The 57,671-nt window shown below is 52.6% G+C and carries 42 protein-coding genes and 1 tRNA gene (2 of these 43 cut by a window edge); 28 read left to right on the top strand and 15 right to left on the bottom strand.

All coding sequences use genetic code 11. The features are described 5' to 3' along the window. Positions 1–937: the 3' portion of an AI-2E family transporter gene (locus QEH59_RS06285; RefSeq protein ID WP_308984506.1), read on the top strand. Its footprint begins 125 nt before the window's first position; only the last 937 of its 1,062 coding nucleotides appear in the window; its start codon lies beyond the left edge, outside the window; it ends in the stop codon at positions 935–937. A gap of 87 nt (positions 938–1,024) precedes the next feature. Further along, positions 1,025–4,465 carry a pyruvate carboxylase gene (locus QEH59_RS06280; protein ID WP_308984505.1) on the top strand — a complete coding sequence of 1,147 codons (3,441 nt, stop codon included), beginning with the start codon at positions 1,025–1,027 and terminating at the stop codon, positions 4,463–4,465. An 872-nt stretch (positions 4,466–5,337) separates the two neighbouring features. Here QEH59_RS06280 and QEH59_RS06275 read toward each other — a convergent pair. The 4 genes from QEH59_RS06275 to QEH59_RS06260 all read right to left on the bottom strand — a co-directional run bounded on the left by QEH59_RS06275 (position 5,338) and on the right by QEH59_RS06260 (position 9,767). Then, the gene (locus QEH59_RS06275) at positions 5,338–6,462 is read right to left on the bottom strand and encodes a PepSY-associated TM helix domain-containing protein (RefSeq protein WP_308984504.1); all 1,125 of its coding nucleotides are present in this window, start codon (positions 6,460–6,462) and stop codon (positions 5,338–5,340) included. 9 nt (positions 6,463–6,471) lie between these two features. Continuing rightward, positions 6,472–8,496, bottom strand: a complete 2,025-nt coding sequence (locus QEH59_RS06270; protein WP_308984503.1) for a TonB-dependent receptor — start codon at positions 8,494–8,496, stop codon at positions 6,472–6,474. A gap of 205 nt (positions 8,497–8,701) precedes the next feature. Beyond that, on the bottom strand, positions 8,702–9,340 hold the full coding sequence (locus tag QEH59_RS06265) for a DUF2959 family protein (RefSeq protein ID WP_308950002.1): 639 nt from the start codon (positions 9,338–9,340) through the stop codon (positions 8,702–8,704). 118 nt (positions 9,341–9,458) lie between these two features. Beyond that, positions 9,459–9,767, bottom strand: coding sequence for a DUF3817 domain-containing protein (locus QEH59_RS06260; protein WP_308950001.1), 309 nt, complete (start codon positions 9,765–9,767; stop codon positions 9,459–9,461). A 128-nt stretch (positions 9,768–9,895) separates the two neighbouring features. Between QEH59_RS06260 and QEH59_RS06255 the strand changes: the two genes are divergently transcribed. From QEH59_RS06255 to QEH59_RS06245, 3 genes are all read left to right on the top strand, one after another. After that, positions 9,896–10,729, top strand: coding sequence for an Fpg/Nei family DNA glycosylase (locus tag QEH59_RS06255; protein ID WP_308984502.1), 834 nt, complete (start codon positions 9,896–9,898; stop codon positions 10,727–10,729). A gap of 76 nt (positions 10,730–10,805) precedes the next feature. Then, complete coding sequence (locus QEH59_RS06250; protein WP_308984501.1) at positions 10,806–11,633, top strand: DUF1853 family protein; 828 nt, start codon at positions 10,806–10,808, stop codon at positions 11,631–11,633. Positions 11,634–11,951: 318 nt separating this feature from the next. Beyond that, complete coding sequence (locus QEH59_RS06245; protein ID WP_308984500.1) at positions 11,952–12,488, top strand: NADPH-dependent FMN reductase; 537 nt, start codon at positions 11,952–11,954, stop codon at positions 12,486–12,488. Here QEH59_RS06245 and pyrE read toward each other — a convergent pair whose 3' ends face one another. Beyond that, complete coding sequence (gene pyrE / locus QEH59_RS06240; protein ID WP_308984499.1) at positions 12,489–13,058, bottom strand: orotate phosphoribosyltransferase; 570 nt, start codon at positions 13,056–13,058, stop codon at positions 12,489–12,491. 93 nt (positions 13,059–13,151) lie between these two features. On the opposite strand from pyrE, the gene QEH59_RS06235 reads away from it, so the two are divergent. The 10 genes from QEH59_RS06235 to QEH59_RS06190 all read left to right on the top strand — a co-directional run bounded on the left by QEH59_RS06235 (position 13,152) and on the right by QEH59_RS06190 (position 24,867). After that, positions 13,152–13,757, top strand: coding sequence for a transposase (locus QEH59_RS06235; RefSeq protein ID WP_308984498.1), 606 nt, complete (start codon positions 13,152–13,154; stop codon positions 13,755–13,757). Positions 13,758–13,881: 124 nt separating this feature from the next. Further along, entirely contained in the window at positions 13,882–15,030 is a 1,149-nt protein-coding gene (locus QEH59_RS06230; protein ID WP_308984497.1) for an LptF/LptG family permease, read from the top strand. A gap of 7 nt (positions 15,031–15,037) precedes the next feature. Next, on the top strand, positions 15,038–16,450 hold the full coding sequence (gene pabB, locus QEH59_RS06225) for an aminodeoxychorismate synthase component I (protein ID WP_308984496.1): 1,413 nt from the start codon (positions 15,038–15,040) through the stop codon (positions 16,448–16,450). Beyond that, positions 16,432–17,250 (top strand): aminotransferase class IV, encoded by an 819-nt coding sequence (locus tag QEH59_RS06220; protein WP_308984495.1) that lies wholly within the window; start codon positions 16,432–16,434, stop codon positions 17,248–17,250. The genes pabB and QEH59_RS06220 overlap by 19 nt, the downstream gene beginning before the upstream one ends. Positions 17,251–17,322: 72 nt before the next feature. After that, a complete protein-coding gene (locus QEH59_RS06215; RefSeq protein ID WP_155417653.1) occupies positions 17,323–17,418 on the top strand; it encodes an AURKAIP1/COX24 domain-containing protein in 96 nt (31 codons plus the stop codon). A gap of 433 nt (positions 17,419–17,851) precedes the next feature. Further along, entirely contained in the window at positions 17,852–19,288 is a 1,437-nt protein-coding gene (locus QEH59_RS06210) for a DUF3375 family protein (protein WP_308984494.1), read from the top strand. Next, positions 19,285–19,959 carry a DUF4194 domain-containing protein gene (locus tag QEH59_RS06205; protein WP_308984493.1) on the top strand — a complete coding sequence of 225 codons (675 nt, stop codon included), beginning with the start codon at positions 19,285–19,287 and terminating at the stop codon, positions 19,957–19,959. The genes QEH59_RS06210 and QEH59_RS06205 overlap by 4 nt, the downstream gene beginning before the upstream one ends. Then, positions 19,956–23,390: an ATP-binding protein gene (locus QEH59_RS06200; RefSeq protein ID WP_308984492.1), complete on the top strand. Its 3,435-nt coding sequence runs from the start codon at positions 19,956–19,958 to the stop codon at positions 23,388–23,390. Before QEH59_RS06205 ends, QEH59_RS06200 begins: the two co-directional genes overlap by 4 nt. Next, the gene (locus QEH59_RS06195) at positions 23,387–24,580 is read left to right on the top strand and encodes a Wadjet anti-phage system protein JetD domain-containing protein (RefSeq protein ID WP_308984491.1); all 1,194 of its coding nucleotides are present in this window, start codon (positions 23,387–23,389) and stop codon (positions 24,578–24,580) included. The genes QEH59_RS06200 and QEH59_RS06195 overlap by 4 nt, the downstream gene beginning before the upstream one ends. A 212-nt stretch (positions 24,581–24,792) precedes the next feature. After that, positions 24,793–24,867 (top strand) — tRNA-Met (locus QEH59_RS06190). A gap of 277 nt (positions 24,868–25,144) precedes the next feature. On the opposite strand, the gene QEH59_RS06185 is transcribed toward QEH59_RS06190, so the two are convergent. Together QEH59_RS06185 and QEH59_RS06180 are read right to left on the bottom strand one after the other, a co-directional pair. Then, positions 25,145–26,044: a nucleotidyl transferase AbiEii/AbiGii toxin family protein gene (locus QEH59_RS06185; protein ID WP_308984490.1), complete on the bottom strand. Its 900-nt coding sequence runs from the start codon at positions 26,042–26,044 to the stop codon at positions 25,145–25,147. Then, entirely contained in the window at positions 26,034–26,696 is a 663-nt protein-coding gene (locus tag QEH59_RS06180) for a hypothetical protein (RefSeq protein ID WP_308984489.1), read from the bottom strand. The genes QEH59_RS06185 and QEH59_RS06180 overlap by 11 nt, the downstream gene beginning before the upstream one ends. A gap of 1,160 nt (positions 26,697–27,856) precedes the next feature. Here QEH59_RS06180 and QEH59_RS06175 point away from each other — a divergent pair. From QEH59_RS06175 to QEH59_RS06145, 7 genes are all read left to right on the top strand, one after another. After that, positions 27,857–29,296 carry a circularly permuted type 2 ATP-grasp protein gene (locus QEH59_RS06175; RefSeq protein WP_308984488.1) on the top strand — a complete coding sequence of 480 codons (1,440 nt, stop codon included), beginning with the start codon at positions 27,857–27,859 and terminating at the stop codon, positions 29,294–29,296. Positions 29,297–29,328: 32 nt separating this feature from the next. Beyond that, positions 29,329–30,339, top strand: a complete 1,011-nt coding sequence (locus QEH59_RS06170) for an alpha-E domain-containing protein (protein ID WP_308984487.1) — start codon at positions 29,329–29,331, stop codon at positions 30,337–30,339. A 21-nt stretch (positions 30,340–30,360) separates the two neighbouring features. Next, a complete protein-coding gene (locus QEH59_RS06165) occupies positions 30,361–31,221 on the top strand; it encodes a transglutaminase family protein (protein WP_308984486.1) in 861 nt (286 codons plus the stop codon). 141 nt (positions 31,222–31,362) lie between these two features. Beyond that, entirely contained in the window at positions 31,363–33,927 is a 2,565-nt protein-coding gene (locus QEH59_RS06160) for a circularly permuted type 2 ATP-grasp protein (protein ID WP_308984485.1), read from the top strand. A gap of 163 nt (positions 33,928–34,090) precedes the next feature. Continuing rightward, entirely contained in the window at positions 34,091–34,978 is an 888-nt protein-coding gene (locus QEH59_RS06155; protein ID WP_308984484.1) for a transglutaminase family protein, read from the top strand. Next, a complete protein-coding gene (locus QEH59_RS06150) occupies positions 34,956–35,846 on the top strand; it encodes a transglutaminase family protein (RefSeq protein WP_308984483.1) in 891 nt (296 codons plus the stop codon). Before QEH59_RS06155 ends, QEH59_RS06150 begins: the two co-directional genes overlap by 23 nt. Before the next feature lie 145 nt (positions 35,847–35,991). Continuing rightward, entirely contained in the window at positions 35,992–38,100 is a 2,109-nt protein-coding gene (locus tag QEH59_RS06145; RefSeq protein WP_308984482.1) for a transglutaminase family protein, read from the top strand. A gap of 118 nt (positions 38,101–38,218) precedes the next feature. On the opposite strand, the gene QEH59_RS06140 is transcribed toward QEH59_RS06145, so the two are convergent. The 4 genes from QEH59_RS06140 to QEH59_RS06125 form a co-directional block, all read right to left on the bottom strand. After that, on the bottom strand, positions 38,219–39,430 hold the full coding sequence (locus tag QEH59_RS06140; RefSeq protein ID WP_308984481.1) for a peptidylprolyl isomerase: 1,212 nt from the start codon (positions 39,428–39,430) through the stop codon (positions 38,219–38,221). Positions 39,431–39,644: 214 nt separating this feature from the next. Continuing rightward, positions 39,645–41,183, bottom strand: a complete 1,539-nt coding sequence (locus QEH59_RS06135) for a sigma-54-dependent Fis family transcriptional regulator (protein ID WP_308984480.1) — start codon at positions 41,181–41,183, stop codon at positions 39,645–39,647. A gap of 84 nt (positions 41,184–41,267) precedes the next feature. Beyond that, a complete protein-coding gene (gene purT / locus QEH59_RS06130; RefSeq protein WP_308984479.1) occupies positions 41,268–42,455 on the bottom strand; it encodes a formate-dependent phosphoribosylglycinamide formyltransferase in 1,188 nt (395 codons plus the stop codon). 52 nt (positions 42,456–42,507) lie between these two features. Then, on the bottom strand, positions 42,508–43,164 hold the full coding sequence (locus QEH59_RS06125; RefSeq protein WP_308984478.1) for a lysophospholipid acyltransferase family protein: 657 nt from the start codon (positions 43,162–43,164) through the stop codon (positions 42,508–42,510). 146 nt (positions 43,165–43,310) lie between these two features. Here QEH59_RS06125 and dnaE point away from each other — a divergent pair, with 146 nt between their 5' ends. Together dnaE and QEH59_RS06115 are read left to right on the top strand one after the other, a co-directional pair. Then, on the top strand, positions 43,311–47,009 hold the full coding sequence (gene dnaE, locus QEH59_RS06120; protein WP_308984477.1) for a DNA polymerase III subunit alpha: 3,699 nt from the start codon (positions 43,311–43,313) through the stop codon (positions 47,007–47,009). Positions 47,010–47,012: 3 nt separating this feature from the next. Beyond that, positions 47,013–47,681 (top strand): 7-carboxy-7-deazaguanine synthase QueE, encoded by a 669-nt coding sequence (locus QEH59_RS06115; RefSeq protein ID WP_308984476.1) that lies wholly within the window; start codon positions 47,013–47,015, stop codon positions 47,679–47,681. A gap of 97 nt (positions 47,682–47,778) precedes the next feature. Here QEH59_RS06115 and QEH59_RS06110 read toward each other — a convergent pair whose 3' ends face one another. Continuing rightward, positions 47,779–49,317, bottom strand: coding sequence for a glycine--tRNA ligase (locus tag QEH59_RS06110; RefSeq protein ID WP_308984475.1), 1,539 nt, complete (start codon positions 49,315–49,317; stop codon positions 47,779–47,781). Positions 49,318–49,439: 122 nt separating this feature from the next. Continuing rightward, a complete protein-coding gene (locus QEH59_RS06105) occupies positions 49,440–49,610 on the bottom strand; it encodes a hypothetical protein (RefSeq protein ID WP_308984474.1) in 171 nt (56 codons plus the stop codon). 103 nt (positions 49,611–49,713) lie between these two features. Between QEH59_RS06105 and QEH59_RS06100 the strand changes: the two genes are divergently transcribed. From QEH59_RS06100 to QEH59_RS06090, 3 genes are all read left to right on the top strand, one after another. Further along, a complete protein-coding gene (locus tag QEH59_RS06100; RefSeq protein ID WP_308984473.1) occupies positions 49,714–51,060 on the top strand; it encodes a vWA domain-containing protein in 1,347 nt (448 codons plus the stop codon). Between the two features lie 135 nt (positions 51,061–51,195). Then, entirely contained in the window at positions 51,196–53,142 is a 1,947-nt protein-coding gene (locus QEH59_RS06095; RefSeq protein WP_308984472.1) for a sensor histidine kinase, read from the top strand. Next, a complete protein-coding gene (locus tag QEH59_RS06090; RefSeq protein ID WP_308984471.1) occupies positions 53,135–53,857 on the top strand; it encodes a response regulator transcription factor in 723 nt (240 codons plus the stop codon). The genes QEH59_RS06095 and QEH59_RS06090 overlap by 8 nt, the downstream gene beginning before the upstream one ends. Here QEH59_RS06090 and QEH59_RS06085 read toward each other — a convergent pair. Beyond that, complete coding sequence (locus QEH59_RS06085; protein ID WP_308984470.1) at positions 53,827–54,450, bottom strand: methylated-DNA--[protein]-cysteine S-methyltransferase; 624 nt, start codon at positions 54,448–54,450, stop codon at positions 53,827–53,829. The two genes, QEH59_RS06090 and QEH59_RS06085, sit on opposite strands and share 31 nt — an antisense overlap. A 27-nt stretch (positions 54,451–54,477) precedes the next feature. Next, positions 54,478–54,975, bottom strand: coding sequence for an alkaline phosphatase PhoX (locus QEH59_RS06080; RefSeq protein ID WP_308984469.1), 498 nt, complete (start codon positions 54,973–54,975; stop codon positions 54,478–54,480). A 198-nt stretch (positions 54,976–55,173) separates the two neighbouring features. Between QEH59_RS06080 and QEH59_RS06075 the strand changes: the two genes are divergently transcribed. After that, a protein-coding gene (locus QEH59_RS06075; protein WP_308984468.1) for a TonB-dependent receptor crosses the window boundary here: on the top strand, positions 55,174–57,671 show its 5' portion. It continues 211 nt past the right edge of the window; 2,498 of the gene's 2,709 nt are visible here — the first part of the coding sequence; the start codon lies at positions 55,174–55,176; the stop codon falls past the right edge of the window.

Below are 57,671 nucleotides of genomic sequence, written 5' to 3'. Positions count from 1 at the left end.
TTTGGCGCATACGATCGCATCGCCGATGTTTAAAGGATTTTCTGTGCCGAAGCCGATCGCTATGTTTTTGGCAATTGCGATCATCTTGCTGTCACTTTCTTATTTGGTGCAGCTGATCACGGTGAATATTAAGAGTGTGATTGAAGTGGCTCCAGTGTATCAGAAAAATCTGGAAGCTTTGATCTATAAGGGCTATCGCCTGTTCGGTGCTGAGGAGGTGCCGAATATTCGTGAGTTTCTCAATCAGTTGGATTTTGGCGCCTATCTACAGAGTTTCGGTGCGACGGTGCGTTCGCTTGTGAGCAGTATGGGGATTATTACGGTTTACTTGATCTTCTTACTTTTGGAACAACGCACGTTCGGCGATAAGATGAAGGCGATCATTCGTCATCCCGAACGTCAGAAAGATGCCTTTGAGTTGATTGATAAGATGCGTTCGGATATACGCAGTTATGTGGGGATCAAAGTGCTCACCAGCGCGTCGACTGGATTGATCAGTTATTTTGTGCTTAAGGTGGTGGGTGTTGATTTTGCGAGTTTTTGGGCGGTGCTGATTTTTTTGCTCAATTTTATTCCTACCATCGGCTCGATTATTGCCACCGCATTTCCATCAATGTTGACACTGGTACAGTTTGAGACGCTGGGGCCCTTCATCGTTACGATTTCGGTTTTGACGGCAGTGCAATTTTGTATTGGTAGTTTGCTGGAGCCGAAGCTGATGGGGAATCGTCTTAATCTGAGCCCGATTGTCATTTTGCTTTCACTCGGCTTATGGGGCTCTATTTGGGGGATTCCAGGCATGTTTCTCTGTGTGCCGATTACGGTGATTATTATGATCGTATGCTCGTATTTCCCAGCGACTCGTCCGGTGGCGATCTTATTGTCGGGTAATGGAGAGGTCGTTAGTGGTGTGAAAAAAGAAGTGCTGGAGTCTTAGGAGTTTCGACTCCTATTGACAGCAGCGGATGCGCTGCTTTTCTCTCCCTCTCCTACCACTTATTACTACTATCATTAATCCTACCCTATGAAGAAATTACTAGCCGCTAATCGCAGCGAGATCGCTGTACGTATCTTTCGCAGTGCAACCGAACTGGGCTACCGCACTGTTGCCGTTTATGCAAATGAAGATCGCTTTGGCGTGCACCGCTTCAAGGCGGATGAAGCGTATCTGGTGGGTAAAGGGCAGGGCCCCGTGGCGGCTTATCTGGATATCCCGAGCATTATCGATTTGGCGAAGAAGAAGGGCGTCGACCTGATCCATCCCGGTTATGGCTTCCTTTCGGAAAACGCTGATTTTGCGCGTGCCTGTGAGGAAAATGGTCTGACCTTTGTCGGCCCCAGTGCGGAGCTTTTGGGGCGCATGGGGGACAAGATTGAAGCGCGTAAGATTGCGGAAAAGGCAAAGGTGCCGACCTTGCCAGGCACGCAGGACCCCATTAGTGATCGCGACGAAGCAGTCAAAATCGCGAAAAAAGTGGGCTTTCCGTTGATCATTAAAGCGGCCTTTGGTGGTGGCGGACGCGGTATGCGCGTGGTGAAAGATCCTAAGGATTTAATTCCGCTGCTGGACGAAGCACAGGGCGAGGCAGGCCGCGCATTTGGAAATGATGCGGTCTTTCTTGAGCGCTATATTGGGCGCGCGAAACACATCGAAGTTCAAATTTTGGGCGATAAGCAGGGCAACGTTGTGCACCTGCACGAGCGCGACTGCTCGGTGCAGCGGCGTCACCAAAAGGTCATCGAGATCGCACCCTCGGTAGGCCTTCCCGATGATGTGCGTAAAGACCTCTGCGATGCGGCCGTCAAGATCGCCAAGTCCATCGGCTACTACAATGCCGGCACTGTTGAGTTCTTGTTGGATCTGGATACTCACGAGTGGTTCTTCATCGAAATGAACCCACGCATCCAGGTGGAGCACACGGTGACCGAAGTGATTACTGGCATCGATATCGTGCGCACACAGTGCCTCATTGCCCAGGGGTATAGTCTCTTTAGCGACGAGATCGGCATCCCTGCGCAAGAGGATGTGCCACGTAACGGTTACGCCATCCAGGCTCGCATCACCACGGAAGACCCTGAGAAAAATTTCGCACCTGATTACGGTAAGATTGTCAACTACCGCAGTGCCGCCGGCCTGGGCATTCGCCTCGACGGCGCCATGGGCGATACCGGGGCAGTGATTACTCCCTTCTACGATTCCTTGCTGGTCAAGCTCACTGCTTCCGCGCGCACCTTTGAGCTCGCGATCCAGCGTATGGACCGTGCGCTGCGTGAGTTCCGTATCCGTGGCGTGAAGACTAATATCCCCTTCATCGAGAACGTCATTCACCACGATACCTTCCTCACTGGGGAGGCTATCACGACGTTGATCGATACCACGCCGGCGCTCTTTAACTTCAGCCGCCGTCGTGACCGCGCCACCAAGCTACTCAAGCTGCTCGGGGAGACCATCGTTAATGGCAACGATCAAGTGAAAGGCCGTCCCGTGCCGCTGATGGATTTGCCTGTGATCGTTCCTGACTACGATCCCAAGCAGCCTAAGCCCGCGGGCACTAAGGACTACCTGACCAAGCACGGCCCTGAGAAATTTGCCGAGTGGACGCGTAAGCAAAAGCGTCTGCTGATCACCGACACCACCATGCGCGATGCGCATCAATCACTGCTGGCCGCACGCATGCGCAGCTCCGATCAGCTGGAAGTGGCCGACGCCATCGCGCAACACGGTGACAAGCTCTACAGTCTCGAATGCTGGGGCGGTGCCACCTTCGACACTTCCATGCGCTTCCTGCATGAGAATCCATTCAAGCGCTTGCGTCGTCTGCGGGAACGCATCCCTAATATCTGTTTTCAGATGTTGCTGCGCGGCGCCAACGGGGTCGGTTATTCCAATTATCCGGACAACGTCATCCGTGGCTTCATCAAGCACTCCGCTGACTGCGGCATGGATATCTTCCGCGTATTCGATTCGCTTAACTACTTGCCGAACCTCAAGGTCGCGATGGACTCGATTCGCAAGGATACCAATTCCGTGTGTGAGGCTACCATTTGCTACACCGGTGATATCCTCAACGACGATCGCGACAAATACACCCTCGAGTATTACGTCCAAATGGCCCAAGAGCTGGAGAAAATGGGTGCTCACATCATCGCGCTCAAGGACATGTCCGGCCTCTGCCATCCGCACGCAGCCTATAAACTGATCAAGGCCCTGCGCGCTGCAGTGGCGCTGCCAGTGCACTTCCACACGCACGACTCCAGCGGTATCGCCGGTGCGTCTATTATCAAAGCCGCCGAAGCGGGCGTTGACGCGGTCGACCTTTCGATTGCTTCGCTCTCCGGACTCACCGCACAGCCTAACTTGAACTCGATTATCAACGCCATGCGTGGCGATAAACGTGATACCGGTCTGGATCAAAAGTTCTTTGACGATCTCTCCATCTACTGGGAGGCGATTCGCCAATACTACGAGCCCTTCGACACCAGCCCTAAGTTTGGCAGTGCCGAAGTCTATCGCCACGAAATGCCAGGCGGTCAATACACCAACCTGCGTGAGCAAGCCCGCGCCCTCGGCCTCGGTGCACGCTGGCCGGAAGTGGTGCGTTACTACCACGAGGTCAACGAAGTGCTCGGCGACATTGTCAAAGTCACACCGTCTTCCAAAGTTGTGGGCGACTTATCCATGTTCCTGCTGACCAAGGGCGTTGAGCCCAAGGATATGGTCAACCTCGAGCCCGGCACTGCATTTCCTGAGTCGGTGGTCGACATGCTCTCCGGTGGCCTCGGCCAACCCAAGGGCGGCTGGCCCAAGGATGTGCAAAAGGTCGTGCTTGGTGATCGCAAACCTTACAAAGGCCGCCCCGGCGCCCGTGCCGAAAAAGTCGATCTCGCGGCGACTCGCGAAGAGGTCAAGGCGATCACTAAGCGCAGCGAATGCAACGATGATGATCTCTACGCATACCTGATGTATCCACAGGTCTTCAAGGATCTGGTCAAATATATCAACGAGTATGGGCACGCCCGCGTGTTGCCGACTCCCGCGTTCTTCTACGGTCTCAAGCCCGGCGAAGAAATCTCGGTCGAGATCGAAGAAGGCAAGGTGCTTATTATTAAACTCATCTACGTCAGCGAGCCGGACAAAGAAGGCCTGCGCACGCTCACCTTCGAGCTCAACGGCCGTGCCCGCGAGTGTGTCATCAAGGACCACTCGATTCAGTCCGAGACTAAGCGCCGCGTCAAAGCCGACTCTGCGGACAAGATGCAAGTCGGTGCACCCATCCCTGCGATGGTGAGTGCAGTGACGGCTACCGTGGGCCACAAGGTGAAGAAGGGCGACAAGCTCGCCATTCTGGAAGCCATGAAGATGCAGACGACCGTCTACGCACTCGCCGACGGTATCATCGATCAAGTCGAAGTTCAGGCCGGCGACCAGGTCGAAAGTAAGGACCTCTTGGTCAAGTTACGCTAGTCGTCGGATCCGTTGTAGTTTTTCAGTAGCCCCTGTATCGCGCATCGCGGTCAGGGGCTGTTTTGTGTCTTTATTGAAGTATCTGGGTAGGGCGCTTTCGCCGAAAGCGCCGTCTTGCAGTTGATCGAGCTGCCCTGTATGTATAGTCATCGGCAGACGTTTTCGCATGGCGAACGGCTGTTTTGGCAAAACAGCCCTACCATATAACGAACTCTCCGAGTTTTCTCTTAGGCTAGTGCCAGCCTCTGTGGGCCGCTAAAGGAGCGTGATCTGAAGCTGGCAGTTCTTTTTAATTACGAAACATTCACCTTCGAAGTTTGCAGGTCGAGAGTAAGGACCTGCTGGTCAAGTTGCGTTAGTCGTCTTTATTGAAGTATTCTGGGTAGGGCGCTTTCGCCGAAAGCGCCGTCTTGCAGTTGATCGCGCTGCCCTGTATGTATAGTCATCGGCAGACGTTTCCGCATGGCGAACGGCTGTTTTGGCAAAACAGCCCTACCATACAACGAACTCTCCGAGTTTTCTCATAAGCTAGTGCCAGCCTCTGAAGGCTCTGTGCGTGCGCTTGCAACGGCGCCTCGCATCTCATTATACACTCGTGCCGTAAATTGCTGTAAGCCTTAAAACAACGAAGAATTTATGGAGCACCCCGAGGGGAAGTGGTTGGTCGACATCTGTATCCCACTCAAAGAAAAAGTTTAACTAATCTAATGAGAGCTGCGAAATGAGTGATATTGATCAAGACATTCAAGAGTTACGTGCCCGTTTAAAAGAGGGCTCGATTCGAAATGCTTATAAGGGAATTGTATCGTCTTTGAGTGCTGTGAACGCGCGGTAAAGCTATCTGAAAATTCCAACGATAGACCGAATAGACATTAGGCGCGCTTTCGTCGCCAGCGGCGCATCGACATCCAGACTCCTGTGACCAGCAGGATGAGGCCTGCCAAACTGCTCACGGCCCAAAAGAGTCGACCCCACCACGGAAAGGGGTGCCCTGTGTGTAGGATGTAAAAGTAGCGGCGATACCAGCCAACGGGTCCGGTCGTCGTGACGTCAAACTCGCTGTGCAATTGGCCGCTGGTCGGCGCCACTGAGAGCTTGAGATTGCCGCCGGGATGAAATTCGTGGTGCTGCTTTAGATGAAAGATGTAGGGGCGTTTGGCATTGCGGGTGCCTTGCACGCCACGAATCTCGGCGTCCGGATAATTAGCCTGCACCCAAGTCGCGGCCTCGGCGAGTGTCACCCATTGTTCCTGGGCGGGAGCTGTCTCAACGATCAGTTGGGGCGCTTCGAAGCGGGAGGGCTGTTCTTGCAGCTTGTCCAGTTGCTGGAAAATGAATTTCCCCCAAGTGAAAGTGATGCCTGTCAGGGCGAACACGCACAGAGGGAGTAGCGCGATCAGGCCCAATGCATTGTGCCAATCGAGGGCGCGGCCCCTCCGCCAAGCGCGGCTAAAGGTGCGTCCGCGCATCGGCCACCACAGAATGAGCCCGATCAGCGAGCTGATCGCTAAGATGAGCGAGCTGGCGCCGACGCTCCAGCGCCCCCACTTCTTTAAAGTCAGGGTGCGGTGCAAGTCTTCCATCAGGCGAATGAAAGTCGGATTATCAAACTCGCGGGTGATCTTGCCGGTATATGGATTGAGGTAGGCGCGCAGACTGCGTTCGGGACTGCCGTCGCTGGGCATTTCACGTGCGAACGCAAGATAGGCGGCGTCTCCCGATTCGGGGACTTGGAGATAGTTTAACAGTAGCGGTGGCTGGGCTTGCTCGTAGGCCTGCAAGACTTCGCTCAACGACATGGCGGGCCCATTTGCCTGGATGGCGTAGTGTTCTGGCTGCTCCCATTGGTAAAATTCCTTTTCAAAGGACAGCAGCACGCCGGTCACAAATACCACTAGCAAGGGCAAGGCCGCGATCCAGCTCAACCAAAAATGTAGGTGAAACCAGATCGGGCGTTGCCGTTTGGGAGCTTTGTTTGTTTCGGGCCTTGTCCTCATGCAGTTCTTTTAAAACTGAATGCGGGCACCGAGTGCAAAGAGAATTCCCGGATCTTCCTGCGTGGCGTTGTTGCGAGTGGTGGAGCCATCTGATTCCTCGCGGACAGAAGAATAGCCGAGGTCTTTTTCGTTTAACAGATTCTCGATACGACCGAATAGCATCAAGTCCTCTGTGACTTGCCAGCTAACCGCAGTGTCGATACGGAAAAACTCCTCGAAGGTTTCCACTTCACGCACGCCGGCGTCGTAGAATTCACGCTGTGAGCCGGAATCGTAGAGAGCAGTCGTCGTGAGTTCCCAGTCCTCGGCAAAGCGCCAGCTGAAGCCGAGCGATGCAGTGTGTTCTGGCAGCGGGGAGAAGCGTAGATCGAGATTCGTCGCGGCTGGATTGGTGCTGTCGACGCGACGGTTTTTGAGGCTGGTGTATCCGGTGAAAAGCTTGAGCTCCTCAGTGGCCTGCCATTCCAACCAAGCTTCGAAGCCTTTGGATTCGCCCTCGTCATAGTAAGGTGTGCCGGTGCCAGTATTTGCAAAATTGAAGATTCGGGATTCGGTGGTGTCGAAGTAAGTCAGGCGGATGGAGCCGTCGCCTTCTAGCAATTTAAAGTTACGCTTCCAGCCGATTTCCAGCGTTTCGGATTCGGATGGGTCCAGACCATCGGCTGGAGCACGATCCAAGAAACTGCCGCCGCCCCACCAGAGGTAGAACGCTTTGTTCAAGCGGTAGCCGGTAAAGTGACTTACGTGGAATTGTCCCAAGGCATTGAGGTTCACTGCCGCGCCGACGTTGTGCGCGACATGAGAAATATTGCGGAAAGCGTTGTCGATTTGCGTGCCGCGCAGCCCGACATTGAGTGTGACTCGATCGTTCCAATTGAAGCTGTTACGTGTGTAGACGCTCGTTTCGCCGAAATCATAGCGCTTTTCTGCATTGGTTTGGTCGCTAAAGTAATCATCTGAAAATTCAACGCCATTGATGGTTTCCATGCTCCATTCTTCGGAGAGTTCGAAGTGCTTCGAGAGATTGGTAAAGAGCTTAAAAGCTTCCTGTGGTCGGTCGCGTTCGCTGAGCCCCGTCGTATCATTAATCCGATTCTCGCGGAAATAATTGTAGGTCGTACCGATATCCCACTTCAAGTCGTTGTCTAGGACATGGTCATAGCGTAGACCCACGAAGATATTATCTTTTTCGGTGTGGTAGTCGGATGCATTTCCAGTGTTGAAGTAGTTGTGGTCTTCCGTGCCGCCGATCAACAGCAATTCTGCGCGTCCTTTGTCATTGGGACGATAGCCGATCTTGGTTAGCCCGGAATACAATTCCAAGTCTTGCAGCTGCCGCGAGTGGGTGTCGTAAGCATCCCCATAGTCGGCCTGTACCGTTTGTACGGCAGCGTAATAATCCCATTTGCCCTCACCTCCGGAGGTTTCTGCCATGCCGGTGATCTCTCCGATGGTGTTGTACTCCACTTGCAGGCCGGAATAAGGATTCTCTGCACTGCCGCGTTTGATCTGTGAGCGAATGGCACCGCCTGTGGCTTGGCCATAACGAACGCCAAGGGCACCGGTCTCGACGCTCATCTCTGTGAGCGCGATACTGGGTATTATACTGGAAAGCCCAGCGGTGTAGCCACCGTCTTCAGCCGAAACTGGCACCACATCAATGACCGGATAGTCGTCCACCAGCTGCACCACTCCCCAAGTCACGCCGCCGCGAATTGAAACAGGTCCGCCAAAGCGGTCCTTACTGCTCAAGCCACTGTTCACTCCGGGAAGCAGACGCAGGAGACTGTAGTTATTTACAGGTGTGAGCGACTCCACCATATCGCCTTCCAGGCTAGTTTGCGTCATGGTCGCATCAAAGCCTCTGGCGGCTTCCCCCGTTAGAGTCACCTCTGAAAAGGTAGCTTCGATAGGATCGGTAGCTTCATTTGTCTCTGCTTGAGAAACAAGCGGACAGATCGAAGTACTGGAAAGTGTTGCCAGGGTTAGATATGCGCAGGCAGATATTTTCTTAGATTTGATTTTAGCGAGCATATAAAATGAGATGGAGTCTCATTATCACAATGCAAGCGAAAAAACATTATGATCATTATTTAGTTAGTGACTCATTGAATGCCCGCACTTATTTGTGTCTCTTCACAGTTGAGCCTTAAGGGACTGATATTTGACTGCCCCGTTATCCTCTTCTTATTGGATCCGAGCTCTAAATTAGAAGGCGCTCGTTCGAAGTTCTGGCGACTCAGAGTCGACTCATAAACGCATTGGCTTCGTCGATAGAGGCTTCCATTTCTTTGACCAGGCTGGCGACTTCTTCTTGGATTTTGACCACTTCCACATCCAGCGCGGCGATCGCGCGGGCATTCAGGTTGTGCTTCAGGTAGAGCACTTGATCTTGAAACAGTTCGACCACGGGGGCCATGCTGGCTTCGGCCTTGCGCATTTTAGTCACCATGCCGTTGTAGCTGGCGCGGGTCTCGCGCAGTGAGCGTTGGCTGGAGCTACGCAGGCTAGCGCTTTGGTAGGATTCCAGTTCTTGTTCCCATTCGGCGAAGAGTGCTTCGGCCACCGACTCGACTTTGTCGATACGTTTGGAGACGCGCTCGGCGGCTTTCAAACTGTCTTCGTAGGCCGCGTTGATTTTGCTATAAACCGCCTCTAAATCGCCACCCTGATACTCCGTCACTGCGGTGAAGGCTTCCAGTGCGTCGGCAAAAGTTTCTTTAGCCTCTTCTTGTTCATCGCGGGCGTCTTCCACCCGATCGACCATCAGTTCACGTTTTTCGATGCCGAGCTTCTCCATGGAGGCATAATAAACCGACTGGCAGCCAGTGGCAGAGAAAATCATCGCAGCACAAACGATCGCATAAAATACTTTCATAATCCGAACTGTGGCGCGATTCAGCGAAACTGCAACTTCATAGAGCGTGTTCGTAGTGACAAGCTTCCAGCTTGTCGGAGATGGTTGCAGCACCCGTGCACAAGCTGGAAGCTCGTGACTACACCTTGGCTTCGTAAGCTTTTAGCAACTTTGCGTCGGCGAACAGTGGTCCGGCCGGTACGATACTGGCGACCAGTAGCCAGCCGGTGAGTTTCCACGACCACTTGTAATCCAGCTGACCCAATAAGGCGAAGCCGACGTAGGCCATCCACAAAATGCCGTGTGCCATCCCGATTGGGCGGATCAGCACATCGTTGCCCCAAATGTATTTAAGCGGCATCGCAATGCCGAAGAGCAAGATCGAGGAGATGGCTTCCCAGGTGCCTACGGAGCGCAGGCGGTGAAGTGTGCTGTCGAAACGGAACATAGTGCATTGTTGGAAACGAGAATGGGATGTAAGTCAATACGCACACGTGATCTGTTTCGTCGCAGGCTTGGCTCCGCCGCCCTGTGTGCTGGTTTGTATTAGCCCAAACGAACAATGACGGATTGCGAATGTTCGAAGTTATACTTACGTATCGAATTATGCCGGAACTGCCCGAAGTTAAAACCATTCAAGACCAGCTGAACGCGATCATGCCCTTTCGCATTCAGCGCTGCTCGTTGAGTCGAGTCGCGGATTCGATTGTGCATACAAAGATGGATCAACTTAGCGGACACTCCTTTCGCGAAGTGTCACGCAAGGGTAAGATGTTGGACTTCATCCTAGACGATGGCCGCCACCTCTTGAGTCATCTCGGCATGTCCGGCGGGTGGTTGATCGCGTCCGAGTGGATCACGACCAAGCATACCCATGTGCAATTTACCGGCGACTCCGGCTACCTCGGCTATGTCGATCCGCGCCGTTTTGGACACATGTATTTATACGATGAGGCGCAGGCCGCCGCCAAGTTGGCGGAATTGGGGCACGATCTTTTGTCGCCCGAATTTACCGCGCGCTATTTTAAGGCCTGCTTGCTGCGCTACCCGCAGCGGGCGGTTAAGGTCTCCTTATTGGATCAGTCGCTCTTTGCGGGCACTGGTAATTATATCGCCAACGAGATTTGCGCGCATGCTAGAGTTTTGCCACATCGATTGGTCCAAAGCCTGAGTACTCGGGAAATCAATAAATTGTATCGCGCGGTGTCTACTGTCATCCATGGCACCATCACCCGCGGCGGCGTTGCTTTTGGAGGTGGCTACCGTGATACTAAAGGCGACAAGGGCACCGGCGTGCAAAATCTGGTGGTTTTCTACCAGCAAGAATGTCAACTCTGCCAAAAGACGCCTGTGGTCAAAACCATCCTCGGCCAACGCGGCACCTACCATTGTCCACGCTGCCAGAAGTAGCTTGCGTGGGGAGTGGGGAGTAGAAAGTGGGAAGAATATTGAAGTTTTGTTTTAAATAGGTCGCTTATTGAGGGCAATGATCGCTGCGACGCCCACTCAACTCATCCTCGAAAGCCTTCGTTCGGCGCCGCTCTTGATCGGGGACCTGCCGGAGGCGGCGGTGCTGGATCGTTCGCGATTGGGCTCCACGGGCGCATGCGCTGTTGAGCCGCTTCGCTTTGACCAAAAGTTGGGGCACCTCTACGAGCAAGCGCTCGGTCGACTCTTGGAATCGTCCGCTGACTTTGAGCTGTTGGCGAGTCACTTGCAGGTCTTCGCCGAGAGCGGGCGCACCTTGGGGGAGCTGGACTTCCTCATGCACGATCTTGTGCAGGATCAGTATCTGCATTTGGAGTTGGCGGTTAAATTTTATCTCGCAGTCAAAGGGCGCGATGGCTGGCAGTTTCCCGGGCCGGACCCGCGCGACAATTGGCAACGCAAGTTGGATCGGCTGCGCAGGCATCAGTTACAATTGAGTCGCTTGCCGGAAACGCGTCAGCTCTTACGCCAGCGTTTTGGGATCGATGCCATCCAGACACAGCAACTGATTTACGGCTGTCTCTTTCTGCCGATGGGACAGGATGCGGTCCCGCCGCTGGAGCTGTTCTCGCCCAGCGCCCGCGTCGGCCACTGGCTGTATCTCAGTGAGTGGGCACAAAACTTCGCCGGAGTTGAGGAAGTGTTGCTCATGGACAAACCACTGTGGCCGGTCGAGCTGAGTTCGCAGGCAAAGCGCCAGTTTCCAGTGATTTCCGTGTCCAGGCTGCATCAATTCGCCAGCGAGCGTTGCACCCTGTTTTGCCTGCCCGATTCGCCGCAGCCCTATTTCTTAGCGCCACCTAGCTGGCCGGGGGGAATATCTTGATTGAGATTGTACTTTTTAGGGTGAATTACTAGAGCAGCACTGTGTTGATGTTCTTTGGTGGCTCACGTTAGCTGCGTTGGTATTTGTCTCGAATGTCCGATGCGCTTGCGGTAGGGGCGTCTCGCCGAGACGACCGTAGGCCTGGGGTGACTCGGATGTAGCCAAGGTTCGTTTATGTCTCTGGCTGCATTGTCTCTTATGCGTTTATGTGAAAGCTTATAGGCCTCGGAGTGGGGCTTGCTTTGGTGGGGATGTTTCAATTAGATATGTTGAATTCACGCTGAGTGAATTCTCTCCTTTTTATTCAGATAATTACCAATGATGCCTACCATACTTGCCTTCGGAGCTAGCACCAGCGCTCAGTCTATTAACAAGCAACTCGCTGGATATGCGGCCAATGCAATTCCTGATGCGAACGTTAAATTGATCGATCTCAACGATTTTGCGACGCCGATGTATTCCGTCGATGAGGAAGCCGTGAATGGGATTCCTGCAGCAGCGAAAGCTTTCGTTGCCGAGATTGAAGCCGCCGATGCTGTGATTGTGTCTTTGGCTGAGCATAACGGCAGCTATACGGCCGCGTTTAAAAACCTCTTCGACTGGGGCACTCGGCATAAGCAAAAAGTGTGGTCGGACAAAAAGATGTTGCTATTGAGCACCTCGCCAGGCGGGCGTGGGGGCGCAACTGTTTTGGCAGCCGCTGCCAGCACATTCCCGCACCTTGGCGGTGATGTGGTCGCGACCTTTTCTCTGCCATCGTTTGCTGACAATTTTTCGACGACAGATGGTATTCAGGACGAAGCTCTGAAAAAGACTTTTGCGCGCAAGCTCGCGGAGTTTCGCGCCTCACTCTAATTAACTGCCAGGCTTGATGGCTTCCGTCCCCTGTAGTTCCAGTGGGAGCTTGTCGGCTTCGTAGGTGGGGAAGCTGAGCTCGGCCAGACTGTGGTGGGGCACGTCAAAGCGGGTCTTGCCTTGGCTGCGGTCTACGATCACGCCGACGGCGACGGGCTCGGCTCCGTGGGCGCGGCATTGTTCCAGTGCTTCGACTACGCGGCCGCCACGGGTGATCACGTCTTCGACGATCAAAACCTTTTCGCCCGGCTCAAATTTGAAATTGCGGCGTAGTGCCAGTTTGTCGTCCACTTTTTCGAGGAAGACAAAGCGCAGGCCCAGTTGGCGTGCCACTTCTTGTCCGATCACCAGGCCGCCCATCGCGGGACCCACCACGGTGGTGGCGCCGTATTCTTTGAGCATCGGCACCATGATTTCGGCCAGACGAGTGACTTTATCCATGTATTGGCAGACTTGGGCGCACTGAAAGAAGTGTGCGCTATGTAGCCCCGAGCGGAGGAGGAAGTGGCCTTCAAGTAGGGCGCCGCTGTCTTTAAAAATCTGGATAACTTCGTCGTTTTGAGTACTCATGCGGCGCAGTGTGCGCCTGATCGGCGTAGTGACAAGCTTCCAGCTTGTCGAATTTTGTTGGACGACCCGCTGGAAGCTTGTCACTAGGTTAGGATGGATGCTTTTTTCGATTGGAATCAGCGAGTGGATCAAACGCAGCGTCATTTACCGCATTGGTCGCAGCAGCGAGTGATCTATTTTGCGACCTTTCGATTGGCTGATTCGATTCCTAAGCCCATTTTATCGGAGTGGGGCGAGCGAAAGAAATCATGGCTGGCGGCGCACCCCGAGCCGCATGATGAGGAGACTCAACGGGAGCATCATCGGCAGTTTACCTGGAAGTTTCACGATTATTTGGATCATGGCTATGGGGACTGTCTGCTGGGGAACGCTCAAGACTCGGAGATTGTTGCCGCTGCGATGCGGTATTTCGACAGCAAGCGCTATCAATTGGGGGATTGGGTCGTGATGCCCAATCACGTGCATGTTCTTTTTCAAACGCAAGACGAGTGGACACCTAAGCAAGTGTTGCACTCTTGGAAGTCGTATTCGGCTAGTAGGATTAACCAGCATCGCGAGTCTCAGGGGCAAGTTTGGCAGCATGAAAGTTATGACAGAATCGTGCGCTCGCTATCAGAGCTGTCTAGGATTGAGCACTATATTCGCAGCAACCCAGAAAGGGCTGGCATTGAGGTGGAACATGCGTCCTGGCTGATGTAGTGACGAGCTTTCAGCTTGTTGAATTCTGTCGGACGACAAGCTGGAAGCTTGTCACTACATTTTGAGCTGCGGGGCTTGTCGAATTTTGTTGGACGACCCGCTGGAAGCTTGTCACTACGTTGATATGCTTAATTTGCTACATCGCCATATACTTAAAGAGATCCTGGTCGCCACTGGCTTGGCTATGGGGCTCTTTATTTTTGTGCTGCTGGTGGGGAATGCGCTGCGCGATGTGGCTGAATTGGTGGTCGCAGGGAAGTTGGACTTCTGGGTCTTTCTTAAAGTTCTGGGCCTGTTGATCCCTTATGTGGCCTCCTTTGCGCTGCCGCTAGGGATGTTGACCGGCACTTTGATTGCATTGGGGCGCTTGTCGTCGCAGCGGGAAATTACTGCTATGAAGTCGGCGGGGCTGAGTTTATACCAGATTGCGGCTCCGGTTTTTCTGATCGCTTGCGTGGGCATGGTGGTCGCGGTGGTGGTGAATTTACATTATGCGCCACAGTCGCGTGTCGAGCGGAAGGCGCTGATGGCGAGTGCGCTCACGGACAATCCTGTCGGCTTCATCGAGGAGCGCCGCTTTATTCACGAGTTTCCTGGTTACGTGATCTATATGGGAGGGCGCGATGGCTCGATCATGAAGGATTTTTGGATTTGGGAGCTGGATAGCCAGCAGCGTGTCACCTTATTCCTGCGCGCAGCGGAGGGGGAGTTGCAGTACGATGAGGTGAATAAAGATCTGATTCTTACGCTTAAAAATGGCACCGCCGAACAGCGGGATGCAGATAATCCCGAAGCCTTCGGCGGAGAAATGCCGGACTCTTTATTTTTCGGTGAACTGCCGATCGCTCTGCCATTGGATCAATTGTTTGGTGAGAGTGATCGTAAGCGCAAGGTGCGCACTAAGGAGATGACTTTTGCCCAGCTGATGGAACGGCGGCAGGCCGAGCTGGACAAGGAAGCCGAGACTGGGGAGGGGATGACGGAGGAACGGCTGAAGGTGCAGATGCACATTCAGAAAAATTTTGCTTTGGCATTTTCAGTTTTTTCCTTGGCGGTTTTTGGAGTGCCGCTGGCGATTCAAGTGGGGCGTAAGGAAACGTATGCCAACCTTGGCATCGCGCTGGTGATCGCCATGAGCTACTACTTTTTGATCATCATGGTCAGTTGGTTGGAAGACCTGCCCGCATTGCGTCCTGATCTATTGATCTGGTTGCCAAATATAATTTTTCAAAGCATTGGCTTTTGGATGATCCGTCGGGCAAGCCGCCACTAATTTAAGGATGAAAGTCCTCGAAATCCAGAATCCACCCCCGGTGGAAGCGCTCGTGGAGTGCTTCGGACGGCAGCCGCTGTCCTTTGTCTTGGATAGTGCGCAGTCCAATGATGGCTTGGGGGCCTGGAGTTTTTTTGGCTCAGATCCCTTTCAAACTGTTACCGGAGATCTGGAGGATTTGCGTCAGGCGATGCAGGCCTATCCATTGGAATCGCATCCAGAGATTCCATTCACCGGGGGAGCGGTCGGTTACCTGAGTTACGATTATGGTCGGCGCTTAGAGCGCGTGCCCTGCCTCGCACAAGATGACCGCTCGATTCCTGATATGTCCTTCGGCCTCTACGATGGTGTGGCGGCACTCAATCACCAGAGTGGAATGCTGTATTTGATCGGGCATGATGTTCACATGGCTGCGGACGCGGTGATTGAGCGCCTGCGGTCAATCGTAGGGGCGCGACTTGTCACGCCCGCATCAGAGTCAGCTCACGTCAGCTCCGAGTCGCTTCCGTTTTGCCAAACTGCGGCGGGCGTCACCAGTGAAGCTCCTACCACGGGCGCCTCGGCGGCCATGTCTGCCGGCCGCGGCGCTTGGCAATGGAACTTTTCAAAGGCCGATTTCTGCACTGCGGTGCAGCGTGTGCGTGACTATATTGCCAGCGGCGACGTGTATCAGGTGAATCTCTCCCAGCGCGCCCGTTGCACCTTCGAGGGGGACAGCATTGCACTGTATCAAGCGCTCCGTCGTGGCAATCCTGCCCCTTACGGGGCCTATCTGGACCTAGGCGACTGGCAGCTCATTTCCACTTCGCCGGAGCAGTTTCTGCAAAAGCGCGGTCGTGCGCTGGAGACGCGGCCGATTAAGGGCACCCGCCCGCGTGGTGCGAGCGCAGAAGAGGACTTGCAGCAAGCGGCCGCTCTGCGTGCTTCAGAAAAGGACCGCGCAGAGTTGTTGATGATCGTCGATCTCGAGCGTAATGATCTGGGGCGTATCGCGGAATTCGGCTCGGTGCAGGTCGAAGGATTGTATCAGTTGGAGCATTATGCGCGTGTCATTCATCAGACCGCGCGCGTCAAGGCCAGGCTCCGAGAGGGCAAGGATGTCTACGATGCCCTGGCGGCGCTTTTCCCCGGCGGCTCTATCACCGGCGCGCCCAAAGTGCGTGCGATGGAGATTATCGAAGCGCTCGAGCCCACTCGACGCGGCGCCTATTGTGGCTCCATCGGCTACATCGGCTTCGATGGCGATGCCGAGTTTAATATAGCCATTCGCAGTCTGCACCTGAAAGCGGGGCAACTTGATTATCAAGTGGGCGGTGGGATTGTCTGGGACTCACAGCCAGAGGCCGAATACCAAGAAACCTTAGATAAAGCCCGCGCCATTCGCGAGGCGATCGATCAATTATGCCAGACCTCGTCATAATTCCGCCCACTGAGTGCGTGATGCTCGCGCCAACTGCGCCCGGCTTTGCACATGGCTTCGGGCTTTTCGAAACCATGCGCTACGACGCGGGCCGTCTCTATTTTTGGCAGGACCACTGGGCTCGCCTGACACGTTCTGCGCGGCATTTCACGCTCGATTTGCCCGCGGAAGCGGCAGTGCTGCGGGCTTTGCGTCAACTGGTCACGTCGGCGGCGATGCAATCTGGCATTTTGAAACTGTCCCTACTCAAGCATGCGGAGGGCAGCTGCCTTTATGTGTATGCCCGCCCACCTTTGCCGGCACCCGATCGCCGCTGCTTGCGGCTTGATACGGATTGTCCGATTGGCCGCCGTTCCTTGCTGGCTGGACATAAAACCCACAATTACATGGAGGCCATGTGCCTGCTGCAGCGCGCACGTGAGCGAGGTTATTATGATGCCCTACGTCTCGATGACGCAGGCATGCTCGCGGAAACCACCACCGCCAACCTCTTTTTTGTCAGAGACGGTCGCTTATATACCCCTGCGCTCGATACCGGTATCCTGCCGGGGGTGACGCGTGCCGCGTTGTTGCGCGCCACTGAGTTAGGCATCGTCGAGGGACGATTCACTCCCGATGATTTGTTCGAGGCTGAGGCGGTCTTCGTGACTAATGCGACTCATGGCGTGCAAATTGTCGAGGGTATCGATGGTTTTAGTGGGGGGCGCCGACTTGATTTGACTGGCGCTTCGCAGGCTTGTCAGGCGATAGAGTCAGTGCTGGTACGGGCTCAGGCCGAACGGGCCTATCAACTCATTTGAAAAAACGCTTTACACTCGCCTGCTTTTCTGGCTCTTTCCAGCCTTTCCACTAATTTCAACAGCAATTTACACATGGGTAACCTCAAGAAAAAACGCCGTCTCAAGATGAACAACCACAAACGTCGCAAGCGTTTGAAGTCCAATCGCCACAAGAAGCGCACTTGGTAATTTCTGGCAGTCACGCGGTAATCACTGGGTGATTCTCCAAAAAGCAATTTCTACAAACGACTCTCCCTCGCAGGAGAGTCGTTTTTTTGCGTCGGTTGTTAGTCGTTGACGAGATTGGGGAGCGAGGTCTTGAGCGATGCGCGGGCGCGTCGAGCAGTCGAACTGCGTGAGCAATCGTCAATTATACCAATTCGAAAAAAGTTTGGTCCTAAGAAATATATCTTTTGTAACCTCGGTTCTCGGAACCGGGGCGATGTTAATCCCTCCCCCAAACAAAGTTTCGAGGCTACGCTAAGGCCAAGCTTATAGATCATATATTCTTGGAAGTGGTATTAGACGTGACTGGCCTCTGTTTTTCTGAGCTCTGACTTCTGAATTAAGGTTCATATCGCTACAGATTGACAGCTCACCGACTCTTCAACTTTCTGGTGCGATGTCTTCGATTTTCGATCCCTATTTTGCCAAGAGCCCGACGCTGAAATTACTGCGTAGCCCGAGCGCTTGCTTTGTGTTGGGCTTCTTTTTTGTGAGTTTTAAGGAAAATGGTCTGACGCAAATTCCGGAAGAGGACTTGGAGGCGCTCTTGGATCGGCATTTGCAGGACGCGCGTGCAGCGGATCCGGATGCCATGCCGCGCGATGCGCGATTTTATTTGAATCAGTGGTGTGAGGAGAGTCATCGACTCTTGCAGAAGCGTTTCGTGGAGGCGCAGAACAGCTATGTGTATCAACTCACGCAGTTTAGTGAGAAGGCGCTGGCCTGGGTGGAGGACTTGCGACGGGGGGATCGACGTGGTTATACCACCTCGGACTCTCGTTTTACCCGCATCGTCTCGGAGTTGCGTCGCATTGAGCGCGAGACGAATTCTAACCCGGAGGCGCGACGCAAGGAGTTGTTGAAGCAGCGTGATGAGATCGATGCGGAACTGCAGCAAATCCGCGAGACGGGCAAGGTCGACACGCTGGATCCGGCAGCGGTCAAGGATGCGCTACACGACTTGGAGACCGACATTGACGAATTTTTGAGCGACTTTCGCTCGATTGAGGAGACTTTCCGCGAGCAAGCGCGCGACATTCAGAATTTATATCTGGAGCAGCAACTCTCGAAGGGAGATTTGGTGGCGCATGTGTTGGACGCCGACGAGGCGCTGCGGAGTCGAGATCAGGGCCGCAGTTACTTCGGCTTTCGTGAGTCGATTACCTCGGTCGAGAATCGCGAGGAACTGCTGGCGCTGGCGAAGCGCGCTGCTGAGCTGGCACAGACGCATGAGCTGGACGCGCACGTTTTCCAACAATTGCCCAAGCGTCTCTACGATGAAGTGTCGAGCGTGGCTGGAATTTACCGCCGCATCTCGGGGCAACTGCGTCGTGTGGTGGAGGAGCAGACTTCGCAACAGACGCGCTACTTAATGGAATTGCTGGGTGAGGTGCGCTCCTTGGCCAATGCCTGTGGCGATTTGCCTGCCGATGAGGCATTGCACCATTGGGAAGAGCCCGTTCGTTTTAACAATTTTATGGAAGTTGGCACTTGGGAAGCCCCGGAGTCGACGCGTTTCGAAGAGATCGATCCGGACGAGGCGAGGAGCGTGGCTTCCTTGAAAGATGCGTTGGGCCGCATTGGTAAACCGCTGAATTTGCCGAAATATCGCAAACGCCTAGACGAGGTCCTGGATGCGCAGCCGCAGGTAAGCCTGCGCGAGTTGGTGGAGCGCTATCCGATCGAGTCGGGCATCGTGGATGTGGTCGCTTATGTGGCGGTTGCGGGCGAGGGCTCGCAGAATGTCTTTTACCCCGAAACCATGCAGATCGACTTAAAGCGCGAAGTGCAACCGCGCTATGCTGAACTTGAGAAAATCGTCTTTATAAAATGAATCCCTCCGTCATCACAATTCGCCACGTCATCGTTCAACTGGTGCGTGGACCACTCTATCAGGAAGAGACAGAGTCCTGGGCTCGCTTGCTGCGCGACCGTCATCAGGTCGAATCACATTTCCATCTGATGGGCCTGGACCTCGTCGTGGATGAGGACGCGGGCTACGCCTTTCTGCGCAATGAAGATACGAGCGAAGAAGAGGAAGAGCCGTCCGAGAGTCACGAGGGCGAAGCGCCGCTGCCACGATTGATGCGTCGCACGCCGCTGTCTTTTCTGCCGACGGTGCTGTTGACGGAGCTGCGCGAGCGCTTGCTGCGGCATGATCAATCCACCGATGGCACCGATTATCTCTACCTGGAATTTCGCGATATTCTGGAGTTTATGCGCCCCTATTGTGGCGAGACCGGCAACGAGCAAAAGATCGAGAAAAAGGTCAAAGCCGCCGTGGCACGCTTGGCGGAATTGTCCGCCCTGCGTCAAGTGCCTAACCGCAGCGAGGTGATCTATCGCGTCGAGCCGATCCTGCGGGCCAAGCTACCTGTCGACCAGATCGAGGCGATTCGCAATCGTTTGAAAGCGCACTTGGGCCAAGAGGATGTCGCCGAGGATGCGACGGAGGATACCGACGAAGGCGAGATTGAAGAAACAGAAGAGGACGCAGAGGTATGAATCACGAACCACAAGCTACGCTAGAATTTGCACCCGATCGTTCCACGGCCGGATTTCGCTTACATCAATTTTCAGTTCTGAACTGGGGCACCTTTCATGGGCGCGTGCACAGTTTTGCGCCCGACGGCCGCACCAGTCTGTTGAGCGGTGGTAATGGTGCCGGTAAATCGACTTTGGCCGATGCAGTGCTCACCATCCTGATCGATAGCCGCAAGCGAAACTATAATCAGGCCTCGGCCGGCGGCGGCGAGCGTAAGCAAAAGAAAGAGCGTAACGAAAAAGACTATGTGCTCGGCACATATTCCGAAGAGCACGATCAGGAGCGAGGCTACGGGCGTCCCAAGCAGCTGCGTAAAGCAGGGCAATCGGTCACTGTTTTGTTGGCTTATTTTTACAACGAAACTTATCAACAACATGTGACCTTGGCACAGGTGCTGTGGCTCACGCCGGCCAAGAAATTGGAGCGCGCCTATGTGGTGGCGAAGAAGAAACTGACCATCGAGGATGATTTCAAAGATCTGGGCAGTCCATCCGAGGTAAGGCAAAAACTGAAGGAGCGGGCACTGGAGCCCTTGGACACCTTTACGCTCTACTCGCAGCGCTTTCATGAGGCGCTTTGTCTGTCGGCGGAAAAGAACCCGATGGATATTTTCAATCAGGCGGTGTGCATCAAGGACATCAGTAACCTGACCAATTTCATTCGCGAATACATGCTGGACGACGGCGGCGCGCCCAAAAAACTGGAAGAGTTGCGTAACAACTTTGAGGAACTGCGCCGCACCTACGAGCGTATCGAGCGTGAGAAAAAACGTCTCGACCGGCTCAACGAAATTCACCGTCTCAATAACACCGTGCAGATCCAGGAGGATCAGGTCGACCATTGGACCGCTTGCATCGAGGCTGCGCCGTTGTTTTTCGCAGAGACCGAGTTGAAGTTTAGAACCGCGGATGCAGAAGAAATCGAACGCGAATTGGTCAAAGCGCGGGCCGAGGAAACGTCCGAAGGTTTAAAAGTGGAGGCACAACAAGAACGCATCCAGCAGCTGACCATCGCGATTGAATCCAGTGAGACCGGGCGTCGCCTACAGCAGATCAAGGCAGAGCTGGCGCAGTTGCAGCAACAGATTAAGCCGCGCCAAGCGCGTTATAAACAGTTTATCGCGCGCGCCGAAAAGTGGCGCACGGGCACCGTCTGCCAAGCGGAAGCGGACTTTATTGAGCTGCTGGCCGAAGCTCAGAAAGATGCCGAACGATTGGGTAAACGCTCTAAGGCCTTAGGGAGACAGCTGGATCAACTGCGGGCAGAATTGGAGCAGCTCACTTTGCAACAAGAGCAGATTAGTGCCGAGGTGCGCAGTCTACAAGAGCGAGAGGGCAATATCGACGACAAGCTTACCCGCATGCGCGACGGCATCGCTAAGGCCTTGAAAGTTCGCCCGAAGGAACTGCCCTTCGTTGGTGAACTGGTGCAAGTCAAAGAAAGCGAAGCCATCTGGACGGGCGCGATCGAGCGACTGGTGCATAGCTTTGCACTCTGCGTGCTGGTGCCGGGGCGTTTGCGCAAACAGATGGACGACTATGTGCACCGCACCAATCTGCGCGGCTTGTTGGTGTATCATGTGGTGGAGGGCGAAGCGCGCTCTACCAATCCACAATTGCATGCCGAGGCCGTGGCCGCCAAGCTGGAGATTCACGCCGATGCGGGAGAGTTTGATCGTTGGCTGGCTGCCGAGCTTAGTTATCGTTACGACCATCTGTGCTGTGAGGCGCCGGACGAGTTGTTCAATCGCGCGAAGACGGCCATTACGGTTGGCGGCCTAATCAAGCAACGCGGCTCCGAGCGACGCAAGGACGACCGTCACGATATCAATGACCGCAGCCGCGATGTTTTGGGTTGGGATAATTCGACCAAGATCAAAGCCTTGCAAACCCGCCATGCCGAGCAAGAGGTGACGCGTAGCGAACTCGTGGAGAATGTGCGTAAGCTGACTAACGAAAAAGACGGCATCGATACCGCCTTGCAGGCCGCAAAATCATTGCCCGACATTGCCAGCGATTGGGATGCCGTGGATTATTTCAGCCCCGCACTGGCTCAGGATGAGCTCAAGGTCGAGCGCCAGCGACTCGAATCCAGTTCCGACGAACAGAGTAGTTTACAGGCGCAACTCGAGGAGGCCAAGGCCGCCAAAGCACGCGCGAGCGAGAATAGCAAAAATGCGCGCGAACGCTTGGGCGCGTGGAAGGCGCGTCAGGAGCAAAACGAGAGCGGCATGCAGGACTGCCAGACGATTATTGATCTTGCCAACGAGAATCCCGAGCAAATGCAAGTCATGCAGGAGCGCTTGCCTGCGGTGAAAAAGCTACTCGAGATTCCGCCCACCAGTGTCGCGGCATTACAAACTGCAAAGTCGCAAATCAGCAGTGAGCTGGATCGCAAGCGCAGTGAAGCCAACCGCAAACGCAATGATGCTGGCAACGCCGCCAAGTTAGAGATTCAGCGCTTCCTCGACGATGTCAAAAACGAGGAGCCCAAACTGCATGATGAACTGTACACCGATGGCCTCGCGGTTCCGGGATATAGTGAGTCCTTGTTCGCGCCCTTTGAAAAGCTGCGCATTCGCATCGAGGAGGAAGACCTGCCTAAAAATCAGCAACGTTTTAATCGCTTGCTACAGACCAATTTGATCGAGGACGTTTCCAGCTTTGATGGGTTGCTGAGTCAGCATGCGGAAACCATTAAGAACCGCATCGCCGACTTGAACTTGCATTTGAAAGAAGTCGATTTCGACCGCAATAAACACACCTATATTCAGCTCGTTCCCGAGCGCACCGACGATGATAAACAGAAACGCTTTCGTGCGCTGCGTCAGTATGCTTTGGAAAATATCGTGCAGGAAGAGAACACCGACGAAGAGCGCTCCGAGCGCTTCAACCGCGTGCGTCACTTGCTGGACGAACTGAGCAAAGATGAGAAATGGACGCAGCAGGTGGTCGATGTTCGTAACTGGTTCAACTTCCGGGCCGACGAATTTTACCGTGAGACCGATGAAAGCTTCCAGTGTTATTCCGGTGCTTCCGGGAAGTCTGGCGGTGAAAAGAATCGGCTCGCTTCTACCATTCTCGCCACCGCGATTGCTTATCAATATGGCATCTCGCTGAACAACGATCACCAGACCGAAACCTTCCGCTTGGTCGTGGTGGACGAAATGTTTAGTAAGACCGACGATGAGTTTTCGACTTATTTGCTAGAGCTGTTTAAACAGTTCAGCCTGCAACTGATCATCGTGCAGCCCTTGGACTCCAAGGTCCACCTGGTGCAGAAATATGTCGAACGCTACCACATTGTAACCCGGCCCAACGTGCATTCGGAAATTCATAATCTGGATGTTTACGAATATAAACAACTGATGGACGAAGTCGCGGACTCATGACCTTGGATGACTTACGCAATAAGGCCGCTCGCAAACTGAACGAAGTTTTGCGCGGTCTGATTGTGGGGGATTCTGTATTCCCTTTGCCAATACGTATCGCCAAACCCAAGACCACGGCGCCCCTGTCGGAGTGGCGCGCGATCGACAGTTTAATACGTTCGCAGAGTCGCGAGTCATTGGGCTTCGGTTATACCATCGAGTGGGCGACTGTGAATTCGAAGCGGCATGGCAAGAACGAGTTTCCCGTGCGACTCAGCTTCGCCTCCGCAGATGATTTTCTAAAGTATTTAGGAGCCGAGCACGAAGCGCAGGCAGTGCTGGCAAATGTGACCCGTCTCTGTGAGTGGACCCCCTCCGCACGTCCCTGGTGTGCGGAGCATCTGCCGCTGATGCGTAAGCCCGCCGAAACGATTCAGCATGTCATCAAACTATTGACTTATTTACAGGCCAATCCTGCTCCCGGACTCTATCCGCGGCAATTGCCGGTAGCCGTGCCGACTAAGTTTTTCGAACAAGAGCGCCCCTTGTTGTCCGCGCTGGTGCAGGCCTTCGCGCCTGAGTGTCGGGTGCAGACGGAGGGCACACTTGAAGAGCAGCTCGGGCTGATGAGCAAGGAGAGCCTAATCGAGTTTCGCTCCTTGGACCCGACGATTAAATTGCTGCCCTTCGGTCATGCGATGGCCACAGCGCGTGAGTTAGCGGAGAAAGCGCATTATTTTGAGGCCTTTGAGCGCGTCATTGTCGTGGAAAATCACGTGCCTTTTTTGACGCTGCCGCAGTTGCCCAAAACTATAGCGATCATGGGGCATGGTTTTGCGGTCAGTCGATTGGGCCGCGTTGGGTGGTTGGCAGCCAAGCACGTTTACTATTGGGGCGATATCGACCTCTCCGGATTTGGGATCCTCGCGCAATTCAGAGCGGCACTTCCCACGGTTGAATCGATCCTAATGGATGTCGAGACCTTTGAGCGCTGCCGCGCCTATCAGCAGCCGCACAGCGCGGAGCAGCAACTCTCCGAAGCGCAGCAGATTTATTTAACTGCCGCAGAGTCGGCCATGGTCAGCCAGCTCCAAGCACTTTCCGGCATACGCATCGAGCAAGAGCAGATCGATTATACTATGGTACAAGAGATCCTACGAAGACGCATTGCGCCCGAAGCGCTCACTCTTAACCAGGATGCAATGAGGTAAGAGTGACGGCTTCAGCCGTTTTTTAATATATGGATTCAGCTTGAGTGCCGTGTTCAGCGTGTTCACGCCAATGGGAGCGAGCTCGCACGTGCTCAGTGCTTCCTAAATGGACGGCTATTTTACCTGAATCATGAGAGTGAATCAGGAAAAAACTTAAAATTGAGCGCTTGACTTGACCTTCTCAGATCGTTTTCTACCCTCTTTCACTTTACGCCAGAGTAGCTCAGTGGTAGAGCAGAGGACTCATAAGCCTTTGGTCGGCAGTTCAAATCTGCCCTTTGGCACCATTTAATAATCAACGACTTACGAGGTTTCGTAGGTCGTTTTTTATTGCCCAAGTTGTTCCGTAAGTCGTTGGTATTGGGACAAAGTTGGACAAATTAGGGCAAGAATGTGGCACTTTGTGGCACTGGATTGGCTGTTCCATGAATTAGAATACTGCTGCGATCGTCATTCTCTCGCTTGTAAATCAAGGATGCGATTTGGCCAAAATACAAAAAATCACTTCAATTCCTAGAATATATCTAGGAATACAGAGTTTCATAGCTTAGGCGCGTTTACTACTCAAGTGGGTCTACTGGCTTTATCCCAAGGCAGCGATTGGTAGAACGACTCAACAATTTCGAATTCAGTATCAAAATCGGGTAACTCGGATAATTCGAGGCCAAGTGTTTCCCATCCTTCCTTGGCTCGCTCTTTGATTCCTGACTGTCCCATGGTATCTATATCGGGGTGAATGTCACGAACATGGGATTTTTCTATCAAGCGCTTTAAGATGTACTCTTTCTCGTTGTCCTCAAATATTCCATCCCTGACAAGAAAAGCGATGTCGTAGACATCTTGGCACCGACTCCGGTCTCTCTTTACCTGCTGTAGTAGTGCTCGCATTTTTTCGGCAACTAATTCAGCAAACCCATATGCGTGAATTGTTGAATCTTCACCGAGTTGAATTAATTCGATCGCTTCCACGGGCTCCTTAAAACTGACTTCTACCTTGAGAGTTGTCGGGCAGTCGCCTCTTTTCAATCGCTCGTGAGGTCTGGTGTCACGCTTTGCGTGGGCGATTTTCATCTCGATTGCTGGGAATTGCATTTTGTCAAAGCCTTGTGGTCTAGGTTTTTTCTTCAAGCTTTGAACCCGGCAAACTAGGTCTGGGTACCCCAATTGAGCCGCAGTGCGTTTCATCTCGTCGTTTAAATCGTCGTTTAGTTCTTTTAACAAAAAATCTGAGGGATCAAAATCGGCAGTAAAATCAATGTCGGCAGTTTGCCTCGGGCTTTTATAGACTACGCCCATGAGAGTGCCTCCCTTTAAGAACATCTTACCACCAAAGGTTGAACTCCTTCCGATGGATGCAAGAACGACTTCTGTGGCTTGCCTTTCAGAGTAGAGATGTGGGTCATGCCTAGATTTTTCGACCCAGGCATTGATGTCGACAGTATGTGGTGTTGGTTCAGTTGACATTAAGAGAAAGCATCCATTTTTCAGAAAATTTAGATTCGAAGGGTGCGGATGGGTTCAGCATGCGTGACCCTCCGCGTTGGGCAAATTGCGTCCAGTTTTCAATCCGAGGGTTCTTTATTCCAAGCAATTCATCGAGCAAATAACCAGCACGCACTTTAGTGATGCCCTTTGGGCGACTTTCAACAGCTTCGATGATTTCTTCAAGGTAGGTCTGAGCATGCTCTTCCCATACCTCGATAACATGTTTCATCCCACCGCAGAGATCTGGCTCTTCGAGCATTCCAGCAAAGACTTGGCCAACTTTTTCAATGCGTGAGAGGCTTCCCTTTATAGGCTGGCTATCTGCGAGGTGAGAAGTGCGTTTGATTGAAATTTCCTGTCCTCTAACTTTAATCGGGAAGCTCGAACGAGGAGACGGAGAGATGATTTCCGCAGGGCTTAGGCTTGTTCTTTCTTCTTCAGTGTAGTCCCTCTCGAAAATCTGTTCCTTCCAGAGTTGTTTTCCGGTTTTGGCATCAGGAAGGGTTATCTGTAGTGCCTTAGAGCGCCGGTCGGTCAATCCGTATCGAGCCATGGCCGAAAGATGCGAAATGTAGCCAAAAGGGTCGATGACTCCACAAATTTCCTCTGCTGAGCGGTCGCTATTGTTCACGATACGATAGACCCCATGCTGAAAGTCCTTGTCGGGTGTTAGGATATTCAATTCGACTAGACTCCTTCGAACTTGGTTCAGTTTCGTTTTATCTGGAACTGAGGTCCGCAACCACAGTTTTCGGCCGCTCTTGTAGAGTCCTCGTATATTGTTAAAGAGTTGGTATGAGGTTACAATCGGCATCTGAGATTCGACCAAGATGTCTCGCAAAGCTTCTTCTAGTAGAGTCAGCTTTGGAGTTATGATTGTATCTGTATGCTTAGAATGTTCCACCTCTATGTTATGTATTACGTCCTAAGGACGTAATACATAACATAGAGGATGTCAAAGGTATTTAATTCATGCTTGCCACTAGTTATATGCACACGTATAGTAAAACGTCCTTAGGACGTTTTACTATACGTGTGCAAGGGAAAAAGTGTCGGAGATTGATTCTGGCTTGGAGTAGTTCTGATAGTTTGGGGAGCTCCTGTCTTACTTCTCTCAGGGCTGAGGCTTGGGGGAATTACTCATCCGTTTCTGTTGTGTTTTTTAGGGTTTTTTCGGTCTCTGGCTGCGGACTGTAAACTATTCGTAAACATGCGCAGTCTAGTTACGGGGCGCTTCCCAAAAAAACTAAGAAGGCATATCTGCACAAAATGTGCGGTGTTTAATTCAACTAAAGGATATGTTATGCATAAATTCGCAACCAATGGGGTCGGCTTAGGCTGGCTCATCTTCAAACATGGGGCTGAGCAGCTCTATTTTACAACCGGGTGTTACTTCCTCCTCGTGGGTACAGAGGGGGGAAACTCTTCTTTCATACTCAGAAGCCGCAGCGTGGGCTGGATTTGATGTGGGTGACCCTGAGTTCAAGTCAGTGGGGCATTTTATGGCACATATTACATAAATAATTGATCTGCAGTATATAAAATAGTCCTCATAAGCATTTGGTCGGCAGTTCAAATGTTTCTGTCGCTCCCCGGAGGGCACCCGCGTCTGCTATCCTGCGCTTTGCCATGATTTTTAGAGGAAGGCGCTTTGCATTACTCATCATATTGAGGACTATGGGCGTATTATCCGCTTGGTTTTTGCTCATCTTGTTTGTATAGTTCTGCTGAATCTGAAAAATGGCAGGCAATTTGCTATCACCCCATTTGAACTCAGATAACCCCCTTATTATGTTTTTTGAACAATACGCCACCGAACATTTTTTTGATGAGATGTTTGATGCTGACGGTAAAGTCCGTCCTCACTATCAGGCGATCTTTGAACGCTTGACACCGCTGTCGGTCGACAACTTTGAGCAGAAGCGACAAGCGGTGGATCTTTCGTTTTTACGGCAGGGCATCACCTTTACCGTTTATGGTGACGAAGAGGGCACGGAGAAGATTTTTCCTTTCGACTTAATGCCGCGCATTATTCCGAAGACCGAATGGGAGTTTCTGGAGCGCGGGCTCACGCAGCGGATGCAAGCATTGAACATGTTCCTTAAGGATGTGTATTCCGAGCAGCGTATTATTAAAGAGGGCATTATCCCCGCCAGTTACATCCTGTCGGGAAAGCACTTCCGGCGTGAGTTTATGAATGTTGAAGTGCCGCGGGATATTTACATTCATATTTGTGGCACGGACTTGATTCGTGATGATGCGGGCAACTATTTGGTGCTGGAGGATAATGCACGTAGCCCCTCAGGGGTGTCGTATCTGCTGGAAAACCGTCAGGCGATGAAGCGGGCTTTTCCTAATTTCTTTCCTAAGGCGGGCGTGCGTCCAGTGGAAAATTACTCCGAGGAACTGCTCAAAACACTGCAATATGTGGCGCCTTACGGTAAGGAAAACCCAGTCTGTGTCCTGTTGACGCCCGGGCATTTCAACTCTGCTTACTTTGAGCATTGCTTCCTTGCGCGTCAAATGGGCATCGAGATTGTGGAAGGCAGTGACCTCGTGGTGCGTGATTATAAAGTCTATATGCGCACGACTCAGGGCTTGCAGCAGGTGGACGTGATTTACCGCCGTATCGATGATGATTTTATCGACCCGAGTGTCTTTCGTCCGGATTCCATGCTGGGTGTGCCGGGGCTGGTGAACGCACTACGTGCGGGCAACGTGAATATCGCCAACGCGATCGGCACGGGCATCGCCGACGACAAATTGATCTACGCGTATGTGCCGGATATGATTCGCTTCTATATGAGCGAAGAGCCGATTCTGGGGCAGGTGGAGACATTCTTCGCTTCGGAGGACGATGATTTTAAATATATCATGGAGAATCTGGATCAGTTGGTGGTGAAATCGGCCAACGAAGCGGGAGGCTATGGTATGTTGATCGGTCCGAAGGCCACCAAGCAGGAGGTCGAAGATTTCCGTGCGCTGATTAAGTCGGATCCACGCAACTTTATTGCTCAGCCGCCGATCATGCTTTCGCGACACCCCACTTGGTGTGATGGTGACTTTGAGGGGCGGCATGTGGATTTGCGCCCTTACATACTCTCGGGGGAAAAGACGTCGATCGTTCCTGGTGGCTTGACACGGGTGGCTTTGAAGAAGGGCTCATTGGTGGTGAACTCTTCGCAGGGTGGGGGAAGTAAAGATACCTGGGTGCTTTATTCGGACTCTTAAGACCTCTTATAACTTTTTTAGAAATATATACTATGCTTTCACGCGTTGCCGATTCTCTTTACTGGATGAGCCGTTACATTGAACGGGCCGAAAATATTGCACGTTTGCTGGATGTAAACCTTCAGCTCTTGCTGGATTTCGAAGCCTTGGACGATGATAAGCTAAAGGAACACTGGGAGCCAGTGATTCGTGCGGCCGGGGAGGAGGAGCTCTTCTACGAGCTTTACGATCAGGCGGACTCGCAGAGTGTGACTGATTTTCTCACCTTTAATCGAAAGAACTCCAGCTCAGTTATTTCTTGTATGTTTGCGGCGCGAGAAAATGCGCGTATGATTCGGGATCAGATCTCGACCGAGATGTGGCAATGCCTGAACCACGCCTATTTATTCCTTAAGTCGAACAATGCGAAGAAAGTTTGGGATGAGGGACCTTATGAATTTTATAAGCAAATTCAGGATTATAGTCACTTGTTCCAAGGCATGACAGATTCCACGTTTTCGCATAACGAAGGTTTTTATTTTATGCAGGTGGGCAAGTATTTGGAGCGTGCGGATAAGACGAGTCGCATTCTCGATATTAAATATCATATGCTGTTGCCCAGTGTGGATGAGGTCGGTGGGGCGATTGATGCGGTGCAGTGGGGGGCGATTCTTAAATCATGCAGTGCTTTCGAAGCCTACCACAGTCTCTATGTGACAGCGGTAAATCCCTTGAAGGTGTCTAATTTCTTAATCTTTAATCAAAAGTTCCCGCGTTCGATTTTGTCCTGTGTGAGGCATCTGGATACGAATTTGCACCAGATCTCTGGCTGTAATCCCGGTTTCTATTCAAACGATGTAGAACGTGTTTCGGGGCGATTGATGAGTGACCTGACTTATAGTAATATTGACGATGTCTTTAAGTCGGGGCTGCATGAGTACTTGGCGCGCTTGCAGGAGCGCTTCGTTGAAATTGGTGAAGTGATGTTTGAGAATTATATGTTTCATGCACGCCCCGATATGGAAACGGAGATTGCCACGCAGCAACAACAGCAGCAGCAATAGCAGGGGCGCGAATCCGGCCCCATGAAATTTTCTGTCCAACACATCACACGCTATACCTATGCCAAACCGGTATGGGATAGTTTTAACGATGCGCACCTCTGTCCGGTCTCGGATGACTTGCAGCACTGCGAATCGTTCGAACTCAAAATTACGCCGGGTAGCCCGAGTGTGCTGCGACGTCTCGACTTTTATACGAATCAGGTGCATCACTTTGAAGTGGTGCAACCGCACGATTCACTTCAGGTGGAGGCGTATTCGATCGTGCAGACTTCGTCCGATACGCGCGACTTTTCTGTCGGCTGCCCTGTGGCGGGACTGACGGGGCTAGATCGGGACGAGCGCTATTACGACTTTTTGGCTGGCAGCCAGCGTGTGCTACTTAGCCCCATGCTAGAGCGCGAGGCCAAAGAAATCGTGGCAAGCCTGGAGGATGTTAGGCTCCAGGTTGAAGCCATCATGGCATTCATTTTTAAGAACTTTAGTTATGCGCCCGGCAGCACACATGTGGAGTCGAATGTGATGCACGTATTCGAGCACAAGCGTGGCGTTTGTCAGGACTTTGCCCATGTCATGATTGCGTTGTGCCGCTCTGTTAGAATTCCCGCCCGTTATGTGAGTGGCTATTTTTACGTGGAAAAGTCTGTGTCGGGTTCCGCTTCCGATAACTCCGCCTCGCACGCGTGGGTGGAATGTTTTTTGCCAGGCATTGGTTGGGCAGGTTATGATCCGACACATAATCGGCGAGTCGATGCGAGTTATATTAAAGTTGCCATTGGACGAGACTATGTGGATGTGCGGCCACTCGCTGGTGCTTTTCGCGGAGGAGCGGTTGCAGCGATGGAAGTTGCGGTGAGAGTGGTACGTGTTGCGCAGACGCTTTGAACGTCGAACGGCAATGCGCAAAAAATTGAACCTAATCGAGGTATTTTTCGTAGCTTCGGTTCTCAGAACAGGGGAGATGCCAGATAATTACCCGAGATTGGGCTTTCAATCGCTTAAACCGCGATTCATTTTGACCCGCTGATGTGGCATGCCGACGAGACCAGTTCGAAGATAGACCCTTTTCGTGATTTTCACGGAGAGGAGGCTTCGGCTGCGTTTGATGCTCAGGGAGGAGCGCGTCAGCCCTATGCGCCCATCGTGGAGGTGATTCGTGATTGTTCCAAGAGCGACCTCTGTCAGCGCCAGAAACGGCTGAATCATGCAGTGGAGGAGTTGGGCTTACAGTTTTCAGATGTGACCTCCAGTCGCTCCAGTGCGAATCCTTGGCGTTTGGACTTGTTTCCGCTCTCTTTAAATGCTGCCGAGTGGCAGCGCATTGCATCGGGGGTGGTGCAGCGTGCGCTGGCTTTTAATGCCTATGCGCAAGACCTGTATTCCGAGCAGCAGATTTTGCGTGAGCGTGTGATTCCTCATGATCTGGCCTTGCGTGATCCAGCGTTCTTGCGCCCTTTGAGTGGCATTGAGGTGCCTTATGGTGAGTATTCTCAATTCGGTGCCTTTGATCTAGTTGATGCGGGGGAAGGGGACTGGCGTGTGGTTGAGAATCATATGGGGGCACCGTTTGGTCTATCCCATGTTTTACAAAATCGGCGTATTCTTTCGCAGGTTTTTCCTGAGCTGTATGAGCGTGTAGGTGTCGCGCCAGTTGCGGGCTTTAGCACTTATTTATTGGAAATGTTGCGGGCGCAGTCGAGTCGGGCTAATCCTCACATCCTTTTGTTGACCAGCGGTCAGCCGGGGCAGGCTTATTTTGAAGAGGCATTTATTGCGCGCCATATGGGCATTTCTATTGCGCAGCCGGGTGATCTTTTGGTGCGTGAGAGTCGTGTGTTTTTGAAAACGATTCGTGGTTTGGAGCCGGTGGATGTTATTTATCGTCGTGTAGAAAGCTCCGCCCTGGATCCAATCGCAGTACCGAACGCGAATGCCTTTGGCTTGCCTGGCCTGATCAATGCGTGGCGACAGGGCAATATTGCCATTGTTAATGCACCGGGTGCTGGAGTTTCGGACAACCGAGCATTATTGCGCTATAGTGATCGTATTGTGGGACAGTATCGTAATGAAAGCCCGATTCTCCGTTCCGTGGAGACGTTTCATCTCAGTGACATCGATCAGCGGGATTATGTGCAAGAGCATGCGGATCAATTGGTGCTTAAGCCGATGCAAGATCATGATATGTTGTGGCAACTCTGTGGGGGGCGCCCAGGAAAATCGGCTGCCTCCTTGCTGCATATTGCCAAACAGCATCCAGAGTATTTCGTCGCTCAGGCAATTCCTGAGCCTGCGAAAATACCGCAATATAGAGATGGGGAGTTTACTGCGCGCGGTGGTTATCTTCGTGTCTATTATATTTTAGGTAAAGAACCGATAGTATTGCCTGGTGGAATGGTGCAGCAGAAGGTGATCGGACATCGCACACGACGCTTAACCATCGCAACGGACGGCCTGAAAGATGTATGGGTTCCGGATAGCATGGTTCAGGATACTGCTCCCAAACGGCAGCCTGCTAAAACTGGTGAGCGTTTTTCAATCAGTAGTCGTGTCGCGGAGTCGCTGTATTGGGCGGGACGCTATTTGGAGCGCGCAGAAAATACTTCGCGTCAGTTTCATACTTTGGAGCGCTTGCGTTGGGATCAAATGGCGCACGCCGAGCAGCGTACCTATTGGCCTTTGTTGCAAGCGGTCGCAACCGCTACGGGGCAAAGTGAGGTGACCAAGCGCAAGCGACCGCCGCGTGATACGTTACCGTTTTCGAGAAGTCTTTTACTGGATGGCAACAAGGGGGCTTCGGTTCGTGCCTGTATTCGTAGCGCTCGTAATTCTTTGGACAGAGTGCGTGAGGTGATCAGCCCCGAATGTCGTGAAGTTTTGGAAGATATCTCGCTCTATCTTAATGTTGAAGGGAAGCGTAAGCTGAATCGGGCACGACTGACAGAGTTGTGCGCACACATAGTGAGTGAGCTTGCCCGTTTTAATGGTACAGCAGAGCGCACCATGCCGCACGATGATACCTGGCAGTTCTTTCGTATCGGAATTTTCTTTGAACGAGCGGTTGGGGTTTTAGCGGTTTTAAAAGTGGCTATGCCGCGTTTGGTAGAGGCTTATCATGAGGTTGATGAAGAAAGCGCTGATTTGACTGCTTTATTACGTTTATTGGGTTCCTTGGATGCCTATCGACGAGAGTTTCGTTCACGTGCTTATGTGGATCGTATCTGTAGTTTGATACTGCAGAGCAAGCATGTGCCCAGTTCGGTCAATTTCTGTCTGCGTAATTTGGATTATGCAATTAGCACACTTTCCTATAATGGCGAGCGCGCTCTTGGAAGTGACTTAAGTGAGCAAATTCGCAGCTTGCTACAAGTTTTGGCTATTTTTCCTTTGGCTCAGAGTCCTATGGATGAGGTCGACTGGTTGGATGCCGGAGAGATACAGCCTAAGTCGATGCATCATACTGCTGAGTTTGTGGGCGAAGCCTTTGAGGGCCTCGCCAAGCAAGTGGAAGCTTTGCATGGGCGGCTCGAAGACATCTTTTTCAGCCATCAGGACGTTTTTGCGCGTGAGCCCACGCTCTTTGCTATGGAATAGGCCTCGACCGTGGCCAGCAGTTAGAGGCTAAATAATAGAAAATGAATTCTATACCTAACAATATCTCTTTATTGCTTACAAAGTGGCAATCCTTCTGCTCTCAGTGCATGGTTGCGTCGTCACTGTTTACTGAACTCTGACCTCTGTTTTCTGAATTTTCTTCATGCGCTTCCGAGTCTCCCATACCACCGAGTACAAATACGCAGTGCCGGCCTCCGAGTCGTTTGCGGAGCTGCGTGTGTGGCCTCAGGCCAATGCTTCGCAGCGTATCATCGAACGACGTCTGGACATTACGCCTGCGACGAAAGTGGATCATTATGTGGATTACTTTGGCAATCATGTTGAGTTTTTCACCATTCCGCATCGGCACAACTCTTTGACGGTTACTTCCGAAACTGAGGTTGAGACCTTTGCCGTAGAGCCGCCGGCAGCGGCGCTGGAGATTTCTGTCGGGGAGGTGCGGCAGATATTCAACAGCATGCGTTATCAATTGTTTGAGTTTTTGGAGCCGAGTTTTCATGTGCCGCTCAATCAGCATCGGCGCATTCGCAAGCAGTTTTTCAAGCAAGCGGATTCTTATGGAGATTCCCTGCGCACACTGTACAGCTGGATCTTTGAGAATTTTAAATATCAATCGGGCTCGACGGATATCTCCACGCCTATCGCGGACGTGGTCAAGCAGCGGCGAGGGGTGTGTCAGGACTTTGCTCATTTGATGCTCGCGATTCTACGTAGCAATGGAATCCCCGCACGTTATGTGAGTGGCTATATCGAAGCCTACGATCCTGAGAAGACCGATGCCTCGCTGATCGGTGCGGCGGCCAGTCACGCTTGGGTGGAAGTATATCTGCCCGGGGGCACCTGGTGGGGGCTCGATCCGACGAATAACCAAGCCGTCGGCGAACGGCACATCGAAGTCGCCGTGGGGCGGGACTACCGCGATGTGGCCCCCATGCGTGGCACGTATAAGGGTGCCACCGATCAACGACTAAACGTCATCGTCTCTCTCGAACGAACCAATAAAGCGCATGAAATTACGAATCCAGCATAGGACCTCCCATAGCTACGAGCGCCCGGTCAGTTTTAGTGACCACGCTCTGTTTCTACGGCCGTTGAATAGTCACCTGCGTTATGTGACGCACTTTGAGGTCAAGACTACGCCGGCATCGCGCCAGCGATGGGTACGCGATGCCTATGGGAACCTAGTTTTGCGCTGCAATTTTGGTTTGCTGGAGTCTCAGGAGTTGAGCTTCGATACGATGACTGAGCTTGAAGTCGGTGAGGATAACCCCTTCGATTTTATTTTAGATGCTTATGCCACAGGTTATCCTTTCAGTTATCGTGAACCGGATTTAACTGCGCTGCGCCCCTATGTGGGCACGCAGCCAGCCAAAGGAGCGGGGCGGGTGTTGGATTGGTTTTATACAGCAGTGCCTAATCCGATGCAGCATGCCGATGTCGTGCAGTTTTTATCAGATTTGAATGCTGCGGTGGCGCGTGAGATTGCTTATGTGCGTCGTGACGAAGAAGGTATTCAAGATCCCGATACGACGCTACAGCTTGGCAGCGGTTCTTGTCGTGATATGGCCGTGCTTTTTATTGCGATCACCCGGCAGATTGGCTTCGCGGCCCGGTTTTGCAGCGGTTATTTATATGATCCACCAGTTGAGGGCAGCGGAGAGCATCTTTACAATCGTGCAGTGGGGTCTATGCACGCTTGGGCGGAGGTGTATTTATCGGGTGCCGGATGGAAGGGCTTCGATCCCACCAATGGTATTCTCGCGAACGGATTTTTTATTCCCTGCGGAGTCTCGCATGATCCCAAAGCCGTGGAGCCCATCCAAGGTTCCTATTTTGCCAAAGACTCCGTCGCATCGACGATGGAAGTCAGTCTAGAAATCGAAAGGATCAATGGATGACTTTGGGTCGCATCGGAACGTTGTATTTGCGTAGCAGGGTTGGCTTTGCCGCCCTGTGCGATGCTTTTCGGTGCTGGGAGCGGGCGGCGGAGCCAACCCGCCTACGTTTTTTAACCTCCTTTCGGTCATCACCAGTAATTTTACTATGAACTCAGCCATCCAATCCCACGCTCATCAAGTTGAAGACTCGCTCCAGTCGCAAGGCATTGCCTTAACGATGGGGGGCGAGCCCACCTTTATTCCCGCCCATCCTGATGCCCCGGAGTGGAATAATTCCGCCATGGGAGAGCAGAAGCTTGGCTACGCGCGACGCATGACGGCGGAGTTGATTCGCGAAAACTACCCCGGAGCCTTGACGATGCAGGTCTTTGGCAAGTGGTATCCCGGCGAGCCACTGCCGCGTTGGAACTGTATGCTTCTGCACCGCAAGTCGGGGGAGCCGTTGTGGGCGGAAACAGAGCGGATTTTATTGGATGATGTGGAGGGGCAGAACGACCCATTGGCTGCTGAAGGATTGATGCAGACCACGGCGGATCAGCTCGGCCTGAGCGATTTTGTGCTGCCAGCTTACGAGACCGAAAAGTCGACGCCGACCGGCTGGGTCTTGCCGCTGGATTATGTCGAGGGAGCGTGGAGCTCCGCGGAGTGGCCGTTCTCGGACTCAAATCCATTGCAATTGTTTATGGGCGACAGTCCGGTCGGACTGCGTTTACCGCTGGGGGATCTGGCCGAGGGGACGATGCGCACTGCACTCACCATCGAGGTACGTCACGGTGCTTTGGAGATTTTTGTGCCGCCACTCGATTGGGAGGGCTTCCAAGCCTTGATCGCATTTTTTAATGTGACCATCGGCGCGAGTGAGTTTAGCGATATTGTGTTTTGTGGCTATGCGCCCAAAGCGGCGGGCGACGAGTTGCTGAAGTTTGGATTGGCCGCGGATCCCGGCGTGCTGGAGGTGAATTTGCCTCCGGCGGCTACCTGGGCAGAATACGATCGCTTTCTCGGTCAGTCCGCACGGGCCGCTTCCGCGGTTGGTTTGCAGTTGACCAAGCAGCAACTCAATGGCGCGATTTATGGTACCGGAGGGGGGGCGCATCTGGCTTTTGGTGGGCCGAGCTTAGAGCACAATCCCTTTCTGCTTCAGCCTAATCGTATTGTTTCGATCTTGCGTTACTGGCAGCGTCATCCAGCGCTTTCGTATTTATTTACGGGGCAATATGTCGGTCCCGGCAGTCAGGCGCCGCGTGTGGATGAAGGCCCCATGCATTCATTGTATGAACTCGAAGTAGCTTGCGAGGGAGTGCAAGGGCTCGCGGGTGCGCCGGAGGGGGAGCTGTTGGATCAGTTCTACCGCAACCTGCTAACCGACTCATCCGGCAACACGCACCGCACCGAGATTTGCTTTGATAAGTTTTGTAATCCGTCCGCGCCCAATGGCAAATGGGGCATCATTGAATTACGCGCCTTCGAGACTTTTCCGCAGATCGAGACCATGTCGGTAATCGGGTTGTTCGTGCGCACGATCATTGCGCGACTGTGCCAGGCGCCCTTTACTGAGCCACTCCATCGCTTTGGGCCGCTGTTGCATGATCGTTATTTTTTGCCCGCCTTTTTATGGGAAGATGTGCAGGCCATCTGCGATGATTTGGCCGCGCATGGCCTCGCCTTTGAGGCTGAGTGGTTGGAGCCAGTGTTGGCATTTCGTTGTCCCAGTGTGGGACAATTAAAGGTGCCGGGTGGACACGTGGATGTGCGGCAAGCCTTCGAGTCCTTTCCGCTGATGGCGGAAGAAAGTCAGGGGGCCAATACTGTGCGTGTCGTCGACAATTCGAGCGACCGTTTGCAGGTGACGCTGTCTGAGCCGGGTTTAGCTGAGGAGGCTGTGTTATTGGTCAACGGTGTCGAGGTGCCCTTCGAGCTAGTGGATGGCAAAATGATCTGTGGTGTGCGTTATAAATGTGCGAGTGCCTATCCTGCCTTACATCCGCATGTGCCGATTCAGTCGCCGCTGGAGTTTGAATGGGTCTCAAAAGGTTCCGGTGAAACGATGCAGGCTGCGCGTTATCATTATTGGAATCCCTTTGCGCCGATTTATGAAGGCCGTCCGCAAGACGCAGAAGAGGCGGCACAGCGCCGAGCGGAGCGTTGGCAGAGCGCCGATGATCTGCTCGGGCGCATGCCAGAGCAGTTTAAGCCCAAGCTCGCTCCTGAATTCAAGCATACCTTGGATCTGCGCCGACAACTGCGCAGCTAGGTGCAAAATTCTAGGTCACGGTTGATGCGGGAGAAATATATCTTCTGCCCTCCCCTTCAAAAAAAAATCCCGCAGCACTCAAGCTGTGGGATTTTGAAAGAATTGGGTTATACGTGCTTTAGTTGACGACGTAGGCCTTGACGATTTTTTGATCTACGACGGGCTTATCCTGGTCGCCTGTTTCGACTTTCTCAATTTTTACGACGTTGTCGTAACCTTTCACCACTTTACCAAAGATCGTGTGTTTGTCGTTGAGCCACTCAGGGTTGCTGGTGGTGATGAAGAATTGGCTGCCGTTGGTCATGGGGCCGGAATTCGCCATGGCGAGCATACCTTCGCTGTCGAAGCGCACTTCAGGGCTGAATTCATCTGGAAAATTTTTGCCCCAGATCGATTCGCCACCGGTACCTTGACCTAGTGGGTCGCCGCCTTGGATCATGAAGCCATCAATGACACGGTGGAAAATGAGGTCGTTGTAGTAGCCATCTTCGATGTGGCCGACGAAATTTGCTACTGCCAGTGGTGCTACGCTAGGGAAGAGTTCGATCTCGACATTACCTTGAGTGGTTTCGAGTACAATGTTGAAGTTTTCCTTTTCCTTCCATTCGTCTGCGATCTCTTTAAATTCAGCTTTGGCAGCTTCTTGAGCAGCTGCTTGAGCGGCCATCATTTCTGCTTGCTGGGCTTCCATGCTTGCTTGGGCGGCTTGCACGCGTGTTTGAATAAATGCTTGGAATGCAGGCATTTTAGCTTCGAGCGTAGGATCTGGGGTTGTGTCGCTGGCGCCTTTAATGAAGCCCCGGCTGATTTTGTCTGCGTCTTCAGCGGCAAATCCAAGTTGCTGTAAGCCGGATTGCATGACGATCACAGCACCGATCTTCTCTAACGCTGCAGGGCTGATTTTAGGGAGCTCTTTGTCTGCTTCAGCAGCTTGAATGGCTTCGGCACGTGCCTGCGCTTCTGCAAATGCAGTCTCGACTTCACTTTGCTCAAATGCGCGGAGATCGAGTTCACCCGTCAGGCCTTTTTCCAGACCAGCAGCGAGTACTGTGATTTCGTCGGCTTCAAGTTGTAAGGAGGCGACGCCGCCCCCTTGAGCAGTGAGATAGCCTACAATTTCAATTAATTCATCTTCAGAAACTTCGACTGGCACAACGGGCGCTTCGTTAGCAGGCGTTGTTGCGGAATGAGCCGCGTGATCATGTCCGGCATGGTCTGCGTGATTGTGTCCAGCATGGTCGTTGCTTGTATGCTCAGACTGATCTTGGGCAAAAATGGGGGTCGCGGCCAAGAGCGTCGCGAGAACGAATCGATACGATTTGGAATACATAAGTTGTTGTAAGTATTATTTCAGGGTTAAGGGGCGCAAGGTTTGCACCATCGGTTAAAAGGTCAACTGACTATCTCGGTTTTGATCAGACAGAGTGTGATTGATAAAGTTCAATATTCGTTGGGATTGGTGAATTCTTCTGTTAAATCCACCCAGGTACGTCCACAGCCGTGGGCGTGCTTGATTAGAAGGTCCTACTAATGTTTGTCGTCCTTTAGCTTAAATCGTATTGATCTATGCGTTTGCGTAAGGTCGCGCGTGTCATGCCGAGGATTTCGGCAGCCTTGACTTGCTTCCCTCCGACTTCAGCTAGTGCACGACTGATAAGTGCGCGTTCAGCGTGCTCCAGTATATTAGTATCGTGTGTTTCTCTGAGTGCCTGATATACTGCATCGTAGGGATCGATAGTCGGTTGACCTATAAGGGTGGGCTCCGGGGCTTCTGTTACGACGGCAGCGACAGTGGGCGTCTCGATGGCTGGGGGGGCTTTCGCTTCGGTTTGTGCGACGACTTCGGGAGTTTTTGCTGGAGCCGGAGGTGTTTCAGGCAAGCCAGTGATCGCCTTCACGACTTCTTGTGGCAGATCTTTGATCAGAATCATGTCGCCCTGCGCCAGCACTGCGCTGCGGTAAATGAGATTCTCGAGTTCGCGCACGTTGCCTGGCCAGCGATATTGATTGAGCAGGGCCAGTGCTTCGGGCGAAATGGACTTGGTGTCGGCCTTGCTGTCGCGGGCGAGGCGCTTCAACACAAAGTCGATCAGTTTCGGCACATCCTCTTTGCGCTCACGCAGCGGCGGCAATTGAATGCGAACGACATTGAGACGGTAATAAAGGTCTTCGCGGAAGGTCTTGTCTTTGACCATTTCTTCCAGCGGCTTATTCGTGGCCGCCAGCATGCGGACGTTGACCTTGATGGTCTCGCTGCTGCCGACGCGTTGAATCTCGCCTTCTTGTAGGGCGCGCAGGATTTTGGTCTGAGTGGTCAACGCCATGTCGCCAATCTCATCGAGGAAAATCGTGCCTCCATCACAGAGTTCGAACTTACCGATACGTTGATTGGTCGCACCAGTGAAAGAGCCTTTTTCATGGCCGAAGAGCTCGCTCTCGATCAAATTCTCCGGAATCGCTGCGCAATTGACTGCGATATAGGGCTTCTGGGCACGCAGACTATTTTGATAAATAGCACGGGCGATCAGCTCCTTACCGGTGCCACTCTCACCAGTCACCATCACAGTGACATCGCTGGCGGCGACTTGACCGATCATTTTAAAAACTTCCTGCATCGCGGAAGAGCTTCCGATAATGCCGCCCTCGATATCTTCATTTGAAACGGCCGGAGCGGCCTCTTCTTTGCCCGCCTTATCCAAATCCTTCGACGCCGCGATGGCCGACTCGGTCAAGGTGAGGATCTTTTTCAGATCGAAGGGCTTCATGATGTAATCGAAAGCTCCGAACTTCATGGCCTCAATCGTGGTCTGAGTGGTGCCATAGGCCGTCATCAAAATGATCATCGCATTTGGATTGATCCCGCGCAGATGCTGTAAGGCCTCCATTCCACTCATGCCTCCCATACGATTATCCAGCAAGATGACGTGTGGATTGTGCTGCTCCGCCATGCTCAAGCCTTCTTCGCCGCTGGCCGCTTCGAGCACCTCGTACTGACGCCCGGAAAGGACGCGTTTTAATGAATAGCGGAGATCGTTATCATCATCGATAACAAGAACTTTAGGCGTGATAGGTGCGTGACTCATACTGATCTGAATAGGTGAATGAATTAGAAGCCTAGGCGATATTAAAGCAAGTTACATACTAAATACGCCATTTTGGGCGGAAAATCAAAGCTGCACATCGACTGTGCAGCTGACTTGGCGGGCCTTGGCACGGGCTTCGTCGATGCTGGTCCCGCGCGCGATGGCCACCCCCATGCGCCGCTTGCCTTGCACGGCGGGCTTACCAAACAGGCGCAGCTGGGTATCCGGCTGACTCAGCGACTCGCCTAAATGACTAAAAGAAACATTATCCGACTCACCGGCGACTAAAATCACAGCCGAGGCGGAGGGGCCATGCTGCACGATGTTGGGGATCGGCAGCCCTAGAATCGCTCGGGCGTGCAGCGCAAACTGGGAGAGGTCCTGGGAGATCATAGTCACCATGCCGGTATCGTGGGGGCGCGGTGATACTTCACTGAAAATGACCTCATCCCCCTTGATAAAGAGCTCCACGCCGAAGATGCCGCGTCCACCAAGCGCATCCGTAATTGCCAGTGCGTAAGCCTGCGCCTCCTTGAGCGCGACGGGTGACATCGGCTGCGGCTGCCAAGACTCGCGATAGTCGCCGTCTTCCTGCGTATGCCCGATCGGATCACAAAAGGAGGTGCCGCCGACATGACGCACGGTGAGTTGGGTAATCTCGTAGTCGAAATCAACAAAGCCTTCGACGATGACCTTCCCCCTGCCAGCACGCCCACCTGCTTGCGCGTAGTCCCATGCCGCTTTGATTTGCTCGGCAGTCTTCACCGTGCTTTGGCCCTTGCCGGAGGAGCTCATGATCGGCTTGACCACACAGGGCAGGCCGATGGCTGCAATCGCAGCATTAAATTCTTCTTCGGTGGCCGCGAACCGATAAGGCGATGTCTTGAGGCCCAGTTCTTCCGCTGCCAAGCGGCGAATGCCTTCGCGATTCATAGTCAGCTGAGTGGCCCGCGCGGTGGGGATGATGGTGGCGACACCTTCACGCTCCAGTTCAGCCAATGTGTCGGTGGCGATCGCTTCGACTTCCGGCACCACATAATCAGGCTTTTCCGCTTCGATAATCCGCCGCAGGGCTGCGCCATCCAACATGGAAACGACATGCGCCCGATCTGCCACCTGCATTGCAGGCGCATCCGCATAGGCATCCGCCGCGATCACTTCGACGCCGTAACGCTGAAGCTCGATGACGAGCTCCTTCCCCAGTTCTCCCGAACCGCAAAGGAGCACTTTGACCGCTGAAGATTTAAATGGCGTTCCAATCGTGACATTCATGATTGGGATATGACGGGGAAGACGATTGCGCGTCAAGCATGCGACTTCGAATCTAATCGCGCGTAATCGCGTCCATTCGTGGTTTCAACAGTGCAGAAGCTTCCTTGGGATCTTCGCTCAAACTCGAACAAGGGCCTACATCGTCCATTCGTACTTCAATTCGGCTGAAGGGATAGGGCACATAAAAACGGTCCCAGCTCTTCAAGCGCCAGGCCCCCGAGTAGTTAAAAGACAGCAGGACAATCGGTGCCCCGGTTTTCAGCGCAATTGTCACCGCGCCCGATTTCATATCATAGAGCGGACCGCGCGAGCCGTCGGGCGTCAATGCCACATCGTGACCGTTTCGTTGGGCCGCGATGAGGTCACGTACTGCCTGAGGGCCACGCTTATAGCGAGAGCCGCGGACGGGGTGCATGCCTAGTTGTTTAACAAATACGGCGGGCCACGCGCCATCTTTGCTGGCGCTAATCAAGGTTGCCAAGCGCCGCTGCCGGAAGTAGCGCACATAAAAAAGCGGTGCGGCAAACAGCCGATTATGCCAAAAAATGACAACCGACGGCTCTGGGTCGGCATCGATAAAGGCCTGCACATCCGCGCCCCAGTGAAAGCGCAAAGTGCGTCCCCAGAGTCGCATCAGCAAGGCGAGCACCGCCAACAGCAAGCGCTCATGCCACTTTAATTCGGCAGGACTTTGATGGGTGTCAGACATAATATAGTGAAAAGATGATCGCTTGCTGCATAATGGCAATGTCCTTTGATCGTATGGCCGATCCATCTTTAGTCTATTCACGAATCAATCAGCTGTGAATAGCTTCTGCTTGCCTTGAGGAAGTGTCAGCGCAATCTCCCCCTTCCATGCCAGAAAAAGATAAAGAATTTGTCCATCTACACGTCCACACAGATCATAGTCTGCTGGATGGCTGTAGCCGGACAGATCGCTTATGTGAACGAGCTGCCGAGTTGGGGATGAAGGCCCTCTCGATTACGGATCATGGTGTACTTTATGGGCTGACCAGTTTCTTTAAGCAGGCGGAAAAACATGGGGTCAAACCATTATTGGGCTGTGAGATCTATCTGGTGTTTGAGGATGAACTCGCCACGATCAACGAGGAGCGTGCTAAGCAAAAATCCAGACACATGGGGCTGCTTGCACGAAATTTTACGGGTTACCAGAATTTGTGCAAAATTGTTTCAAAAGCCCATACGCAGGGCTTTTATCGCAATCCCCGGACCGACTTGAAGACGCTGGCTGCGCACAGTGAAGGCTTGATCGGCTTCTCGGGGTGCCTCGCGGCTGTGATTCCACAGCATTTACTTAAGGGGGAGTTTGAGCGGGCCCGTGCCGCCGCGGCTAAGTTTATCGATATATTTGGTAAGGATTACTTTATTATCGAGATTATGGATCACGGTATCGAAGAGCAGCGGCGCATCATACCCGATCTGCTGAAGATCGCTACCGAGTTTGATCTTAAGGTCGTTGCCACCAATGACGTTCACTACGTTAAGAAAACTGATTGGGAGCCTCATGACTCCCTGCTGTGTATTCAGACCGGAGCTAAAATACGCGACGAGAAGCGTATGCGCTACGATGCACAGCAGTTTTATTTGAAATCGCGCGAGGAAATGGAGCTCGCCTTTAAGGAGGTACCCGAGTCCATTACCAATACATCTGCGGTTGCGGAGATGTGTGAGGTCAAGCTGCCTTTTGGAGAGGATCATTATCCCGTCTATGAACGTCCCGCGGAAATCGAAAGTGGCAACGATCACGTCAACTTTGACCGAGTGCTCGATATTTACGTCGCCAAGAAAAACGAGATTCTGGTACGCGACGACAAGGAGCCGATCGAGCTGACTGAGGCTGAGCGCATTAAGCACAAGAGTAACGGACTATATCTTTTTGAGCTTTGTAAAATCGGGCTTAAGGAGCGCTATGGTACTGATTATGATGCCTGTCGTGAGGACTGGGAGAATGCCACCGCTAAGGACAAGCGCTATTGTGAACAGCTTGAATATGAGCTTGCGATTATTACTGGCACTGGATTTGTCGATTACTTCCTGATTGTTTGGGACTTTATTGCGTGGGCACGGGAACAAGGGATTCCCGTCGGCCCCGGTCGTGGTTCGGGCGCGGGTTGTATCGTGGCCTACGTTCTCAAGATTACGGATATCGATCCGCTGAGTTTTGGTCTTCTCTTCGAGCGGATGTTGAACTTGGAACGTGTCTCTCCGCCCGACTTCGACGTCGACTTCTGCATGCGTCGCCGTGACGAAGTGGTGAACTATGTCCGTGATAAATACGGAAAGGACCGAGTGGCTAATATTATCACCTTCGGTACCTTTGGAGCGAAGATGATTATTCGCGACTTGGCACGTGTGAATGATCTGGAATTTGCGGAAGCCAATAAGTTGGCCAAAATGATCCCCGATGAGTTGAATATTACTCTGGATGATTCAGTTAAGAAATCGCCCGAACTGGCTGCTGAAGTGAATCGCAATCCGATCGCTCGTTCGATTCTAGATCAGGGGCGCGTGATCGAAGGTATGATTCGCAATACGGGTAAGCATGCCTGTGGTGTCATTATCGCCGACCAAGATATTACCAACCTAATTCCGGTCACACTTCAAGAAGGCGATTTAACCACTCAATATCCCAAAGGTCCTTCGGAGGACTTGGGCTTACTCAAGATGGACTTCTTGGGGCTCAAGACCTTAACTGTGATTTCTGATTCAGAAAAAAATGTGCGGATGACGCGCGATATGCCCGATTTTAACGTCGAAAAAGTGGCACTGGATGACAAGGAGACCTTTGACTTACTCAATTCCGGGCGCACCACGGCAGTCTTTCAGTTGGAATCCGGAGGAATGCAGCAACTTTGTCGTCAGATTGGACTGAGCTCGTTTGAAGAGATTATCGCTTTGATCGCGTTGTATCGTCCGGGGCCGATGCAGTTTATTCCGCAGTTCATCGAAGGTAAAAAGGATCCTTCCACTGTTCAGATCCCGCATCCTTTGCTAAAGGAATTGGTGGAGGAAACATATGGAGTCCTAGTCTATCAGGAACAGGTGATGCAATCGGCGCAAATCATTGCGGGCTATACGCTTGGGGGCGCGGACATTTTGCGTCGTGCGATGGGTAAGAAGATCAAGTCGGTGATGGACGAGCAAAAGGGCGTCTTTATCAAGGGGGCCAAAGAGACCAACAATATTGATCGCCGTACTGCCGAATCGATTTTCGCCCTGCTAGAGAAGTTTGCACAGTACGGTTTTAATAAGTCACACTCCGCTGCGTATGCGATGCTTAGTTATCGCACCGCGTATCTTAAGGCCAATTATCCAGTGGAGTTTATGGCCGCAGTGCTCACCTCCGAGCAAGGGAACGCTGATAAACTCTCCAATTTTCTCGCGGAATGTAGCGCGATGAATGTGCCAGTACTCAGCCCGGACGTTAATGAATCCGGTGCGGATTTTACACCCGTAATTGAGAATGGTGAAGGCTGCATTCGCTTTGGTATGGCTTCAATTAAGGGAGTGGGCGAAGGGGCAGCCAAAGTGATCATCGCTGAGCGCGATGCCAATGGTACCTATAAAGATTTTTCAGATTTTATTGTGCGCAATGCTGATAAAGCTGTAAATCGCCGAGTGATCGAAGCGCTGATTAAAACCGGTGGTTTTGATTCGCTGGGGGAAGATCGTGCCAGCCTATTGGACGGTCTTGATTCTGAGTTAGCTGAGGCCGAGAGTGCCCGCAAGGATCGAGAAGCGGGCCAGAGTAGTCTCTTTGATATGCTTGGTGATGATTCCGGTATGGCAGATGAAGATAAGCCGGGTAGTAATCGGCGCACCGTTGAGGAGATGGGGATGACGGAAAAGCTGCGCTATGAAAAAGAGTTGCTGGGGTTCTATATTTCCGGTCATCCGATGGATGCCTATGCGGCGCTCGATGACGCTATCGATAGCTTTCGTCATCCTGACGATTTGTTCAATTTCGACGATCGTAGCACCTTCCGACTCTGTGGCATTGTGAGTAATTTACAGATTAAATATACCCGCAAAGACAGTAAGCAGATGGCAGTTTTTAACTTGGCCACACGCAGTCATAGTTTTGAGATGATTATGTTTCCTGATCCCTACGCGAAAGACGGGCATCGGTTAGAGGATGGGAAGCTTGCCTTGATTCAGGGAATTATTGGGCGGCGAAATGGAGAGATGAGTCTTGCTGCGCACAATATTTTCGATCTCGAAACTTCGATTCCAAAACTCATACAGCGCATCAATTTTATCCTCTACCCGAATAGTAAAGCCATTGAGTTCATTACTTTACTGCGCGATACTATCGATGAGCAGTATGGAGAAACTCGGGTGAATATTAGTTTTCTGATCGAGGATCAGATCTTGGAAGCGCAGACTGCACAGTCGCTCACTTTTACGATTTCTGGTACCAATTTTAAATCCCTGCGTCGCCATCCTGCCCTTGCTGGGGTGCGTATTGAAGCGATCGATTTGAAACCTATCGATGATCGTAAGCCATGGGAGAAGCGCGGTAAAAAATTTTAATATATGCTCCCGATTCACGAACAGTTTTACACCTTTCAGGGGGAAGGTATATATGCTGGACGGGCGGCATATTTCATCCGCACCTTTGGCTGCCCTGTGCACTGTCCTTGGTGCGATTCAGCTGGGACATGGCATCCAGACTATGTCCCTAAACAAATTCAGCGCTTGGACGTCGATTGCTTAGTTGCCGAGGTTGCCAAGACAAACGCAGAATTTGTAGTCATTACCGGTGGCGAGCCTGCTATTCACAATTTAGCGCCTCTAGTGGATGCCTTACATGAGCTAGGACAGAAAGTTCATTTAGAAACGAGTGGTGCCTTCGTAATCAAGGGAGACTTTGACTGGATTACTCTCAGCCCCAAACGTTGGAAGCTGCCGTTGTCAGTGAATTTAGAGCGTGCTCACGAGTTTAAAATTATTGTCGATACGCCAGAGGCTATTACCGAATATACTGCTTTGCTTGGTGATACCCTAAAACCTATCTGGTTGCATCCGGAATGGTCTCGGCATAACGATGCGGCTACCTTGGATGCCATTACCGAATGGGTGAAGATGCACGGCGCACCATTCCGGGCTGGCTGGCAAATGCATAAGCACTATGCTGCAGATTTAAAAGACAGCCGCAGTGCGCCTGCGGCTCCACTGGGCGGAAATCCGCAGCAAGGCTTTTAAGAGTCACAGCATTGAGTCCGTGGTTCCAGGTCGAATGACAAAAAAATCCCGCAGCACGGGCTGCGGGATTGGGTAAGGCGGGTATTGAGCTCGGCGGTTAGCCGTCGATTTGCTCTTCCAAGAACTCGAATAGCTCGGCTTCGGTCACGCGGCGTTGTTCGCAGGTGTCGCGGTCGCGTAGGGTGACGGTGCCGTCTTTTTCGATGGTGTCGAAGTCGATGGTGATGCCGAAGGGGGTGCCGATCTCGTCTTGACGGCGATAGCGACGACCGATCGCGCCGGAGGCGTCGTAGAAGACGTTCCAGCGGCGTTGTAATTTCTTGTAGAGTTTTTCCGCTACTTCCACCAGTTCGGGCTTATTCTTAAGTAGCGGGAAGACGGCGGCTTTGACAGGGGCAATCTTCGGGCTGAATTTCATTACAGTGCGCTTTTCGACTTTGCCCTTGTCGTTGGGCACTTCGTCTTCGGTGTAAGCAGCTGTCAACACGGCCAGCAGTGTGCGGTCGACGCCGAGCGAAGGCTCGATAACGTGGGGCACATACTTGGTCTTGGAGCTTTCATCGAAGATCTCCATCGATTTTCCGGAGTGCTTCTGGTGCTGCTGCAGGTCGTAGTCGCTGCGGCAGGCGATGCCCCAAAGCTCTTGTTCGCCGTGTGGGAACTGATACATGAGATCAGTCGTTGCTTGCGAGTAGAAGGAAAGTTTGTCTTCGGGGTGGATATCTTCGGTGATGCCCTCGCGAGAGAGGCCGATCGAGACCAACCAGTCGGTGCAGGTGTCGATCCACTCGCGGTGGAGTGCCTTCCAGTCAGCATCGGGCGCGATGAAATATTCGATCTCCATTTGCTCGAACTCGCGTGAGCGGAAGATGAAGTTGCGCGGTGTGATCTCGTTGCGGAAGGCCTTGCCGATCTGTGCGATGCCGAAAGGAATTTTCACACGACCAGTATCGACGATGTTTTTGTAATTGGCGAAGATACCTTGGGCGGTTTCGGGGCGCAGATAGGCGACCGCGGAGTCGTCGGCGAGTGGGCCCACCTTGGTTTCGAACATTAGTTTAAATGCGCGCGGCGCTGTTAGCGTGCCGACCTTGTTGGCGTCTGGCGCGAGCGTCAGTTCGCGCTGTGCATCTGTGGCCTCGGTAAATTCCGTGTGGTCGCTGCTGAGGGCGGCTTCGTCCAGCTTCGACTGCTTTTTGTCGAGATTGTCGCGTAGCTTTTTGGCGCGTTTAATGATGCTGGCGCCGTCGGTGCCTTCTACAAATGCCACATAACCGACGTTTTCGCCGTCCAGAATGACGGGCGCGAAGAACAGTTGGTCGGCGCGGTAGCGACGCTTCGATTCTTTACAGTCGACCAGAGGGTCGGAAAAGCTGTCGATATGTCCGGAGGCCTTCCAGATGTTGGGGTGCATGATGATGGTCGAGTCCAAGCCTTCGATATCGTCGCGGCGTTGCACCATGTCGCGCCACCAAGCTTGCTTGATGTTGTTGCGTAACTCGACACCGAGTGGGCCGTAATCGTAGAAGCCATTATAGCCACCGTAAATTTCAGAAGATGCGAAGATAAAACCGCGGCGTTTGCAGAGGCCGACGATATCTTCCATAAGTGCGTCATTGGATGCTGGAGCTGTCATAAGCGGTCCAAAGATGGTGTTTGCGTGTGAGGGGTCAAGTGTAGGTACGCTGTCTTAATCATAATCGTCATCTTACTCAAAATTCGGGTGCAGTGGATCATGATTTTGAATAAGAGCTAGCTTCAGCAAAAGTGCCCAGTTTGCGGCTGGGCGGCAGAGCCAACCCAGCTACGGAGGGTGCGACTTTTGATTGCGGTTGTTAAGCGTAGGCGGGTTGACTTGTCGCCCGCTCCGAGCATGAGCTGGGCTTGCGGCTGGGCGGCGTAGCCAACCCGGCTATGGAGGGTGCTCATGACAAAATCCTGACAATCCTTTTACGGGGGCATGACGACATTTGAGCGGCGATTCGATATTCTGTGGGGGCAATCACGCATTCTCTCAAAACAGATCAATATTATGAAAAATCGAATTCCTAAAGTTTTACTCACCTTGGCGCTCGTCTGCGGGCTGACCGCCCAGGCCGATATTATTCGCACCGCTGAAGTTCTGCAGGTCGATGCGGCGCTGGATCGTCCAGTGGTGCCTGCGAATCAGGCAGAGGATGTGGTGGTCCAAATTAAAATTCTACCTTCTGATTTACCGAACGATCGAGAGCGCCCGCCTGTGAATCTAAGCTTGGTGCTGGACCGCTCCGGCTCGATGAGTGGTGAGAAAATTGAACAAGCGATTCAAGCGGCAGAAGTCGCCGTTGGGCGATTGGGGCCGCATGACCGGGTTTCGGTGATTATCTACGATCATGATGTCGAAACCTTGGTGTCGTCGCAGCATGTTACGCCAGAGGGACTTCGGGCGATGAAGCGTGCGCTGCGTCAAGTTACGGCACGGGGCAATACTGCGATTTACGCAGGGCTGAGCCAAGCGGCTGCTGAGCTGCGGCGTCATCGCGAGGACGGCTACATTAATCGTATGATTTTGCTCTCGGACGGTTTGGCCAATCGCGGTCCTTCGCAGGTGGTAGATTTCCGTGCTCTGGGGCGTGCGCTGGCCGGTGAGGACATGGTGATCAGCACCATTGGACTCGGTCTGGGCTTTAATGAAGATATCATGACGACTTTGGCCGAGGCCGGGCAGGGGAATACGTATTTTGTAGAAAACGCTGACGACTTACCGCGGATTTTTGCGGGTGAGCTGGGCGATGCGCTCAATGTTGCGGCTACCAATATCGAAATCATCGTGCGTCCGCGTGGAGGGGCGCGCATTATCAAGAGTCTTGGGCGGGAAGCCGAGCTCAACGACGGTAGCGCACGCTTCCGTATGCCACAGGTCTATAGCGGTCTGGAAAAACTGGCGCTGGTCGAAGTGCGTGTGCCCAAAGGTGTGGTGGGAGCTGTGGAGGATTTGATCGAAGTCGAAGTCAATTACACCGCGGTAGGGGAGTCACATGCGCGTTCACAGCAAGTGTCGGTGCCGATTCGTTACACCGATGAGGTGGAGCAAGTTGTGGCCGCTGCGCGCAAGGACATTGCACAAAACGTAGTGGAGAATCGCGTGGCCGAAGCAAAGGAAGCCGCCATCGTTTATGCTGACGCCGGCGATCGTGACGAAGCGTCCAAGCGCCTACGCAGTGTTGCGGGGCAAATCTCCGCTGATTATGGCTTTCTTGGTGACGACTTCGTCGCCGCACCAAGTGCCGTGATGGAGAGTGAGGCTGATGAGGTGCAAACGAAGGGTTTTTCCAACGAAAAGCGTAAGAGCTACCGCGCCGATAGTTACCAGTCTCGCAATCAACAGTCGGTGCAGTAAGGGCAATCGTAGTGGCTGCTTTAGCTGCCGTATCCATCGTGCTTTGGCTCTGCACGGTTGAGACGGAGCTCAATCCTTCCGTGATTCTCTATTTCAAGCTTCTCAAATTCATCACCTTCCACGAGTATTCGAACTATGCGTTTCCGTCCTGTTATATTTGCCTGGTGCCTCCTCTTCGGAGCCACGTTGGCGATGGCTGCGGCTGCGTGGTGGTTGCTGGGGCGCGAAGCCGATCGGGTGGAGGCTTTGGCCGCCGGCACTTTGGCCAACCGGACGGCATCTGTCGCCGAAAGTATTGATTTATTAATGGGCGAGTTGCGCGACGGGGTCCGCGAGGGGCTGGTTGCCGTGCGGACGGTGCCGGAGCCGCGCATCGCGCTGGCCGAGTTGGTTGAGGGCAATCCTTATATCGTGGCAGGTTTTTACTTTCGCGGCTCAGACGCGGTGACGGCTTGGTTCGGTGAGCGCGGGCAATTGCCGTCGCCAAGTTCGCTTCGGCCGGGGGACGGTGAATTTCCCTGGACTTTGCCTGATTTTGAGGACGAGCGTTTGTTGCCGGAGGATGTGGTGCAGGCGGCCCCAGTTGCCGCGCGTACGTCCAGTGCGCCGAGCGATGCCTATGCGGCGGCCCCTGCAGCTGCGATGGAAATGGATGCTGTCTACGCAAGCGCTGGAGATGAAATAGAAGTGCCTGCGGTGCAGCATAAGGTTGTTTCGCAGAATATAGCTTTGAAAGAGCAACGTGCTGCGGTGCGTAAGGTCAACGTCGATAATCGGGTGGGGCTTCGCAGTATTTTTAGTTCCTTGGCAGAGGACGAAGCCGAATCGAAGGCGGATGTGGCAGACTTCGCGGAGCTGCCTATGCCAGCTTCGCCAGCGCGGCAGCGCTCAGGTGCTGCGCAGCAACTGGCGGACCGCGCTCCCGAGCTGAGCTCGCGAGAGGATGGCGCTGACGCACGCGCACCGATGCGTCAAGCGTGGGTGAGTTCCATGGTCGGCGGGACTGAAGCGTGGATGGCGTGGAGTGGCTTGCCGGATCGTGAGAACTATATTGGCGTCTGGCTAAACCGGGAGGCCATTGTCGCCGAGCTTTCCAAAGCGATCAGCCTGTCGCAAAACGAGGGGCTGCGGTTTCGCCTAGTGGATGCGCAGGGGCATGTGGTCGCGGGAGATTATGCGCCGCGCTATGGTAGCCGCGAAGTATCGTTGGTGCCAGAGCTGTCTCTCGCAGTGGGCAGTGCGCTGCCGCAGTGGCGAATCGAGACCTTTCGTGCCAATGGCGAGAATACCTTTGGCAGCAGCTTTCGGTTGGTGGGGGGGCTCTTTATCGTGGGACTGAGTGCGGCGATCTTGCTCGGCTCGACGCTCTTGATTTGGCAAGCGCGTCGCGATGCCCGCGATGCTGAGCGTAAGACCACCTTTGTGGCGAATGTATCGCACGAGCTGAAAACGCCGCTGACCAGCATTCGCTTGTTTGCCGATATGTTGTACGCTGGACGTGTCAAAGATCCCGACAAGCAACGCGTGTATTTGCAAAATATGGTCAACGAAACGCAGCGGCTCACGCGTCTGGTAAATAACGTGCTCGATTTCAGTCGGCTGGAACGCGGCCAACATCGCGGTCAGGTTGCGGCGATTGAGTTGAGCAGCGCCGTTCGAGAAATTGTTGCGGCTCAGGCCGATCGCCTGCAAGCGGACGGCTTAAGTATCACGGTCGCGACGCCGGATGAGATGTTGGAAGCCCATGTCGACCGCGATGCATTGGAGCAAATACTGCTCAACTTGCTCGATAACGCGGCCAAATATGCTTCCTCCGGTGAGCGCGCGGATGTGGTGCTCACGCGTGAGAGCTCCGGCTGGTGCTTGCGCGTCACTGATTACGGAGCCGGCATCCCGGCCGCCGAGCGCAAACAAGTCTTTAACGCCTTTCATCGATTAGATGATCGTTTGACTGCAGAACGCCCCGGCTGTGGGCTCGGGCTCAGTATCGCGGCGCGATTGGCCGAGGAAATGGGCGGCACGCTCAAGCTCGAATCAAATCACCCCAGCGGTTGTTCCTTTATTTTACAAATCCATGGCTGATCCCAAACAGATTCTCATTGCCGAAGATGACGCGAGCATTCGCCTGATCTTGGTCGATCTTTTAGAAAGCGAGGGCTATCGTGTGGCCGTCGCGACTCAGGGCGAAGAAGCGCTCGCGCTCTTTGAATCTACCAGTCCCGATCTGGCGATTCTCGACATTATGATGCCTCGCTTGAGTGGTTACGACGTCTGTCGCTCAATTCGCAAAAGTGACGCGGCCCTGCCCATCATTATGCTCAGCGCCAAGAGTGAGGAGATCGATAAAGTGCTAGGCCTCGAACTGGGCGCAGACGATTATATGACCAAGCCCTTTGGCGTACGTGAGTTACTGGCGCGAGTGAGTGCCGCACTGCGGCGCGCCGCCAACAGCACTTGCGCCAACCAAAGCGGCGCGGAGAGCCCGGTGTACTTTGGAGACATCCAGCTCGATCGCGCGCGGCGTCAATTATTACGCGGCGATCAAGAGCTTCCGCTGACTCAATTAGAGTATAAGCTGTTGCTTGCATTTATCGAGCATGCCGACCGCGCGTTGAGTCGCGATGAGCTGCTTAACGCCGCCTGGGGCATCGATTACCAAGGGACCACCCGCACCTTGGATCAGCACGTTTCGCAGCTACGGCACAAGATCGAACCCGAACCCGCGAAGCCGCGCTATCTACTGACTGTGCACGGTTACGGCTACCGCTATAAGCCTGGTGAACTTTTTGATGCCTGAATGCGGGACGCTTCCAATTGAATCAAATCATATTTTAGATCTGCGCCCCAGCGGTAGTTCATTGGGCCATGATCTGCGCGAACAACTCGGTGGCAGGGGATGAGTATGGCGATACGATTACTCGCGCAAGCGGTGCCAACGGCTCGTGCTGATTGTGGACGTCCGATCATGTGTGCCACTTCTCCGTAGGTCTTGGTCGTTCCCGGAGGAATCGTGCGTAAAGCTGCCCAAACCTTCTGCTGAAATACGGTGCCGCGCAGATCTAGTGAGATGGTGTTGGGTAGGCTGGGTGCTTCGAGACAGCTGACCACATTGATGAGCAGTTTTTCAAAGTTCGCGCCTGAAGGCAGTCGTAAGGCGTTTTTAAATTGAGCATGAAAATGCTTTTCCAATGACTGTTGTTCTTTTCCGAGTGAAACCCAACATATACCCACCGCAGATGCGGCGACCAAGGCCATGCCTAGTTTAAATGGAACCAATCCGTATTGGATGGTTTCTCCTGTGCCATGCTGCTTAAAGCACGATGGCTTTGTGTCGGACTGTGTTGGTGCGCTATAATCTGCGGATTTTTTATGGAAGGCTGCTATCGTCATAGAATTACTCTTTGTCTCTTATTGAGATCAGCTTATCAGCTTTTCCCACGGGCCGGTGATGGCTAGTGTCATACCATTTTTCTGAATATTGACGAACATTGTTTTTCCATCGAGTGAGAAACAGGCACCTGTCGGTTCGGAATCGGTATAGGCGTTACGCGCAAACTCGAAAAGTTTACCTTCGGGCGTGATTCCTACGATTTTACAGGTGTCGTCCGCGTCTCCGCAAATGAAGAGAGCTCCGTTGTTTGCAATGGTCAGGTTGTCACAGTTCTTCAGCAGCGTTTGATCATTAGACTCTATGAAGAGTTCGATGTGGCTCGGCGCTTCGAGCTCTAGCGGGGTCCCCTCATACTGGCTTGGGGTGTAGCGAAAAATTTGCCCTAGTTCCTTTGCGCCACCATTGGTACAGGCGAAATACACTTCCCCGTCAGCGTACCACATGCTCTCGCCGCGCGCAGCACCTTTTTTGTAACCCTGGTAGCGCAAATCATCGTCAGGCGATTCGACATTGTCGATATCCACCCACGTGACATCGTGTAGTCATGTCTTTATATAATTTGAATTGTTGGAGTTAAGCAATGCGTTCGAGTTGTATGCCTGTGACATTTAGGTAACTGATGTTACGAATGTAGGCGCACGGTGACGGGGGTGAAAAAGCGACAGCTGTATCTCGCAATGAACTTGATTTAACTATCTTTGGCGGCATTGCAGTTGCTAATTATGTATTCGATATCAAAACAATCACTCATTTATACTGCGAGTTGCCTCATACTGGCAGGTGCAGTTTCGGCTGCTGATCTCACAGGTTATGTGACTGATCAGAAATCAGGTAATGCGTTGGAAGGCGTTAAGGTTACGCTGCCTGAACTTAAATTAGACACCACGACAAGTCGTAGCGGCTACTACAGCTTTTCAGGGATCGATGCTGGAGAATATACAGTGGTCTTCGATTATATCGGAGCGAATAAGAATGTAATTAAAGCGGCTGTGAGTGAGACCCACGCTGAGTTGACGGATGTGGCGCTGACACTCTCATTTTATGAGCTGACTGATTTTGAGGTTAGCGCTTACGAGTCGGCAAATGCGAAAGCGCTTAATTTGCAACGTAGTTCCGAGAATCTACGCAATGTTGTTTCTGCGGACCTTTTCGGTCAATTTGCGGATACGAATGCAGCAGAGGCATTGAATCGGCTACCTGGCATCTCAGTTGAGCGTGACCAAGGGGAAGGTCGATTTGTGATCATACGTGGTATTGATCCGAATTTAAACAGTGTTGCCATTGATGGTGTGACGTTGGCTGCGCCATCTGCGGGTGAACGTAGCACACTATTGGATACGATACCAATTGAGGTGTTGAACACACTTGAGGTGACGAAAGCTGTGACGCCTGATCAGCCTGGCGACTCGATCGGTGGTTATATTAATCTACGCACTCCCAGTGCTTTTGATTTTGATGGGCGTGCTGCCAACCTAAGTAGTGCACTTCTTTACTCTGATTTAGTTGATGAGGCCGGCTACAAGTTTAATGGTTTCTATGCTGATACTTTTGGTGCTGAAAAAGAATGGGGTTTGTTTCTTTCCTTCGTCAACTCAGAGCGCACATTTGGTTCGGACAATGTCGAGTCTGATGAGTGGGTTGAAGAAGGCGGTTCATGGGTGCCGGATGATACCATTGAGTATCGCGAATACGATTTAGTGCGAGAGCGCACTGGTCTTTCGGCGGCCATCGAATATAAGCCAAGTGAGGATCGCCTCTTCTTTCTACGTACAAGCTATAATGAATATACAGACACGGAAGTTCGAGACCTTTCTGCGAGTTCATTTGCCGGCGATTTTAGCGGAGTGAGTGACTCTAGTTTTAATAACGATGAGATTGAGAGTGTTGTTGAGCTGAAAGAGCGCGAAGAGAATATGCGTATCTTTGTCACTTCTATTGGTGGCGAGCAGACATTCAGTGATTGGTCAGTTAACTATACGCTCGCGTATTCACGAGCAGAGGAGGAAACGCCTTATGACCGTGAAGTCATTTATGAAGCTGACGGAACTTCCTCTGGAACTGTATCGAATGCATCCGGCTATCAGCCACATCTCGGTGGTGCCACAGCTGGTGTTGACTACAGCGATCCATCGATCTTTGAATTTGATGAGCTGACAATAGGTGATCAACTCGTCGAGGAAACAGACATCTCGGGGAAACTTGATGTCAAACGCGACTTTAATGACGGCGTTCTTCGCTACGTAAAGTTCGGCGGGATCGCACGTGCCAAAACCAAGGAGAGTGATTTTGATCAGCGATCAGCTGACGATGATACTGGTATTGAAACAGCCAATCTTTTTCGCCAAAGTAGTCGTCGCAATCCATTTCATCGCCCGACTCCTAGCTTAGACACAGGTATCTTTAATTATGCGGAAGGAAATCTTCTTTTTGTGGATGATGTTGTCGATTCCACTATTGAAGACTATGAAACTGACGAAGATGTTTTAGCAGCTTACCTTATGGCTTCTTTTAACATAGGTGAATGGGAATTGATCGCAGGCGCACGTGTTGAGCATACCGATTTTAGCACTGAGGGCTTCGCTTATGACGAAGATACAGATACCATCTCTGACGTGAAATTCGACAAGGACTATACCAATCTGTTGCCTGGTATTCACTTGCGTCGCGAGTTCGGGGATGAGCTCGTAGCCCGCGCTTCGTGGACCAATACCATCGCGCGGCCAACATTTGATCAAAGTCGCCCAGGGATCGAGCGAGAGGGCAATGAAGTCACGCGTGGCAACCCAGACTTAGATCCCTATGAGTCGATGAATTTCGATGCCTCCCTCCAATACTACAGCCAAGATTATGGGGTCTTTGGTTTTGCGGTTTTTTATAAGGATATCGAAAACTTCATTTATGAGCAGACCTTCGACGTGGGCCCTGATGAGGTCACGACTTTTGAGAATGGCGAGTCTGGTGATATACTTGGTGTTGAGTTGAGTTATTCGAAGCAGCTGGATTTCTTGCCTGGCGCATTCAGAGGGTTGAGTGTGCAGGCAAATCTAACACTCACCGATAGTGAAGCTGATGCGCAGCGTCCTGATGGTGGTGAGATGGCGCAGATCAGTTTCCTGCGTCAGAGTGATATGATCGGCAATCTTTCCTTGGCTTGGGAGTATGATCGTTACTACCTACGTATCTCGGGCAGCTACCGCGATGACTATTTGGATGAACTAGG

Source organism: Thalassobacterium sedimentorum, assembly GCF_031127905.1.
Lineage (GTDB): Bacteria > Verrucomicrobiota > Verrucomicrobiia > Opitutales > Coraliomargaritaceae > Thalassobacterium > Thalassobacterium sedimentorum.
This window is presented reverse-complemented; position numbering and strand designations above follow the sequence as displayed.

Coding starts and splice junctions, on each gene's coding strand:
- pabB (WP_308984496.1), top strand. CDS start 15,038: ATGAAAGTCCTCGAAATCCAGAATCCACCCCCGGTGGAAGCGCTCGTG.
- QEH59_RS06155 (WP_308984484.1), top strand. CDS start 34,091: ATGCGCTTCCGAGTCTCCCATACCACCGAGTACAAATACGCAGTGCCG.
- pyrE (WP_308984499.1), bottom strand. CDS start 13,058: ATGAGTACTCAAAACGACGAAGTTATCCAGATTTTTAAAGACAGCGGC.
- QEH59_RS06260 (WP_308950001.1), bottom strand. CDS start 9,767: ATGTTCCGTTTCGACAGCACACTTCACCGCCTGCGCTCCGTAGGCACC.
- QEH59_RS06140 (WP_308984481.1), bottom strand. CDS start 39,430: ATGTATTCCAAATCGTATCGATTCGTTCTCGCGACGCTCTTGGCCGCG.
- QEH59_RS06235 (WP_308984498.1), top strand. CDS start 13,152: ATGGATGCTTTTTTCGATTGGAATCAGCGAGTGGATCAAACGCAGCGT.
- QEH59_RS06160 (WP_308984485.1), top strand. CDS start 31,363: ATGTGGCATGCCGACGAGACCAGTTCGAAGATAGACCCTTTTCGTGAT.
- QEH59_RS06200 (WP_308984492.1), top strand. CDS start 19,956: ATGAATCACGAACCACAAGCTACGCTAGAATTTGCACCCGATCGTTCC.
- QEH59_RS06215 (WP_155417653.1), top strand. CDS start 17,323: ATGGGTAACCTCAAGAAAAAACGCCGTCTCAAGATGAACAACCACAAA.
- QEH59_RS06275 (WP_308984504.1), bottom strand. CDS start 6,462: ATGAGGACAAGGCCCGAAACAAACAAAGCTCCCAAACGGCAACGCCCG.
- QEH59_RS06270 (WP_308984503.1), bottom strand. CDS start 8,496: ATGCTCGCTAAAATCAAATCTAAGAAAATATCTGCCTGCGCATATCTA.
- QEH59_RS06220 (WP_308984495.1), top strand. CDS start 16,432: ATGCCAGACCTCGTCATAATTCCGCCCACTGAGTGCGTGATGCTCGCG.
- dnaE (WP_308984477.1), top strand. CDS start 43,311: ATGCCAGAAAAAGATAAAGAATTTGTCCATCTACACGTCCACACAGAT.
- QEH59_RS06090 (WP_308984471.1), top strand. CDS start 53,135: ATGGCTGATCCCAAACAGATTCTCATTGCCGAAGATGACGCGAGCATT.
- QEH59_RS06185 (WP_308984490.1), bottom strand. CDS start 26,044: ATGTCAACTGAACCAACACCACATACTGTCGACATCAATGCCTGGGTC.
- QEH59_RS06265 (WP_308950002.1), bottom strand. CDS start 9,340: ATGAAAGTATTTTATGCGATCGTTTGTGCTGCGATGATTTTCTCTGCC.
- QEH59_RS06110 (WP_308984475.1), bottom strand. CDS start 49,317: ATGACAGCTCCAGCATCCAATGACGCACTTATGGAAGATATCGTCGGC.
- QEH59_RS06175 (WP_308984488.1), top strand. CDS start 27,857: ATGTTTTTTGAACAATACGCCACCGAACATTTTTTTGATGAGATGTTT.
- QEH59_RS06255 (WP_308984502.1), top strand. CDS start 9,896: ATGTTCGAAGTTATACTTACGTATCGAATTATGCCGGAACTGCCCGAA.
- QEH59_RS06210 (WP_308984494.1), top strand. CDS start 17,852: ATGTCTTCGATTTTCGATCCCTATTTTGCCAAGAGCCCGACGCTGAAA.
- QEH59_RS06095 (WP_308984472.1), top strand. CDS start 51,196: ATGCGTTTCCGTCCTGTTATATTTGCCTGGTGCCTCCTCTTCGGAGCC.
- QEH59_RS06195 (WP_308984491.1), top strand. CDS start 23,387: ATGACCTTGGATGACTTACGCAATAAGGCCGCTCGCAAACTGAACGAA.
- QEH59_RS06280 (WP_308984505.1), top strand. CDS start 1,025: ATGAAGAAATTACTAGCCGCTAATCGCAGCGAGATCGCTGTACGTATC.
- QEH59_RS06145 (WP_308984482.1), top strand. CDS start 35,992: ATGAACTCAGCCATCCAATCCCACGCTCATCAAGTTGAAGACTCGCTC.
- purT (WP_308984479.1), bottom strand. CDS start 42,455: ATGAATGTCACGATTGGAACGCCATTTAAATCTTCAGCGGTCAAAGTG.
- QEH59_RS06250 (WP_308984501.1), top strand. CDS start 10,806: ATGATCGCTGCGACGCCCACTCAACTCATCCTCGAAAGCCTTCGTTCG.
- QEH59_RS06135 (WP_308984480.1), bottom strand. CDS start 41,183: ATGAGTCACGCACCTATCACGCCTAAAGTTCTTGTTATCGATGATGAT.
- QEH59_RS06085 (WP_308984470.1), bottom strand. CDS start 54,450: ATGACGATAGCAGCCTTCCATAAAAAATCCGCAGATTATAGCGCACCA.
- QEH59_RS06230 (WP_308984497.1), top strand. CDS start 13,882: ATGCTTAATTTGCTACATCGCCATATACTTAAAGAGATCCTGGTCGCC.
- QEH59_RS06165 (WP_308984486.1), top strand. CDS start 30,361: ATGAAATTTTCTGTCCAACACATCACACGCTATACCTATGCCAAACCG.
- QEH59_RS06245 (WP_308984500.1), top strand. CDS start 11,952: ATGATGCCTACCATACTTGCCTTCGGAGCTAGCACCAGCGCTCAGTCT.
- QEH59_RS06205 (WP_308984493.1), top strand. CDS start 19,285: ATGAATCCCTCCGTCATCACAATTCGCCACGTCATCGTTCAACTGGTG.
- QEH59_RS06150 (WP_308984483.1), top strand. CDS start 34,956: ATGAAATTACGAATCCAGCATAGGACCTCCCATAGCTACGAGCGCCCG.
- QEH59_RS06105 (WP_308984474.1), bottom strand. CDS start 49,610: ATGAGCACCCTCCATAGCCGGGTTGGCTACGCCGCCCAGCCGCAAGCC.
- QEH59_RS06115 (WP_308984476.1), top strand. CDS start 47,013: ATGCTCCCGATTCACGAACAGTTTTACACCTTTCAGGGGGAAGGTATA.
- QEH59_RS06125 (WP_308984478.1), bottom strand. CDS start 43,164: ATGTCTGACACCCATCAAAGTCCTGCCGAATTAAAGTGGCATGAGCGC.
- QEH59_RS06170 (WP_308984487.1), top strand. CDS start 29,329: ATGCTTTCACGCGTTGCCGATTCTCTTTACTGGATGAGCCGTTACATT.
- QEH59_RS06100 (WP_308984473.1), top strand. CDS start 49,714: ATGAAAAATCGAATTCCTAAAGTTTTACTCACCTTGGCGCTCGTCTGC.